This is a genomic window from Luteibacter sp. 22Crub2.1 (genome assembly GCF_900167995.1).
Taxonomy (GTDB): domain Bacteria; phylum Pseudomonadota; class Gammaproteobacteria; order Xanthomonadales; family Rhodanobacteraceae; genus Luteibacter; species Luteibacter mycovicinus.
In genome coordinates, this window is sequence record NZ_FUYT01000012.1 from 122,562 (window position 1) to 180,102 (window position 57,541).

Genomic DNA, 57,541 nt, shown 5'->3' on the forward strand with positions numbered 1-57,541 from the left:
ATGGCGCTTGTCGCGCGTCAATCGAACATACGCGACGCAAGTGAGTTGTGTGACGTCGAGGTTCAGGGGCGGAGCATCGTGTGCACGGGGATCCGTCCGGGGGCTGTCGCCACGCTCGACCTGGCCTCACCCGCACCGCCTATGGAGCGGAGCCTCGCCCAAGGACAGCAATGGGATGCCGCCTTACAACAGCAAGCCCGCGATGCCTCCATGCAGCAAGCGAGTCAGCAAGCGTCCGTTACCCGGACAGGGCCCATGATGGGTCTCTGATCCCGGCATCCGGGGAGAAGCGGACTCAGTTGTTCGAAACGCCGTGCGGTACATGCCCCGTCGCCACGTGCCGGCGGGCCGACTCCACGTTGGCCGGGGAGTCGTCGAAAAAGATATCGGCGCCAAAGGCATCGAGGAACGGCCCCTTGTCACGGCCACCGAGGAACAACGCCTCGTCGATGCGAACACCCCAGCGGCGAAGCGTAAGAATCACGCGCTTATGCGCCGGTGCGGAACGCGCCGTCACCAGCGCCGTACGAATCGGCGAGGTCTCCGCCGGGAACGCGGCCTGCAGGCGATGCAGCGCGGCCAGGAAACCACGGAACGGGCCGCCCGACAGTGGCTCGGCCCACAGCTCCGACTCACTGCGATGAAACGCATCCAGGCCCTGCTCTTTCGAGACACGCTCACCTTCATCGCCGAAGATCACGGCGTCACCATCGAAGGCAATGCGAAGCTGTTCGCTGGAGCGCTGCGGCGCCGTCGACGGGAGGATCGTCGCGGCGGCGACGCCCGCCCGCAACGCGCGGCCCACATCTTCCGCATTGGCTGAGAGGAACAGATCCGCCCGGAACGGGGCGATGTAATCGGAGGTCGGCGCACCGCTGGTGAACGCCGCCCGCGAGATACCCAGCTTGTAATGCTGGATCGCGTTGAAGATCCGCAGGCCCGTGTCGCCGGAGTTGCGCGACAGGAGAATCACCTCGACCGGCGGGACGTCGCCGGACAATGCGTTCAGGCCGAGAAGCTTCTGCACCAGTGGAAAAGCCACGCCAGGCTTCAGCAGGTCGTTTTCGTGCTCGATCTGGAAGGCACGGTAGGCATCGAGGCCGTCGCGCTCGAACAGGTCGTGACTGTCTTCCATGTCGAAGAGCGCGCGCGAGGAGATGGCGACGACGAGGCGGTTGTCGCTGACTGAGGCGTCGTTGTGGGCGTTCTGGCTTTCTTCGGGGGCGTTCATGGGATGGAGGTTGGGGCTAAAGGCCGTCGCGCGCAAGGCGCGCTCCTACAGGTTCGCCTCCGGTCAGGGGGCGAATTGTTCGTCGAGGATACGTTGCTGGAGATTGTGCTCCGGATCGAACAGGAGGCGGACCGCGTTCCGGCGCGACTGCTTGATCTCGACCGAGCGGACGTCGCGCACCTCGTGAAAATCCGCGGTGGCGCTGATCGGCCGCTTGTTCGGATCCTTGGTGTGCAACGTGACGCGGGTGGCGTGGGGCAGGATCGCGCCGCGCCAGCGCCGCGGCCGGAACGGGCTGATCGGCGTCATGGCCAGCACGTTGGCGTCCAGGGGGAGGATGGGGCCATGGGCGGACAGGTTGTACGCGGTGGAGCCGGCCGGGGTGCAAACCAGGACGCCATCGCAGACGAGCTCGTCGAGCTTCATCTCGCCGTTGAGGCTGACCGTCAGATGAGCCGCCTGGTTGCTCTGACGTAGCAGCGCGACTTCGTTGAAGGCCAGCGCGCGGTGTTCGACACCGTCGCAGCAGACGCTATGCATCTCCAGCGGATGCAGCACGGCCGGATGGGCCCGCTCGATACGTTCGGGCAGGTGGTCGAGGTCGTGCTGGTTCATCAGAAAACCCAGGCGACCCAGCTTCATGCCGTAGAACGGCAGGCCGAGGGTGCGGTGGGCGTGGAGGGTGCGAAGCATGAAGCCGTCGCCCCCGAGAGAAACGACGATCTCGGCGTCTTCGGGTTCGACGCCCTTGTAGCGTTTGACTAGCGCCGCACGGGCGCGTTGGGCCACTTCGGTTTCGCTGGCGACAAAGGCTAGGCGCATGAGGTGTGGGCTTCCGGATCCAGTCCGGAGCTTAGTCCTTAAATGGCGGAGTCGGATAGGCTGAAGTTGCCGCAGCTTCCTGTGGGGTTGCCCGCTGCCGCGGGATCGCCAGCAGGCCGGCTCCCACAAGACCGGGGCTCTCCCCCGGCGATGTGGCTCCCACCAGGAAGGCGATGCCTCGCCCTGATGGGAGCCCGCCTTTTTACACCGGAATCTGCGCCAGCTGTGCCAGACGACGGACCGCGACGGAGGCGATCGGGTAGTCCGCATTCTGGGTCAGGATCTCGGCCAGCATCGCGCGGGTGTACTTCAGCGTGGCATCGTCCCGCTCCAGCCAGGCCTTGACCGGGCTGATGTCCGTGCGGTCGCCGGCGACCGAAAGCACCTGCAGGGCCAGGGCGCGATGCTGGGCGTTGAGCTCGTCCAGCAGCGAACCACGCGCCTGCGCGTGCCAGGCACCTTCGACCGGCAGGGCCTCGATCTGCCCACGCAGCCAGTCGAGGTCCAGTGCCTCGGCCAGCTCGTAGAACACACGGGCGACCGTCGCCATGTCCTTGCCGCTCTGCTTCGACACTTCGACCATGTCCAGCGCCGCACGCAGCACCGGTACGCGGGCAAGACGGACCGCCAGTTCACCGGGGACGCCGAGGCCTTCCCACTTCTCCTGGCTCGCGCCAAAGTCGCCACGGCCGGTATCGGTCAGGGCATCGGGCAGCGCCTTGCGCAAGACGGTCACTTCGCTGGCGAAACGATCGACGTTGGCGGCGATGTCGAGCGTGCCGCCCGGACGGTTGAGCAGCCAGCGGGTCAGGTGACGCAGCAACGACCAGATCTGTAGGATCGCGTCGATCTGGGTGTCTTCCGCGACCTTGCCGTCGAGCTTCTCGATCTCGGCCCACAGTTCGCGCGCATCGAGGATTTCGCGTGCGGCGGTGTACGCCTTGGCGATCGACGCCGGACCGTGGCCCGTGTCTTCCTGCATGCGCATCATGAACGTCGCGCCCATGCGGTTGATCGTCGAGTTGGTCACCGCAGTGGCGATGATCTCGCGCTTCAGGCGATGGCGCTGCATGTGCTCGGCGTACTTCTCGTGCAGCGGCACGGGGAAGTAGCGGACCAGTTCGCGCGAAAGATACGGATCTTCCGGCACGTCCGAATCCAGCAGCTGCTGGAACAGCCGGATCTTGTCGTACGACAGCAGCACGGACAGTTCCGGACGGGTCAGGCCCTGACCGCGCAGCTTGCGCTCCGCCAGTTCGGCGGCCGTCGGCAGCGATTCCACCGCACGGTCGAGCATGCCTTCGGCTTCGAGCGTGCTGATGAAGTGAGCCATCGAGCCGAGACGACGCACCGACTGGTGCTCCATCACGGTGATGGCCTGGTTCTGACGATAGTTGTCCCACAGCACGAGGCGGCCGACTTCATCGGTCATCTCGGCCAGCTGCTTGTTGCGGCCCTCGAAGGTCAGCTCGCCGCGCTGGACGGCATCGTTGAGCAGGATCTTGATGTTGACCTCGTGATCCGAGGTATCCACGCCAGCCGAGTTGTCGATGAAATCGGTATTGAGGAGCACCCCGGCCTGGCCGGCTTCGATGCGACCCTTCTGGGTCATACCCAGGTTGCCGCCCTCGCCCACCACCTTGCAGCGCAGCTCGTTGCCGTTCACGCGCAGCGCGTTGTTGGCGCGGTCGCCGACGTCCGCGTGCGTTTCGCTGGTCGCCTTGACGTAGGTGCCGATACCGCCGTTCCAGAGCAGATCCACCGGCGCCTTGAGGATCGCCGAGAGCAGGTCGGTCGGCGCCATGTGCGTCGCGTCGCTGCGAATGCCCAGCACGGCCTTGATTTCCGGCGACACCGGGATCGACTTCGCCGTACGCGGCCAGATGCCGCCACCGGCCGAGATCAGCGACTTGTCATAGTCCTCCCACGACGAGCGCGGCAGCGCGAACATGCGCGCACGCTCGGCGAAGGACGTCGCCGAGTCCGGGTTGGGGTCGAGGAAGATATGGCGATGGTCGAAGGCGGCCAGCAGGCGGATCTTCTCCGAGAGCAGCATACCGTTGCCGAACACGTCGCCCGACATGTCGCCCACGCCGACCACCGTGAAATCTTCGGTCTGGCAGTCACGACCCAGCGCACGGAAGTGGCGCTTGACCGACTCCCACGCACCCTTCGCCGTGATGCCCATGCCCTTGTGGTCATAGCCGTTGGAGCCGCCCGAGGCGAAGGCGTCGTCGAGCCAGAAGCCGTGTTCGGTCGAGATCGCGTTGGCGATATCGGAGAACGTGGCCGTGCCCTTGTCCGCGGCGACGACCAGATACGGATCGTCGTTGTCGTGACGGATCACGTCATGCGGCGGTACCACCGCACCCTCGACGAGGTTGTCGGTGATGTCGAGCAGGCCGTTGATGAACATGCGATAGCAGGCGATGCCCTCGGCGAGCTGCGCATCGCGATCGCCACCGACGGGCGGACGCTTCACGAAGAAGCCGCCCTTGGAACCCACGGGCACGATGACCGTGTTCTTCACCATCTGAGCCTTCACCAGACCGAGGACTTCGGTACGGAAGTCCTCGCGACGGTCGGACCAGCGCAGGCCACCACGTGCCACCGCACCGAAGCGCAGATGGATACCCTCGACACGCGGCGCGTAGACGAAGATCTCGCGGAACGGCACCGGCTTGGGCAGATCCGGCACCTGGTGCGAATCGAACTTGAAGCTGATGTACGGGCGGAACACCCCGTCCCAGGCCTGGAAAAAGCTGGTACGCAGCGTGGCGTGCACCAGCGCGATGTAACTGCGCAGGATGCGGTCTTCGTCGAGGCTGGACACGTTGTCGAGCAGCGCGTTGATCGCTTCTTCGACCGCCGCCACCTGCTCGTCGCGCGGACGCGACAGCGATGCGATGAGGTTGCCGATGAGACCTGGCTGGGCCGACAGGATCTCCGCGCCGATCAGCGTGTGCATCTCGTGCGACAACATGCTCTCGGCCCACGCGCGCTCCGTGGCGTCGAGGCTTTCGCGGCGTGGGTCGAAGCGTGCGTTGAACAGCTCGACGATCAGACCCGCGATGGCTGGATAGCGATTGAGCGCGTCTTCCATGTACGCCTGCGAGAACGCGACACCCGCCTGCTGCAGGTACTTGGTATAGCTGCGCAACACGGCGACCTGGCGCCAGCCGAGCTTCGCGCCCAGCACGAGACGGTTGAAGCCGTCGTTCTCCGCGTTGCCGCGCCAGATCTGCTCGAAGGCGTCTTCGAACAAGGTGCCGACCTGCTCGACCTCGAAGGCGAGACGACCCACCGGCTGCACTTCGAAATCCTGGATGTACAGGCGGCTGTCGCCGGCCTTCACTTCATACATGTGCTCGGTGAGCACGCGCAGGCCGAGGTTTTCCAGCTGCGGGAGGACCTCCGACAGCGCGATATCGGAACCCGAGCGATACACCTTGAAGCGGAGTTCTTCCGGACGGTGCGACGGATGGTAGAACGACATGCTGATGGCATCGGGGCCGTCGAGGCCGGCCAGGGCGCGCACGTCGGCCGCGGCGACCTGCGGCGACACCTCGTCCACGTAGCCGGCCGGCAGCAGCTTGCCGTAGCGGTTGGCCAGGATGATGCCTTCCTGCTCGCCCACCGTCGCGATCAGACGATCGCGCAGGTCGTCGTACCAGTTGCGCGCGATCGACGCGATCTGCGACTCGATGCTGACGGCGTCGTAAACCGGGTGGTCGCCGATGCGCGGACGAACCACCACGTGCAGGCGAACCAGCGCGGCTTCGCCCATGAGCACGGCGGAATCCACGTGTTCACCGTGGAACGCGTCGCGCAGGACGTTCTCGACCCGTTCGCGAACCGTCGTGTTGAACCGGTCGCGCGGGATGAACACCAGGCACGAGAAGAACCGGCCGTAGCTGTCGCGGCGGATGAACAGGCGCGTGCGCGTGCGCTGCGCCAGCTCGAGCAGCCCGGTGGCCAGCGCGTAGAGCTCGTCCGTGCTGCACTGGAAAAGCTCCTCGCGCGGCAGGGTATCGAGGATGTGCCGCAGCGCCTTGCCCGAATGCGAATCGCGCTTCAGGCCCGAACGGTTCATCACCGCTTCGCACTTGTCGCGCACCAGAGGCACATGCTGCGGGTGGGCCATGTACGCGTTGGACGAGAACAGGCCGAGAAAACGCTGTTCGGCGACCGGGCGCCCCGTGTCGTCGAACTTGAGGACGCCGATGTAATCCATGTAGCCCGCGCGATGAATCGGCGAACGGGCATTGGTCTTGGTCAGGATGATCGCGTCGGTGGAACCCGAGCGCGGCAGTTCGCTGGCCACCAGGGTGCGCAGCGATCGCGGCGCCAGCGAGCGCTCGGCGGCACGAAGAATGCCCAGGCCCGAGCCCTCGACGGTCTTGAGCACCTCGTCGCCCTGCCCCGGCGCCACTTCGTACTCGCGGTAGCCCATGAAGGTGAAATGGTCGTCGGCGACCCAGCGCAGGAAGTCGCTGGCCTCGCGGACCTCGTCGGCGGTGTACGGCAGGGAGCGCCTGCCAAGATCGTCGGCGATCTCGTTCATCTTGCCGCGCATGGCACGCCAGTCGTCGACGGCCTCGCGCACGTCGTGGAGCGCGGTCTCGACGTTGGCCCTGAGGGTCTCCAGTTCGGTGTCGTCGATGCGGTCGATTTCGAAACGCATGAGCGACTCGGTCTTCTCGCCGGCGCCGATCGACTCGAGCACCCCGGCGGCGGACCGGACCACCGGCACGACCGGGTGGATGATCGCGTGCACGTCGGCGTGCGCGGCGGCCACCATCGATACGGTGTCGACCAGGAAGGGCATGTCGTCGGTGACGACCTCGACCACGGCGCGGGTGCCGGACAGGCCCGGGTTGTAGACACGGACCTTCGCTTTGCCCGGCGTGCGCTCACGCGCGAAGGTCAGCAGGTCGGCGATCAGGGCGGCCCAGCGGTCGGGAGCGTGCAGCGCGTGATCGGCCGGCGCGATGCGCTCGAAGAAGGCCTGGATAAAAAAGCGCGCCTCGTTGAGGCGCTCCGCGGGGTAGTCGATCTTTTTCAGTTCATCGAAGACGAGGGCTTCGAACTGGCCGCTTTCGGCGGTGCGAATCGCATTCATGGGCGGATATCGATGTGGGGACGGGAAAGAAATCCGTGAAAGCATAGCTCCCACACGTGGCATGTAGCCACACCGTCAGACATAACGGATACGGTGCGTTTTCACTGCGCCGCGACATTATCCGTGCGCTGTTTCGGGAAACGGACAGCATGGCTTCGTGCCGACTCGAAGCTGCAACGCAACAATTCGCGCGCGAATGGCGCTATTGACCGTTGACGCTGGTCCGAGGGAGATTCTAAACTGGACGGTATAGTCCAGCAGGTAAAGTTAATGTCGCACCTGGAGTCACGCCCCGCTTCGGATCACCAGCAGCGGGTGCTTCAGGCGGCGTGCGCCCTTTTCCTGCGCGACGGTTACCGCGTCAGCATGGTGGCGGTGGCACGCGAGGCGGGCGTGTCCAAGCAGACCGTGTACGCGCATTTCGAGAACAAGGACACCCTGTTTCACGCCGCCGTCCAACAACTCGCCCACCCTTTGCACGCGAGCCTCGCACCCGAGAGCCGCGGCCTGGCCGACACGCTGTATGCGTTGGCACAGGCGCACCATACCTACGTGATGGATCACGAGCACGTCGCGCTGGGCCGGATGCTGATCGCGGAAGCACCGCGCTTCCCGGCCGCTGCGAAGACGTTCTTCCGCACGGCGATCGGTACGGTCGCGGTGCGTTTGTCGCGTTGCATGGCTGAAGCGATGGATGCGGGAGAGATGCGCCGGGACGACCCGGAGGTGGCCGCCGAGCTGTTCCTGGCCATGTTGCATGGGCTCGAGGGGGATCGTCGCCTCTTCGGCATGCGGGCGAGGGGCCAGAAGGCGCAGGACGAGTGGGCGAGACATGCGGTAACCGTATTTATGCACGCGTACGACATCCCCACGGATGGCCGGCCGCGAAAGATTAAGAAACCTGGAATAGGAACGGAGTTTTCATGAATCCCCTGCCTCTGCGCACGTCCCTGATGGCCCTCGGCCTCACCGCGGCGCTTGCCGCCTGCCACAAGCAGGAGGCGCCCCAGCAGCCGCCTCCGCCCGAAGTCGGCGTCATCACCGTCCAGCCTCAGGACGTTCCCCTCGTCCAGGATCAGGTCGGTCGCGTCTCGTCCTTCCGCACCGCCGATGTGCGCGCTCGCGTGCCGGGCATCCTGCTGAAGCGTCTGTATGACGAGGGCACGGACGTGAAGGCCGGCCAGAAGCTGTTTCAGATCGATCCGCAGCCGCTGACCGCCGAACTCAACGCCCAGCTTGCCGCCCTGGCTTCCGCCAAGGCCGCCGCGGCCAACTACAAGGCCACGGCCGACCGTTCGCGCGGGCTGATCGGCAAGAACTACATCTCCCGCCAGGATCTGGATACGGCCGAAGCCAACGAACGCACCGGCAACGCCTCGGTCAAGCAGGCCGAAGCCAACGTCCAGTCGGCCCGGATCAACCTCGGCTTCACCGATGTGGTCTCGCCGATCGACGGTCGTGCGGGCCGCCAGCAGGTCACGGAAGGCGCACTCGTCGGCCAGAGCGACACCACGCTGCTGACCCAGGTCGACGAGATCGACAAGGTCTACGTGAACTTCAACATGTCCGTCAGCGACCTCGACACCATGCGCGGGGCCGCCGCCAAGGGCAACGTCACGCTCAGCGACACCAGCCAGTCCACGGTCCGCATCCAGCTCCCGGACGGTTCCGATTTCGGCGAGCAGGGCGCGATGGACTTCTCGTCCGCCACCGTGAACCCGCAGACCGGCACCGTCGACCTGCGCGCCCTGGTCACCAACACCGGCACGCGCCTGCTCCCGGGCCAGTTCGTGACGGTCAAGGCCAACCTCGGCAGCCTGCACAACGTCTACCTGGTGCCCCAGGCCGGCGTTCTGCGCGACGCCAACTCGGCCTATGTGATGGTCGTCGACAAGGCCACGGTGAAGGACGCGGACGGCAAGGAGCAGACCATCGATTCCGCCGCCGTCCGTCGCCCGGTCCAGACCGATCGCATCTCGGGCAGCAACTGGGTCGTCACCGGCGGACTGAAGCCGGGCGACAGGGTCATCGTTCAGGGCGTGCCCAAGGCGAAGGAAAACTCGCCCGTGAAGGCCAGCCCCGCCCAGCAAGCTGCTGCACCGGCTCAGGCGGGCGCCCCCGCCGCGCCGGCCGGCCAGCAGTAAGGGAGTTTCGTCATGCCGAGTTTCTTCATCGACCGCCCCATCTTCGCGTGGGTGCTGGCGATCCTGATCAGCCTTTGCGGCACGATCTCCCTGTTGAACATGGGTATCGAGTCGTATCCGAACATCGCTCCCCCGCAGGTCACCGTCACGGCGACCTACCCGGGTGCGAGCGCGGATACGACCGAAAAAACCGTGACGCAGGTGATCGAGCAGCAGCTGACGGGTATCGACCACCTGATCTACTTCAGTTCGCAGTCCAGCTCGTCGGGCACCGCCACGGTCACGCTGACCTTCGACACCGGTACCGACCCTGACATCGCGCAGGTCCAGGTACAGAACAAGGTGTCACTGGCGACGCCGCGCCTCCCGTCGGAAGTGACCCAGCAGGGTGTCGTGGTGGCCAAGGCCAACCCCGACTTCCTGATGTTCATCGCCCTGACCTCGACCAACAAGGCCATCGACAGCCATCGCCTGATGGATATCGTGTCCTCGCAGGTGCTCGACCAGGTCGCTCGTATTCCCGGCGTGGGCAGCACCCGCCAGTTGGGTGCCGAGTACGGCATGCGCGTCTGGCTCAACCCCGACAAGCTCCGCGGCTACGGCATGTCGGCGACCGACCTGCAGTCGGCACTGGCCGCGCAGAACGTGCAGTTCGCGGCGGGTTCGCTCGGTACCGATCCGGCGACCGACGGTCAGGGTTTCAGTGCCACCGTCTCGGCGGAAGGCCGCTTCACCTCGGCCGAAGAGTTCTCCAACGTCATCCTCCGTGCGAACAACGACGGTACGGTCGTCCGCCTGAAGGACGTGGCGCGCGTGGAGCTCGGACCGCAGACCTACGGATTCGCCACCGACTACAACGGCATCCCCACCGGCGCCTTCGGTGTGCAGCTGCTGCCCGGCGCCAACGCGCTGGACGTCGCCAAGGCGGTTCGCGCGAAGATGGACGACCTGTCCAAGAGCTTCCCGGACGGCGTGACGTGGTTCGCCCCGTACGAGTCCACCAAGTTCGTGGTGATCTCGATCGAGGAAGTCGTGCATACCCTGGTCGAGGCGATCATCCTCGTCTTCCTGGTGATGCTGATCTTCCTGCAGAACTTCCGCGCGACGATCATCCCCACCCTGGTCATCCCGGTCGCCCTGCTCGGTACGTTCATCGGCCTCTCGCCGCTGGGCTTCACGATCAACCAGCTGACCCTGTTCGGCATGGTGCTGGCCATCGGTATCGTGGTCGACGACGCGATCGTCGTGATCGAGAACGTCGAGCGCATCATGACGGAGGAGCACCTGCCTCCGAAGGAAGCCACGCGCAAGGCGATGGGCCAGATCACCGGCGCCATCGTGGCGATCACCGTGGTGCTGGCGGCGGTGTTCATTCCGTCCGCGCTGCAGCCCGGCGCTTCCGGCATCATCTACAAGCAGTTCGCACTGACCATCGCGGTCTCGATGGGCTTCTCGGCGTTCCTCGCCGTCACCTTCACGCCGGCCCTCTGCGCCACCCTGCTCAAGCATGAGCCGGACAAGCGCAAGAACGTCGTCTACCGCAAGTTCAACCAGGTCTTCGACTGGACCACGCATACGTACTCGGGTCACATCGACTCCGCCGTGCGCCATGGTCCGCGCTGGATGATCGTGTTCGTGCTGATCGCGGCGCTGGCCGGCTTCCTGTTCACCAGGCTGCCGTCGAGCTTCGTCCCCGACGAAGACCAGGGTTATGCGCTGGCGATCGTGCAGCTCCCGCCGGGCTCGAGTCTTGCCCGTACCCAGAAGGTGCAGGAGCAGATCCGCAACATCATGCTGAAGAACCCGGAAGTCGAGGGTGTCTTCCAGATTTCCGGCTTCAGCTTCGTGGGTCAGGGTGAAAACGTCGGCATGGTCTTCATTCGCATGAAGGACTGGGCCGATCGCGACATCACCGTGCCGGAGTTCCTCGGCAAAGCGAACGGCCAGATGCAGGCGGTGAGCGATGCCACGATCTTCGTGGTCAACCTGCCCACCATCCGCGGTCTGTCGCAGTTCGGCGGCGTCGACATGTTCCTGCAGGCCCGTGCCGGTCAGGATCGTGCCGAGCTGACCCAGGCGCGTAACCAGCTGCTCGGTGCCGCGGCGCAGGACAAATCCCTGGTGGGTGTCCGTCCGAACACGCTGGAAGACGCTCCGCTGCTGCAGCTCAACGTGGACCGTACGCAGGCTCAGACGATGGGTCTGTCGGTCAGCGACATCTACACGGCCATCCAGCTCACGCTGGCGCCGGTCTATGTCAACGACTTCCAGTACGGCGGCCGCGTGAAGCGCGTGATGATGCAGGCCGACGCCCCCTACCGCATGGGTACGGATGCGTTTGCACACATCTACACCCCGAGCACGCTGACCTCTTCCGCCAGCAGCACGTCCTCGACGACGAGCACGGTCGCCAGCGCATCGACGGCCACCGACAGCAGGATGATCCCGCTGTCCACCGTGGTTCACTCGAAGTGGACGATGGCCGCACCGACGCTGACCCGCTACAACGGGTACTCGGCCGTGGAAATCGTCGGTAACAACGCGCCGGGCTCGTCGACGGGTCAGGCCATGGCGACCATGGAGAAAATCGTCAACGACAAGCTCGGCAAGGGCATCGGTTACGACTGGAGCGGCCAGTCCTACCAGGAAATCCTGGCGGGTAATTCGGCCACCGCGCTGATGGTGCTGTCCATCGTCATCGTGTTCCTCTGCCTTGCCGCCCTGTACGAAAGCTGGTCCATCCCGGTGGCCGTGCTGCTGGTGGTGCCGCTTGGCCTTCTGGGTGTGGTGGTGTTCTCGATGTTGCGCGGCCTGCCGAACGACATCTTCTTCAAGATCGGCATGATCACCGTGATCGGCCTGGCCGCGAAGAACGCCATCCTGATCGTCGAGTTCGCGGTCGAACAGCAGCAGGCCGGCAAGACGCTTCGCGACGCGGTGGTGGAAGCCTCCCGCCTGCGACTGCGCCCCATCCTGATGACCTCGCTGGCCTTCATCCTCGGCGTGTTGCCGCTGGCCATTTCCACCGGTGCGGGCGCCAACTCCCGCCACGCCATCGGTACCGGCGTGATCGGCGGCATGCTGTTCGCCACCATCCTCGGCCTGCTGCTGATCCCGGTGTTCTACACCTCGGTTCGCCGCATGCTGGGTGACAAGCTGGATGAGGTGTCCCACAAGATGCCGCACGTCGGTCATGACGACGACCACGATCCGCACGGCGGTGGCAACGGTGGTGGCGACGTCCCGAATGGCCCGACCAACCTCCATCCGCATGCTCCGAACGTCGGCGATGTCCGGGCCTTCGATTCGGATCCGCGACGCGGCACCGATCGACCTTAAGGTCGGAAGGCAAGTACCTATGAAAAGCCCGGCGAAAGCCGGGCTTTTTTTCGTCGCCGCGGCGGCCTTAAAAAAAAAGCCCCGGCATAACCGGGGCCCCTTCGTGTCCGCTCGAGTCGATGATTGCTCAGCGCAACCCCGTCTCCGAGCGCGCAATCACCAGCCGCTGAATCTCACTCGTACCCTCGTAGATCTCCGTGATCTTGGCATCGCGGAAATAACGCTCCAGCGGCATTTCTTTCGAGTAGCCCATGCCGCCGTGGATCTGCACGGCCTGATGGGTAATCCACATCGCCGCCTCCGACGCCACCAGCTTGGCCATAGAAGCCTCGGTACCGAAACGGCCGCCGTTCTTATCGGTCTGGGCCTTGGTCCACGCGGCACGCAGGGTCAGCAGCAGCGCCGCATCCAGCTTGCACTTCATGTCGGCGATCTTGGCCTGAGTCATCTGGAACGTGCCGATAGGGTGACCGAACGCCTTCCGGTCCCGCGACCACTGCAGGGTGGCTTCGTACGCGGCACGCGCGATGCCCACCGCCTGCGATGCAATACCGATGCGGCCGGCATCCAGCACGCCCATGGCGATACCGAAGCCTTTGCCCTCTTCACCGAGCATGTCTTCCTGCGGGCAGATGTAGTCGTGAAACTCGATCTCGCAGGTGGCCGAGGCGCGGATGCCGAGCTTCGGCTCCGTCTTGCCGGCAAGAAAACCCGCCCGCTTCGTGTCGATGATGAAGGCCGACACGCCACGCGCACCCATGCCGGGCGTCGTCACCGCGAACAGCACGATGTAGCGGGCGACCGGACCGGAGGTGATCCAGCTCTTCTTGCCGTTGATGACCCAGTCGCCGTCGGCATTCTTCACCGCGCGCGTGTGCATGTTGGACGCGTCGGAGCCGGACTGCGGTTCGGTCAGGGCATAGGCGCCAATGGCCTCGCCGGACGCGATGGCGCGCACGTACTTCTGCTTCTGGTCTTCCGTGCCGTTCTTGAGGATGCCGTTGCAGAACAGCGAATTGTTCACCGACATGATCGTCGAGGTGGCGGCATCGGCCGCGGCGATCTCGACCATGGCCAGCACGTAGGACACGGGATCCATGCCGGCGCCGCCGTATTCCTCGGGCACTTCGATACCCATCAGGCCCAGCTGACCCATTTCCTGGATGTTTTCCAGGGGAAACTCGCCCTTCGCGTCGAATTCGGCGGCGACCGGGGCGATGCGCCTCTGGGCGAAGTCGCGGGCAATGGACTGAATCGACAGCTGGTCGTCGGTAAAGCGGAAATCCATGGATATTCCTCGCGCCGGCCGGAAGGACGGCAAGTCTTGGGTGGGGACTAGCCGGTCATTCTAACGGTCGTTCGAGAGCTTGCCGCTCTGCACTGCAACATGCGGCCTTGACGCTGGCCGGGGCGGGCCTCATCCTTACGCATCTTTCTATCGCGATATAAGGATGCAGGATGGATCTGTCGACGGCCTCCACGGTGCTCCGACTCCTGGCCGACCCGACCCGCGTCCGCCTGCTCGCCCTTCTGGACCGCGAGGAACTGACCGTCGCCGAGCTGGCGGCCGTGCTGCATCTGGCCCAGCCGCGCGTGTCGACCCATCTGGCCAAGCTCAAGGAGGCCGAGCTGGTGCGTGACCGCCGGGCCGGCGTGTCGGCCTATTATCGGGCCAATGCCGAGGCGGATCCTACGCTCGCCGCCCTGGTGGCCTCCCTGCGCGACACGCTTAGCGACGCCCTGCTCAAAGAAGATGCGGAACGGCTTCCCGCGGTTCTCGCCCAACGGGCCCGGGCCGAGGGCTGGGCGGATACCGTCGCCGGCGACATGGAGCGTCATTATTCGCCGGGTCGCACCTGGGAAACCCTGGCGCGCTCGCTGCTGCAGCTGCTGGCGACCGGCGATGTCCTGGATATCGCCTCCGGCGATGGCGTCACGGCGGAACTGCTCGCACCGCATGCCCACTCGATCGTCTGCATCGACAGTTCGGAACGCGTCGTCGACGCGGCACGGCAGCGGCTGAGCACCTTCCGCAATGTCGACGTACGTACGGGCGACATGCACGCCCTGGACCTCGAGGACGGCCGTTTCGACCTTGTCCTGCTGCTGCACGCCCTCACGTATTCGGAGCGTCCCGAAGCCGTGTTCAGCGAGGTGGCGCGGGTGCTGAAGCCCGGAGGCCGCGTGCTGGCGTCCACCCTTGGCGAACACGACCACCGCGCGGTGGTCGAGCCGTTCGATCATCGCAACCTCGGCTTCACCTGCGATGCCCTGACCGCCCTGGCGCGGAACGCCGGTCTGGACGTGGTCAGCTGCGAGCGCCTGAGCCGCGAGCGCCGTTCACCCCATTTCGAAGTCATCAGCCTGCTTGCGCGCAAGCCCGGAGGCACCCCATGAGCACCCTGCCCTGGCTCCATCCCGATCGTGTCGCCCTGATCCAGAAGGGACTCGCGGAACGCATCATGATCCTCGACGGCGGCATGGGCACCATGTTGCAGGGACACCAGCTTGATGAGGCCGGCTATCGCGGCGATCGCTTCGCCGGCGGCCTCGACAGCGCGCACACGCACGATCACGACCACCCGGGCGAATGCGATCTGAAGGGCAACAACGACCTGCTCCTGCTGACGCAGCCGGACATCATCCGCGGCGTGCACACCGCGTATCTGGAAGCGGGAGCGGACTTCGTCGAGACCAATACCTTCAACGCCACGCGCGTGAGTCAGGCCGACTATCATCTCGAACACCTCGTGCCCGAACTGAACCGCGAAGGCGCGCGCATCGCCCGCGAAGCCTGCGACGCGATGACCGCGATCACGCCGGACCGTCCGCGCTTCGTCATCGGCGTACTCGGGCCGACCAGCCGTACCGCGTCGATCTCTCCCGACGTGAACGATCCGGGCTTTCGCAACATCGACTTCGAGTCGCTCAAGGCCAACTACGTGGAAGCCGCGCGCGCGCTCATCGAAGGCGGCGCCGATACGATCATGGTCGAGACGATCTTCGACACGCTCAACGCGAAAGCCGCGCTGTTCGCTCTGAGCGAATTGTTCGACACGCTCGGCGCGCGCGTCCCCGTCATGATCTCGGGCACCATCACCGACCGCTCCGGCCGCACGCTGTCGGGACAGACGGCGGAGGCGTTCTTCTACTCGGTCGAACACATCCAGCCGCTGTCCGTCGGCCTGAACTGCGCACTCGGCGCGGAAGATCTGCGCCCGCATGTACAGATGCTCTCGCGCATTGCCGGCAGCGCCATCAGCACCCACCCGAACGCGGGCTTGCCCAATGCCTTCGGCGAGTACGACGAAAGCCCCGAGAGCATGGCCGAGACGATCCGCGGGTTCGCCGAGGAAGGCCTGATCAACATCGTCGGTGGCTGTTGTGGCACCACGCCGGCGCATATCGCCGCCATCGCAGCCGCTGTCGCGCCCTATCCGCCGCGTCAGCCCAGGGACACCGCGCAAGCCGCATGAGCATTCGATACACCCGCCTTTCCGGCCTCGAACCGCTGGTCCTCACGCCGGACCTGAACTTCATCAACGTCGGTGAACGTACCAACGTCACCGGTTCGGCGCAGTTTCGCAAGCTGATCAAGGAGGGCCGCTACGAAGAAGCGGTGGATGTCGCGCGTCAGCAGGTCGAAAACGGTGCGCAGATCATCGACATCAACATGGACGAAGGCCTGATCGATTCCGAAGCCGCGATGACGCGCTTCGTGAACCTGATCTCCTCCGAGCCCGACATCGCACGCGTGCCGATCATGGTCGACTCCTCCAAGTGGAGCGTGATCGAGGCCGGCCTGCGCTGTATGCAGGGCAAGGGCATCGTCAATTCCATCTCGATGAAGGAAGGTGTCGACGCGTTTCTCGAGCATGCGCGCAAGGTGCGCCAGTACGGCGCCGCCGTCGTGGTCATGGCCTTCGACGAAGTCGGCCAGGCCGACACGAAGGAGCGCAAGATCGAGATCTGCTCGCGCGCCTACGAGTTGCTGGTGAACGAGGTGAACTTCCCGCCGGAAGACATCATTTTCGATCCCAACATCTTCGCCGTGGCGACCGGCATCGAGGAACACAACAACTACGCGGTGGACTTCATCGAGGCCACGCGCGAACTGAAAAAACGATTCCCCGCGTCGCATATTTCCGGCGGCGTCTCCAATGTGTCGTTCTCGTTCCGCGGCAACAACCCGGTCCGTGAAGCCATCCACTCCGTGTTCCTGTATCACGCGATCGCCGCGGGCATGGACATGGGTATCGTCAACGCCGGCGGCCTGTCGATCTACGACGACCTGCCGGAGGAATTGCGCGAGCGCGTCGAGGACGTCGTACTCAATCGCCGCGCCGATGCCACGGAGCGCCTGCTCGAGGTTGCCGACAAGTACAAAGGCGGCAAGGGGGAAGTCGCCGTGGAGACGGCGGCCTGGCGCGAAAAGCCCGTCATCGAACGCCTGACTCATGCCCTCGTGCATGGCATCGACCAGTACGTCGTGGAGGACACCGAAGAGGCGCGGCAGCTGTCGGCACGTCCGCTCGACGTCATCGAAGGTCCGCTGATGACCGGCATGAATGTCGTCGGCGACCTGTTCGGTGCGGGCAAGATGTTCCTGCCCCAGGTGGTGAAGTCGGCACGTGTCATGAAGCGCGCGGTAGCTCACCTCATCCCGTACATCGAAGAAGAAAAGAAGATCTCGGGGAACGCGACGAAGAACAACGGCAAGATCGTGCTGGCGACGGTCAAGGGCGATGTCCACGACATCGGCAAGAACATCGTCGGCGTGGTGCTCCAGTGCAACAACTTCGAGGTCATCGATCTTGGCGTGATGGTGCCGACGCAGAAAATTCTCGACGTCGCGCGTGCCGAGAACGCCGACATCATTGGCCTCTCAGGACTGATTACGCCGTCGCTTGAAGAGATGAGCCAGGTCGCGCGCGAGATGCAGCGCCAGGATTTTCATGTGCCGCTGATGATCGGCGGTGCCACGACCTCGCGCGCCCACACGGCGTTGCGTATCGAACCGCACTACAAATCGCCCACCGTGTGGGTGAAAGACGCCTCGCGCGCCGTCGGCGTCGCACAGTCGCTGGTCAGCAAGGACCTCGTCGACGATTTCATGGCCAAGGTGCGCTCCGAATACGCCGAGGTCCGTGAGCGCCACAGGGGCCGCGGGACCGGTAAGCAGCTGGTACCCCTGACCAAGGCACGCGCGCAACGCTTTCAGGGCGACTGGGAGGCGTACACGCCACCGACGCCGCGTGCGCCCGGTATCACCGTCTTCGACGACTACGACCTGGCCGAGTTGCGCCGTTACATCGACTGGTCGCCGTTCTTCAACGCATGGGAACTCGCCGGCAAGTTCCCCGCCATCCTCACCGACGAAATCGTCGGCACCCAGGCGACGGAGCTCTACGACGACGCGCAGGCGATGCTCGATAGGCTGATCGCTGAGAAATGGCTCACCGCCAAGGGTGTCATCGGTTTCTGGCCGGCGGCGCAGAGCGGCGACAGCATCGAGGTTTACGCCGATCCCGGCGTGGGCAAGCGCAAGCCGGTAGCGATGCTGCACCACCTGCGCCAGCAGGTGGACAAGCCGGTGGAGCGTCCCGACTTCTGTCTGGCCGACTTCGTCGCACCGAAGGACAGCGGCGTACAGGACTGGGTCGGCGGCTTCGCCGTCACGGCCGGCATCGGCATCGATGAACACGTGGCGCGCTTCGAGGCCAGTCACGACGACTATTCGTCGATCCTGCTCAAGGCGCTGGCCGACCGGCTGGCGGAAGCTTTCGCCGAACGCCTGCACGAACGCGTCCGCAAGGAGTTCTGGGGCTACGAGCCCGAAGAGTCGCTGGACAACGACTCCCTGATCGCCGAAGCCTACCGGGGCATCCGCCCTGCCCCCGGCTATCCCGCGTGCCCCGAGCACAGCGAGAAGCGCACACTGTTCGATCTGCTGGACGCGACGACGCACACCACCGTGCAGCTCACCGACAGCTTTGCGATGTATCCCACCGCGGCGGTATCGGGCTGGTACTTCTCGCATCCGGCCAGCCAGTACTTCGTGGTGGGCCGCCTCACCCGCGAGCAGGTCGACGACTATGCGAAGCGCAAAGGCTGGGACCGGACCGAAGCGGAGCGCTGGCTGGCCCCGTATCTGGACTACGACCCCGACTGAAAGGGCGGCGCGACTGCCGCCGCGTCAGTTGTCCTCGGCGCCGCCGGGCTTGACTCGTTCCTTCGTATCGCGGTTCCTGAGATGCGCGAAGACGTTGTAGAACGAGACGAGCATGGGGAACGCGGTCTGGATGATACCGACCGAGTCGTTCTTGCCCCAGATGAAGTACGCCAGGGTAAGGATGCTGCCGCTGACCGACAGGTACCAGAAGGACATGGGCACGGTGACCTGCTTGTTCTTCCTGGTGGCGTAAAACTGGACGAACCACCGGGCCGTGAACAGGATCGTGCCCAGAAGGCCGATGATCTTCCAGGGCGTCAGGGTCAGCAGGTGCAGATCGGCGAGGGCTTCGTGCATGGCGGGATCCAGGGGCGGCAACCGGCGCATTGTACTGGCGGGAAGCACAGAGAAAGCCAAAAAAAACCCGGCGCGAGGCCGGGTTTTTCAGTATCCGATGGTGGGCGGTACAAGGATCGAACTTGTGACACCTGCCGTGTGAAGGCAGTGCTCTACCGCTGAGCTAACCGCCCATCGCGAGCCGGGGATTCTACGGATCGAAGTGTCCGTCGTCAACGGGCCTATGCGGGTTTGCAGTAGGCCTCGGCCTGATCGGAGGACGCGGAGCCGTCCAAAGGTGCGACACCCGCGCGGCCCGATGCCTGAACGTCGAATCGGCGCCCCGTAACACGGACTGTGCTCTGCCCGGGCTCACCGGACCCGTGGCGGGCACAAAGCAAGGCCCGGAACGTCCCGACCGATGACGCGCCCCGCGCATCGAACGTGATCACCTTCGCACCCGTCGGCACACGGAGCGAGACCGCCGGTACCGCCTGAGCGACGCGCAATAGCTTGTCGGTGCTCTCGTAGACTTTCTTGGCCGCCGTGGACGAATACATGATCCAGCCTACGCTGAAGTCGTCGCTATCCAGGCATGACGGATTAGCGTCACTGGGATTGTTGCTCGGACAAATCGAAACGAAGCCGTTCTGACCGATCGCCGAAGCACGCGCAAGGCGGAGCGCACCAAGAAACTCGTTCGCCTGGGATGTCACCTGGTTGCGACGCATGAAGTCGACGAACGAGGGAGCCGCGATGCCCACCAGAATGGCGAGCACCAGCACCGTCACCATCAGCTCTATGAGGGTAAATCCTTTTCGCTTCTTCATTGCCGGCACCCTGGTCACTTGTTGCCCGCCCCACAATAGGCGGCCACATCGGCCTCCGCAGCACGCTTCGCCTCCGCGATCTGCGCCTCGTCCAGGCGCTTCGCGGTATTGGGATTGCTGCTGTCCACCAGCATCGCGCCGCTCGACAGCGTCGACAGATTATTTCGCGAACGCTCGCAATTCCGCTTTTGGGCCGCTGCTTCGGCGGTCGCAAGCGCCGACGGAGTCGCCGATGACGTGATTCCGGCCCCGGGTCCGCCCCCCGCATCGGCAGGCGACACCGGCTCGCTCCGGGTCTTCAACTGAATGCGCGCGGCGTTGCCGGAGGGTGGCGGTTGATCCGTGTAGTGCGCGACCCCCTGCGGATCGGTCCATTTATAGACGCTCTGGGCAGTCGCGCCGCACGAAACGGTGACAAACGCGATGAACATGAAAACCCGGGGTCGCATCGTCACTTACTCCAGCACTGCGGATCGTTTGCCGTATCGCCCGTCGATCCCTGCGCGCCGAGATTGTTCAGGGTAAGGGTCGCACACGTAGTATCCCCCTTGGCCTGCGTGCCTAGTGCCTTGGCCTGAACCAGGTAAGCACTTGTCGATGCGCTGGCGATACTCACCTCGTATAGCGAGCCCGCCATCGTTCCGTTGGCATTCAAGTCGCTGAGGCTACCTGAGTACTTGTTGTTCGAATAATAGAAACGCTCCTGGCGGGCTGCCAGGTCCACCAGCGCCGTCTTTGCATCCACCCGGTGGGAGCGCACGACGTAACGCCGGTAGGACGGTATCGCGACCGCCGCGAGGATGGCGACGATGAGGACGACAATCACCAGTTCGATGAGCGTGAAGCCACGGGTTTTCCCGGATCTGACCATGATCGTTATTTCCCAAGAGGCTCGCGCCAGGACGTCTCGCCGCTGGTCACAGGATTAAGAGTCGTCACATCCTTGCAGATGATCGCGCCCGTCGAGGTCTGCGTGCACGCAGTCACTTTCTTGCTTCCGTTACGGTCGTTCGTCGTATCGCCGGCATGGAGACTTGGCGGCGCAGGCATGCCCTGCCCGAGGGGCAGCGACGGTGATGCAAGCTGATTACCGCCCGTCGTACCAAAGAATGCCGCTGGGTCCGCCGTCCCCGTCTTGTAATTGAGACCGAAAAGATTAGCGGTGCCCAGACCGGTGCAGATGGAGGTACCCGGCACGTAGGTCGATGTCAGCAGAAGCCCACCGAGGAGCGCTTGCGCGCTAACCACACGTTCCGAGGGACTGCTGGGCGCCGTCGAGAGATTCCGGTACCAGCCCGCAACCTTCGGGTCGTCGAAAACCGCCTCAAGGGACTTGAAGTTATTGGTGTCCTTCGGGATCAGTCCGTCCTTAGGAACATTGTCCACCGTCTGGGCTTTGTCACCGTAGACGTTCAGCGCCGTGACATCGACCAGTGTCGAAACGCCGAGTTTCGTTTTGGCCTGAGGATCGCCGGCCGCCAGAAGCGTGGTGTCGATAACGCCGTAGATACGCTGCTGCGCCGATGTCGCCTTGTCACGCGTCGTGTACATGCGCCCCGTGCCGAAGAAGACCATCGGCGCGCCGCGGTCGTTGCGGCCTAGTGTCGGACGGACAGTGATGGGATAGCCGTTACCTGTACCACCCGTAATGTCGAACATCTTGCCAGCGGACCACTTCGTCGGATCCTGCTCGCCGTTGATCGTCACTTTCCAGAGCTGCCCGCCGAAATCGTCCGACCCGGTGTCCAGGACGCTGCCGAAGTAAAGACCCTCCGCCTTACCGTCCAGATTGAAATCGGAAGCGATCAGATCGCCGGCAAAGCTCTTCTTACCGGCGTCGTCAGCACTACCCAGGTCGAACGTCTTGAGCGCGACCGCCGAATGCGACGTAGCCAAGGTGGCTACATCATAGATTTTCACCGTGAGGTTGTCCGCCGACGCGACCCGCGAAGGATCGGTCGGCCCTGAACCGACGGCGAGGAAAAACTTGTTAGGCGTACCGGACGTGACATCGCGGATCATCGCGACGGCAGGGGTCGAAAGCGCCCGCTCCCCAGGGAAATTAAGCTCGCCGAGCACCGTCGGCGGAATTTCCGGATCCGTGATATCCATCACCACGAATGAGGAATCGAAAGTCTTCGTCGTCGTCTTCGTACTGTCCGTGGACGTATTGACGTCAATCTTGCCGCCGCCCAGCCGGAACGGCACGACGAGGATCGTGCCCCAGCCGCCCACGTGCGTCGCATCGTCGTCTCCGCCCTTGAACACCTTGGCATCGAACGCGATCGGAGTGCCGTCGACGTAGTACGTGTGCCGATAGTTCGGGTCGGTCAACCAGCGTAGATGTGGCAGAAGGTTAGCGGGAACGTACGCCCAGACTTCGCCGCCGAGCGGATGAGCCGTACGCGAGGTCACGGTGCCACCAGACAGGTCGCGATCGGTCGCCGTGCAAACCTTATTGTTGGGCTGCGTGGTGAATGCGCGGCAGCTGGTGTTGTAAAAACCACCGTTGAAGGCATGCAACATGCCGTCATTGGCTCCGACGTAAACCATCTGTCGCCGATTGCGATAGGCGGCGCGATAGGAGGCGTAGGTGGTGTCGTTGTAAAGCAGGTCGTACGACTCAGCCGGCTCGCTCACCACCAGTGGCGTGGAATTGATGATGTCGCCGAGGCGCGTGACACGCTTCGTCAGATCGGAGGTTGTGCCGTAATCCACGGTCCGATTGCGCATCGTCGAGATTTCGGTGCCCCGAATCCAGCTGACGATATTTTTTGCCTCGGTCGTATCACCGCTGTTCAGGTAGCGATAGTTGGTCGTGTTGATACCGGTCTTGCCACTCGTATCCCACGTGAAGGGAATGATCTCGCTGGCATCCGCCACACCATCACCGTTGACATCGATCCAGGTGAAGATATATCGCCCCGTCGTGAGGCCGAACGGATCGGAATATTTCCGCTGAGTAGCCGTATTGAGCGTCGGATCCCACAATGTGGCGCGCGCATTCCAGAGATAATTGAGGTCCGACAGCTCAACCTGCGTGCCGGTACCTGGCTCGTACGTATCCTTCTTCAGACTGGTGTAGCGTGTCGCCACGGTACGCTGCCCGCTGGCCAGGTACTGTTCGGTGATGACAGGGTCCGTGTTGTAGTCATCGAGCATGCCGTTATGGTTGCCGTCCTCACGAAGCAGACCGTACTGATCCGTCCACAACCCGGACAGCGCGCCGATCCAGGTGGCGCGCCTGCCCGCGGAGTCGGTCCGCTCCGCCTCATACAGTGCGGTGTATGTCACGCCCGTACCATTGGCACTCGTCGCCACAGTCGCGGCCGCCGTGCCCGACGAAATTTTCGCCAGGATCTTGCGGAACAGCGCGTCCAGCGATGCCTCCAGCTTTCCGGGATCGCTGACGAGGAAATAATTGTCCGGCGTGCCCTTGCCGGCCGTGTCCCACTTGCTGGTATCGAGGGGATTCAGATCGTTCGCCGGCGTATCGGTACCATCCGCCTTGGAGGGATCGGCACGGAAGCCGCCCCATTTGGATGCGTACAGCAACGGGTCGCTCAACGTACCGGCATTGGTTGTGCCGATCGGATAGACCGCCATGGTCGCCTGATCGCTCAGCTGACAGTTATTGCAGCCGCCACCGGCCGCAACCGAGCCGCTGCCGTTAAGCAAGGTAGTGCCTGTCGCGTCGTAGATCTTCGGCTTCTGTGCATCGTCGTAGTTGAAGCCGTAAATACCCGTGTGGAAATGGGGTCCGTCCTGGCTGGTGCCGGATACGATATAGCCGAAGCCCTGGCCCTGGTTCGTCGACGCTGCCACGGCCTTCGTGGTGATCTTCACCTGCGTAGCCGTAATCTCGTAACTGATGATGCCCCACATGTCCTGATCGTAGTCGCCGCCTGCGAAGCTATCCTCCCACACGGCGTAGAACGTACCGGTCGCCTTCGTAGCCGTGGCTGTCTGGCTGATAACCTTGAAATCGACAAGTGCACCACCGCCGATCAGCGTTTTGCCGCCGCTCGGATACGTCAGTCGATACGCCGGGATGATAGTCACGGACTTGGTCGTTCCCGGCACCGTCACGCGGATCTGTGGCGTATTGGTGGCCAGCTGAACGCCGAACGTTGTGACCTTCAGCGATGTGCGGTCATCCGCCGGAACGACGTCGTTTCCCGACGCGTCCTTGCCCAGTTTCCGGATGGGCATGACATGCGCGCCGTAAGCGGCGCCAGCCATCAGATAGCCCCCCTTCAGCGCAGGCACTTCGGGGCACACACCCGTGAGCGAGGCGAAGCTGGTGACAGTTTTCGCTGAGCACAGATCCGCACCCGCCTCACCCGCGGTTCCCGAGTTACCGACGAACCATGGCTTACCGGTGATGCCTTCGGCGCTACCGATCGCATCCGTCCATTGAACTGCTGTCTTTCCGCTACCCAGATCGCTGAACCCAGCGACATCATCGGTGTCGTAGCTGAGCGAGCTGGCGTTGAAATTGATGACATTCAGTGCCGCACAAAAATTCGCCGCACTGATCGGATCATTCCACGTGGCGACCACGGACATGCCAAGGTCCTTGTCCTCACTTCCACTGGCGAACGCCGAGTTCGGCTGTTTTCCAGCGAGATACCGCAAGGTTTCAATGTAGCTCTCCGCCATCGGATTGCCCCAGGAAGAGCAGCTCCCCTCGGCGACGATACGGTTCGTGTCGTCCTTCGCCTTACCGATCCCGATGTACTGGAACGTGCAGTTGTTCGACGGAATCGTTACCGTTTTGTCGCCACTTGTGTAACCGGCACCGTAATTGTTATCGATATTGTAGATATAGCCGTAGATACGAAGCGCGTTGATATTCGAGATGATCCCCTTCGACGCCGCGGTTCCAGTGAGGAACTGACCGGTTTTGGGATCGATCTCATTGCTGATGAAGTCGCCGTCGTTCGTACCCGGGCCTGGCAACGCCGCGCGGACCACGCCACCTGACGCATTGTGATCGAACGTTGGCGTAACGAGACCGAACTTGATGTTTCCGGTTTCCGCGTATTTCTGCAACAAACCGACCGGCTTGTAGGCATTGCTGGCAGTCAACGCGTCGGGATACTGCTTGCAGTTCTCGGAGCCAAGCTTGTCCTTGCTCACACAAACCTGCACACGTGCGACGAACTCGGTATTGTCGCCAGACTTCGTGGCGTTCTCGGCGGATGCGCCCAGACCCGAGTAAGCGGAGCGGTTACCGTTACTACGAAATCCATCGACAAAGCCGCTCTGAAGGTCGCTACTGCTTGCTTCACCGCTCCAGCGGCATTGACGCTTTTCGTTCGCCGCCCACAATGCATAGTTTCCGAATGCGACGCGGATCAGGGGAAGTGCGGTCGACTTCTGTGAGACCTCGATGTTGCTTGGCACGGGAGACGAGTTGCAAAACGAAATGCCTGCCCGGCTCAGGTTTGAGACTGTCCACGTCGATGCGCTCACCAGCTTGTTTACCGATGTCGTGCAATCCGTCGTGGGGTACGTCTTGCCCGACGCGGTACGAGTGCCATGGGCGCAGGCCATATTCACCTTCGACCCGCTTGCCATGGACCAGATCATGCCATCTTCCACATGAAGCGTAACGCTCGCCGTGGTTCCGTTGACAGTCACCGCACGCACGGGTGCTTCAAGCACCTGATTGTCGCTGGTCTCGATTCTGATCTGATCGCCGACGCGCGGATCCATGGCGGTACCGATCTTGATGACCACGCCCCAGACGTCAACGCTATAGACCCCCTGTACCGCACTTTGACTGCTGAACACCGACCCTGACGATGCCTTGAGCATCGGAGCCGCGGTAATCGGATCGTACGGAGTGAGTTTTGCGATATCGCTGCCGTTGTAATATTTGGCAAACGAATGCGCGTCGGCGGGCAGGAACGCGCGCTCAAGGATGGTCTTGTTGGTGTCGTCGGTGGACCGCAGGCCGCCGTAGAGAATTTTGCGAACTTCGTCCATACGCGTCATGGACACCCAGTTCAGAAAATTTCCCGACCATTGCTTGGTGCAATAGCCCGTGGTCTTGTCGACGGCCGTATCCGGGGTGAAATAACCATCCGTATTGTAGATGTAGCACTTCTTCGAGTCGAAGTAACCGGCATAGGTCAACGCATTTTTATACGTCGTATCCAGCGTTCCGTCGTTATCGAGATCGGTGAAGTCGTTATAGGCCTTGTAGAACAGCTGATGATCGCGAGACAGATTGATCATCACCAGCGGAGCCGCGCCGGCAACACCCAGTGGCGGGTCGATCGCGTAGTTCGCGGCACGCTGTCTGGTAGCGTCCGACAGCGCGTCGGCGTGCACGAGAGATGCACCGCCGATCGCCGACACCCAAACGAGCAGGCCGAGCAGTAAGCCATGGCGGCCGGAACTAAAGCTTTTCATCGGCGGGATCCTGGAATCCATCAGTGAATCATCTGGTGATATTGAGTGTGCGTCGTGGCCGCGCCGTCACCTGGAGCCGTCGCAATGCTACGAACTTCGAAATACATTTCGGCGCCGCCGTTCGCGGCTCCGATTCCGAGGCCGCGATATCCGGCGGCCTGTGCACCGCCCGCACCTTCGCCGAGCGTTGTGCCGTCTGGGACGATCGCGACGGATGCCTTCACGTCCCCGGAGCACGATTTCGTTCCGGTGTCGCAGATGGCGATGATCATGTCGGGCCGCCAGGTGGCAGGGTTGTACAGCGTCTCTTTAGGCTGATCGCCGCAGGCCGGCTGAAGCTGCCCATAGAACAACGATGGCTTATTCGTTGAGCAGTCCGTCTGCAAGGCAGACTTCGCTTCCGCCAGCAGGCTGGCAGGAATATCCGTCGAATACGTAAATTCCGAGTCGGGAACATCGCCGTTGAACGAAGCGGGCCAGCCGCGTGCATAGACGTGCTCGTCAAACAGCGACACAGGGACACTGCGCAAGGCTTCAGACGCCTCGAAGGCAGTCTCATGTCGCGCGGTATTAGTCACCATTCGCATTTCAACCAGGGTACCGCGCATCGCTACAACAGCGACGATCGATAGCACGACCAGAAACACCATGCCGACGAACAGGGCTATGCCACGCTGGGAGCCAGGAGAACGTATCGACATCGGAATCAGCCTCGGACGCGGTTGCGAAGCAACACGACCTGCGTGTTGAGGCTTCGCACGTATTGTTGCGGATGGTCACCGTACGCCCCTGCCGGCGCTTTCTTGCAGACATTGGTATCGGCGACTTCCGGGTAGTCGATCGACCCGTCATTGGCAACGGAGTAAGCACAGTGAGGGCTGAGAAGCAGGGTTGCACTGTGGGGCATACGGACATCGCGAACGGTCGAGCGAGCCACGAAGGTGGCCCGGACCTGAGTCACCGATGCCCAGTCGGCTACACTGGCCATCGTGAATCGTCCTGGATTGGAACCCGCCGCGGCGGCGTACTCGAAACTCAATTGCTCGATCCCATCGACGACGACTTCGGAGACGAGCCCGCCCGTCGCATCGAGGCGCATCCGCACCAGTGAGGGCGAACGCGCGTCCCGGTCTCCGTCGTCGTTGGTGCCGCACAGGCCATCGTCGCCGGGGTCAGCACAAGGCCGCAGGTAGTACATCTCGAGCTGATAGGGGTAGACGTAACGCCCTGTCGCGGTAGGTAACGTGCTTTTAGGAACCGCGTCGTCCCGACGAAGCAACGACGCCTGCTGACCCACGCCCGAAACGACGAAAATGCTTGTCTGATTCGGTACGACCGCCGGGTCGGTGGAGTCGAAACGGGGCGTATCGGCTCCCTTCTCAGGATCATAACCATGAGTGTCGGCGTAGCGCAGCACGACGACGTCCGATCCCTTCACGTAATTTTGGTCGGGAACACAGTCGCTGATGGGAAACTTGTCGCCACCGTCGTAGCCGTGAATCCCGTTCTGGTGCGAACCTGAATCCCCTACGCTGAGCACCCAGTCAGCGGTGCAGCCACTGTTGCCGATGCCATCGCGATTTGTGGTCGGGGCGATAGCCGATGGCTTGACGCCTCCCCAGAAGTCGGCCATTCGCAGCGACCATGCCAGGCGGGCGGCGGCGAATCGGATGTTCTCCTGGTTGAAGTTGTTGCCCTGCTGAAGTCCATAGGCTTGCCGACTCCCCATCAGGACACTGACGAGGCCGGCCACGACGATGAGACCAAGGACCATGGAGATCATCAGCTCGACGAGTGAAAAGCCCTCGGAGCGGCGAGCAGTCATACGCATCGGGCGGCCTGTCACTGCAGGTAACTGAAAGAGTAGGACTGGTTGGGGTCCGATGTTTTATCGTCGGCGACCCCGGTCCAGGACACGGTAATGATCAACGTACCGAGATCTTTGTTCGCCGTGACCGCAGCAAGCGGCTTATCGTCCGCGGGCGCAGGCAGCGCGTTGCCCAACGCGACACGCCAACAGGCAATGTCACGCTTTGCAATATCCGAGGGCGTGCCGAGTGTCGTGCTGGCACAATCCTTCGCGGTATAGGCCGTCGAACCGTCGTACAAGTAGGCGCTGTTAGCCACCCCACCCGCCGGGTGAGCCCCGCCGGGATTGGCCCGCATCGCGTCCGCCAGGCTACGCGCCAGGATGATCGCGCTCGTGCGCGAGCCCGACTCCTTAGTGAACTGCGCTCCGCGCATCTGGAGCATGGCGATACCCAGCAACCCGATGCTGAACACCAGGATCGCGACCATGACTTCGATAAGCGACACGCCTTCCACGGCGCGACGCGACGGCGACTTCCTCACCCTGAACCCCCTGCTGGACCCTATCCGGCACTTTGCAGACTAGTCGAGCCACTTCCGGCTGCAAGTTATCGCCGACACGCGGTCAGAAATTGCCGATAAGCGGCATCTCGACGGCCGCCCGACGCGGTGTTCACGCCGATCGGCGCTCCATGGGGACATCACCTGCAGAGGATCCACGCCATGACCCACGACCGCCAGGACGTCACCCATCCGGACCACGGCCAGCCTGACCACAAGGAAACCGCGGCCGAGAAGCAGTCGCGCAAGGACAAGGCCAGCGACAACCTCGACCACGCCCTCGAGGAAAGTATGGATGGCAGCGATCCGGTGTCGCCGTTCGTCCCCGCGAAGGCACCGAAGTAGGCCCGACCGCGGTTCACAACGGGTTACGCGCCGACACCGCGACGTAGCCTCGGGATAACAAAGCGGTCACGGACCGGCGGCCACAATACCGCTGGTCCACCTGGAGTGTTCCTGTGCTCGCGCAATACGTATTCACCGCCGCCAATGCCGTCTTTCGCATCGTCCGCCATGGGCACCGCTGGCGTGCCCTGCGCGACACGACGGAAATCGGTCGCTTCGACACCGCTGAGGCGGCCGCGCTGAGCCTGCGCGACGCCTGGCGGGATGCACGCCTGCCTCGCCGCCTGACGGACTGGCGTTTTCTCCCGCCTGCCGCCCTGGGTCATATCGCGCCGCCGAGCGCTGCCGTGCTGGCCCGGCTCGCCGCTGCCTGATTCGTCCGGGTCGTGGGAGCCCACGGGCTCCCGAAAGTGCATATCGCACTGCCGTTCAGGCGCAAAAATGCATGGCCTCCGGCAATAGAGCGGTAGACTCGCACCCCGCCAAGGGACCAAACGACTTGCCCGGCGTCATGCGCGACTGAGCGCCGGGTCAGGGTCGTCCTAACCACTCGCGCGCCAGCAGCGCGTAGATGACGTCATCGACCCACTCGCCGCGGAAACGGTAGCTTTCCACGTGATGGGCCTCTTGGCGAAATCCTAGTGACTGCAGCAAGGCAATGCTGCTGACGTTACGAGGATCGACCGAGCCGATGACACGGCGGTAGCCCCACTCCCGGAAGGCACGATCGAGGGCGGCTGCCATGGCTTCGCGTGCGTAGCCCATGCCCTGTTTCTCGGGCCGGAGCGATATACCGAACTCGATCGGATCGTCCGTGCCCGCGGGAAAATGCACGCCGAGGTCGCCGAGAAGCTCCCGGGTGACACGATCGCGGATGGCCAGCTGGCACCAGCTGCCGGGCTCACCGAACACCTGAGCCGCTTGCCTGCGGATGAAGTCCGCCGCCTCGGCTTCGTCCGCAGGCCGCCAGCCCTGGTAACGCGCGACGGCCTCGTCGCCACGGTAGGCAAACAGTAGGGCGGCATCGCCGGATGTCAGGCCATCGACGTACAACCGCGCGGTTTCGAACCTGCCTTCCATGACTCACTCCCTGTGTGGAAAGCCAAGCGTAGCCGATCAGTCGTCCGATTCGCGCGCCTGGAAAGCGGCGCGCGACGCGACGATCGCGTCGTGATGCTCTTCGGCCCATAACCAGACGCTGCAGAACGCGGCGCCCAGGCTCAGACCGATCGGCGTCAGCTCGTATTCGACGCGTGGCGGCACGACGGGGTAGACAGTGCGAGTCACCAGGCCATCGGCCTCCATCTGGCGCAACGTCTTGGTCAGCATTTTCTGGCTGACGTCACCCATGAGGTCGGCCAGCCGGCCAAACCGCAGGCGGCCATGGTCCGCCAGCACCTCGAGGCAGACCATGGTCCAGCGGTCGGCGACCCGCCCGATGATGTCCCTCACCAATGCATCGAGTTCGGGCTCGGTGCGCTCTTCACCCAACGCACGACAGGGCTCGTCGTAGCGTGGCTTCGATTTCGATGTCGCGGACATGGCGCCATTCCTCATGGTTACCGGATGGTAAGTATGGAACTTTTGGGAGCCTACTTTCCATTGGTTCGTAACGAGTCTAGCCTGCCAACTCCCTTCCCACCAGCGAGAAACTCATGGACATCAAGGGCAATACGATCCTCATCACCGGCGGAGGCTCGGGCATTGGCCGAGCGCTGGCGGAGGCGTTCCACGCGCATGGCAATCAGGTCATCATCGCCGGGCGGCGTCAGTCGGTACTCGACGAGACCACGGCGGCGAACCCGGGCATGGCATCCGCCCTGCTCGACATCGAGGACCCCGCGGCCATCATGCGTTTCGCCGAACAGGTGAAGCGCGAGCATCCGGCCCTCAATGTCGTCATCCACAACGCCGGCATCATGCGTCCCGAGGACACGAAGTCCGGTGCGACGGATACCGCCGAGTCGACGATCACTACCAACCTGCTCGGGCCCATCCGGCTCAACGCCGCGCTGATCGACCACCTGCTGGCGCAGCCGAAAGCGACCGTCATCACCGTGTCGTCGGGCCTCGCGTTCATGCCCCTGTCGCTGACGCCGACGTACTGCGCCACGAAGGCCGCGATCCATTCGTATACGAATTCCTTGCGATATCAGCTGAAAGACACGAGCGTGACGGTGCTGGAGATCGTGCCGCCTTATGTCCAGACCGAACTGATGGGCGAACACCAGAAGAACGATCCGCACGCGATGCCGCTGGACGAATTCATCGCCGAAGTCATGACTCTGATCGAATCGCAGCCGGACGCGCACGAGATCCTGGTCGAGCGGGTCAAGCCGTTGCGGTTCGCCGAAGCAAGCGGCAAGTTCGACGGCTTCTTCAAGCAGTTCAATGACGAGATGGTCAGGCAGCGGACGTAATCTTTACGACGTCGTTACCCGAAAAGCGCCCCACTCGCGCAGCGTTTTTACGCACGACGCCCGGATACTGGCCTCCCCTCCATGGAGTCGCCACCGATGTCGATCGTCGTGATCACCGCACCGCGTCACGGGCCCACCAACGCCACATGCGCCGAGAACGCCATGTGGCGTTTGTGGGAGCGTGCTCAGGCTTCGGGCGTCGACCTGCTGTGGCGTCCGTGCAGCGACTTTCCCGAGCTGACGGGTCATATCGGGCGATCGGCATCCGACCATGCGGACCTGGTGCTGATCGATGTCGACGCCAACGACGTACCCGACGGCGATGTCGCTCAGCTGCGCGATGCGCTGGCCGCGTTACCCGTGCCCTACATCGAGGTGCACGACGACAGCGATGCATCGGATGCGTCGGAACTCGTCCCCGGCCATCCCTGCCTGGCAAGTGTCGTGGTACCGGGCAACACCATGGCCAGCTATGACATGGCGCTGGCGATCGGTCTGCGCTATCTCTCGAACGAACCGCGCCTCGCCGCATAAGCCCCGCGCAGGCGGCGCGGGTCATGCAGGCACAAAAAAACCCGCATCAGCGGGTTTTTTGCTGTCCCCGGAACCGCTCGGCGGCAGTTCGGGAGAAATCATGGTGCCGGAAATAGGAATCGAACCTACGACCTCATCATTACGAATGACGCGCTCTACCAACTGAGCTATTCCGGCGAGAAGCGGAATTCTAGGGAAGCTTGGCCCGAGGCGCAAGCCCTCAACTGGCCAGACGCAGTTCCTTCGGCAGCGCGAAGGTGATGTTTTCGGCTTCACCGTCCAGCTCACGCACGCTGCCCGCGCCCCACGACTGCAGACGCGCGATCACTTCCTGCACCAGTTTCTCGGGGGCGGACGCGCCCGCGGTGACACCGATGCGGGTCGTGCCCTCGAGCCACTGGCGATCGATGTGCTCGGCGCCGTCAATCAGGTAGGAGGTGACGCCCTGCTTCTCCGCCAGCTCTTTCAGCCGATTGGAGTTGGAGCTGTTGATCGAACCGACCACGAGCACCAGATCCACGGCGTCGGCGAGACGGCGCACGGCGTCCTGCCGGTTCTGCGTCGCGTAACAGATGTCGTCCTTGCGCGGACCTTCGATGGCGACGAACTTCGCACGCAGCGCCGCGATGATGGCGATGGTGTCGTCCACCGAGAGCGTGGTCTGCGTGACGAAGGCGAGCTTGTCGGGCTGCGACGGCGAGAGATCGGCGACATCCTCGACCGACTCGACCAGATAGATACGACCCGCGTTCGCGCGGTTCCACTGGCCCATCGTGCCCTGCACTTCCGGGTGACCGGCGTGACCGATCAGGATGACGTCGTGACCGGCGCGGCCGAGCCGCGCGACCTCCATGTGCACCTTGGTAACCAAGGGGCACGTAGCGTCGAAAACATTCAGGGCGCGGCGGTCGGCTTCCTCACGGACGGCCTTGGGCACGCCGTGCGCGCTGAAGATCACCGTGGAGCCGTCGGGCACTTCGTCCAGCTCTTCCACGAACACGGCGCCATCGGCGCGCAGGCGCTCGACCACGAACCGATTGTGGACGACTTCATGGCGGACGTAGATCGGGGCGCCGTATGACTCCAGGGCGCGCTCCACGATCGCGATGGCACGATCGACGCCGGCGCAGAAACCACGGGGATTGGCGAGAAGGATGTCCAAGGGGACCTCGAGATGAGCGGTGGCGGCCGAAGCCGCCGGACCCCGCGATTATCGCACGTCGGGCTTCTGCGGGCCGCTGAACAGGCTGAACACGATCAGGGCCGCCGCGCCCACGCAGATGGACGAATCCGCGACATTGAAGACCGGAAAGGGATAGCTGCCGATGAATACCTGGATGAAATCGGTGACCTTGGCCGCATGGAGGCGGTCGATGACGTTACCGAGCGCCCCACCGACGATCAGGGCCAGCGGCAGCGCCGTGCGCCAGTCGTTCCGCGGCGTACGCGACAGCCAGACGCCCAGCGTGCCGCTGATGACGGCGGCCAGGACGACGAAGAACCAGCGCTGCCACCCGGCACTGTCCGCCAGGAAGCTGAATGCGGCGCCGGTGTTGAAGGTCAGCGTCCAGTTCAGGATGCCGGGGATCACCGGATGCGGTGTCTCGGCCGGCTGCAGAGCCGTGAGGGCCCACCACTTGCTCAGCTGGTCGAGCACGATCATGGCGGCGGCTAGCCAGAGCCAGGACAAGGCGTTCGGTTTGGGACGTACAGTCATGCATTCAGCCATGTGAAGCGGAGCGTCCCGCGCCGCCAGGGTGGCGGCACGGGTGGTTCGGGTCGGGCGGGCTCGTCAGAACCAGCGGCGATCTTCGCCCTGCCCCGTGACGTTCTCGACGCAGCGACCGCAGATCTCCGGGTGAGCCGGGTCGACACCGACGTCGGGACGATGGTGCCAGCAACGGATGCACTTCACGTCCTCGCTGACCGCGGCGGCGACATACACCTCCGCCCCCTCGAGCTCGACGCGCTCGGCCGAGGCCGGCCGACCCTCGAGGTCCGCCAGCGTGACCGCCGAGGTGATGAAGAAGAACCGCAGCTCCGGAGCCGACGCAGCCAGAGCGACCTGGGTTTCCTTGTCCGCGTGCAGCGTCAGGGTCGCGTCCAGCGACGCGCCGATCTGGCCGGCCTTGCGCATGCCCTCGAGCGCGCGCGACGCGGTCTCGCGAATGGCGAGCAGCTTGCCCCACCAGCCGCGCGTTTCACCGTCCTGATGCGTGTCCAGACCCTCGTACCAGGTCTCGAACAGCGGCGATTCGTCACGCGAACCAGGCAGCTGCGCCCAGGCTTCTTCCGCCGTGAACGTCAAGATCGGGGTGAGCCAGCGGACCATCGCCTCCGCGATGCGATACATCGCACTCTGTGCGCTGCGGCGACCGCGGCTGTCGGTCGGCATCGTGTAGAGCCGGTCCTTGGTGATGTCCAGATAAAGCGCGCCCAGTTCGGTGGTGCAGAAGTTCTGCACGCGCTGCACGATCTCCGGGAAGTCGTAACGCTCGTACGCGGCAACGATCGCCGCCTGCGTATCGGCCGCCTGCTGCACCGCCCAGCGATCCAGATCGAGGCACGCGTCCGTGGCAAGCAGGTGCTTGTCCGGATCGAAGCCATCGAGGTTGCCGAGCAGAAAACGAACCGTGTTGCGGATGCGACGATACGTGTCCGCCACGCGCTTCAGGATCTCGTCCGAGAGCGACATCTCGTTGCGGTAATCGGTCGAGCAGATCCACAGACGCAGGATGTCCGCGCCGAGGGTCTTCATGATGTCCTGCGGCTCGATGCCGTTGCCCAGCGACTTGGACATCTTGCGGCCCTGCGCGTCCACGGTGAAGCCGTGGGTGAGCACATGGTCGTATGGCGCGCGGCCGTGGATGGCCGCCGACGTGAGCAGCGACGACTGGAACCAGCCGCGATGCTGATCCGAGCCCTCGAGATACATGACCTTGTATTCGCTCGCGTCACCCGCCTGCAGTTCAGGACGCGCGCCGATCACGGCGAAGTGACTGGTACCCGAGTCGAACCAGACGTCGAGCACGTCGGTCACTTTCTCGTAGTTGTCCGCGTCGTCGCCGATCAGCTCGCGCGGATCCAGCGTGAACCAGCAGTCGATGCCCTCCTGCGCGACCTTCTTCGCGACTTTCTCCATCAGCGCGACGGAGTCCGGATGCGGCTCATGCGTGTTCTTGTCGATGAACAGCGTGATCGGCACGCCCCACGTGCGCTGACGCGAGATGCACCAGTCGGGACGCCCATCGACCATACCGGCGATGCGCTCTTCGCCCCAGCCCGGCACCCAGCGCACGGACTTGATCGAGCTCAGCGCGGTCTTGCGCAGGCCGGCCGTTTCCATGCCGATGAACCACTGCGGCGTGGCGCGGTAGATCACCGGCGTCTTGTGGCGCCAGCAGTGCGGATAGCTGTGCGTGAGTTTGGCGAAAGCGAGCAAAACGCCATGGCCGCGCAGCAGCTCGACGATCTGGTCGTTGGCCTTCCAGATGTGCGTGCCAGCGAGCGACACGTCGCCGATCAACGGCAGGTCGGCACGATACACACCGCGACCGTCGACATAGTTGAGCGTGCCGATGCCGTAGTTCTGGCCAACGGCGAAATCTTCCGCGCCGTGGTCCGGCGAGGTGTGCACCGCGCCGGTACCGTCTTCGTCCGACACGTGATCGCCGAGGATGACCGGCACCTGTTTGTCGTAAAACGGATGACGCAGCGGCTTGTTCTCGAGCACGGCGCCCTGGACGTGGCCGAGCACGGTGGCGGTTTCGACGCCATAACGGGCGAGCGCCTTCGCGGCGAGCGCCGAGGCGATCACCAGCAGCACCCGCTTGCCATCGCGCGACGGGCCTTCGACCAGCGAGTATTCGATCTCGCCACCCAGCGACACGGCCTGGCTGGACGGCAGCGTCCACGGCGTCGTCGTCCAGATGGGCACGGCGACGATGGCGTCGCCCACGTCGACGCCAAACTCGGCACCGAGGTCTTTCGGGTACACGGCGTCGTAGGCGACATCGACGGCCGGCGACGTGCGCTCGGCGTATTCGATCTCCGCCTCGGCCAGTGCGGAACCGCAGTCGAAGCACCAGTACACGGGCTTGGCGCCGCGCACGACATGGCCGTTATCGACGATCCGCGCCAGCGCGCGGATCATGTCGGCCTCATAGGTGAAGTCGAGGGTGCGGTACGGCTTTTCCCAGTCGCCGAGCACACCCAGACGCTTGAAGTCGGCGCGCTGCAGGTCGATCTGCGCCATCGCGTACTCGCGGCATTTCTGCCGGAACGCGGCGGCGTCGAGCTTGTCGCCCGCCTTGCCGAATTTCTTTTCGATGGCGATTTCGATCGGCAGGCCGTGGCAGTCCCAGCCCGGCACGTACGGGGCGCGGTAACCGGCCATCAGCTTCGACTTGACGACGACGTCCTTCAGCACCTTGTTGACCGCGTGGCCCAGGTGAATGGCGCCGTTGGCATAGGGCGGGCCGTCGTGCAGCACGAACACCTTGTCGCGACCCGCGGCCTTCGCCTGGATCTGCGCATAGCGGCCCACACGCTCCCACGTGGCGAGCCAGGTCGGCTCGCGCTTGGGAAGGTCGCCGCGCATCGGGAAGTCCGTCTGCGGCAGATTGATGGTGTTTTTGTAATCCTGGGTCATCGCTGGCAACCGTGGGTTTCGGGGCGGACGCGCGTCAGGCGCGTTCCGTCATGCATCGACAAGTATGGGGTTCATGCCAAGGGCCTGCCGGGCGGCGATCTCGTCCTGGCGCATTTGCGCGATCAGGGCGTCGAGGCCGCCGAATTTTTCTTCGTCACGCAGTTTCCGGACGAACTCCACCGCGATGCGCATACCGTAGAGGTCGCCGGAAAAGTCGAACAGGTGCGCTTCGAGCAACGGCTCCGCCACCTCGTTCACCGTCGGGCGGACGCCCAGGCTGGCCACGCCGGGCCAGCTGCAGGGGCCCTCGCCCACCCCGATGCGCACGGCGAAAATTCCGCGCACGGGACTGACCCGCTCGGGCAGGTGCACGTTGGCGGTGGGATAACCGAGCGTACGGCCCAGCTGCTTACCGTGCTCGACATGGCCTTCGATGATGAAGGGCCGTCCGAGCAGAGTCGCGGCGTCGGCGAAGCGGCTTTCCGCCAGCAGGGTGCGCACCTTGCTGGAAGACACGCGTTCGCCCTCGACCATCACCGGCGAGACCGCGTGCGCGGTAAAGCCCAGTTCGTCACCCATCGACCGCAGGAGGGCGAAGTCGCCGCCGCGGCGGTGACCGAAGCGGAAGTCTTCGCCCACCCAGACTTCACGGGCAGCCAGCCGGCCGACGATGACGCGGCGGACAAAATCCTCGGCGGACATCTGGGTCAGCGCTTCGTCGAAGCGAAGGGACAGAAGTTCGGCGATACCGGCGGCGGTCATGCCCTCCGCTTTTTCGCGGACGCCGGACAGACGTGGCACCGGCTCCTTCGAAAAGAAGGCGCGCGGCAGTGGCTCGAAGGAGATGACGGCCGGCGTGAGGCCCTTCGCCTCAGCCCGTGTCCGGACCTCGGCGAGGATGGCCTGGTGGCCGAGATGTAGGCCGTCGAAGGCGCCGATCGCCACCACGCTGCCCTGGGGGGCGAGACACGGTCCGTCGACGTCGCGGTGCAGTCGCAGCGTCATGCGTGAGCGCCCTGGAATCGATGCGGAATAAAAGCCATCGGGCCAGTATAGCGGCCCCATTGCGCCGCACAATGCGACGCGGAGACCCCGGACGAACCGCTCAACGCGCGCGCAGGTCGCGCAGACGGAATCCGAGGGCGAACAAGGCCGCCACGTAGGCCCCGCCCCCTGCCACCACCAGGATGGCCAGGCGCCAGACGCGCACCCACTTCTCCACGCCACTCCATTCCGGCCAGATATGCAGGCCGGTCAGCAGCACCGCGATCATCACCCCGCAGGCGACGGCCAGCCGCGCGATATGCCGGCCCCAGCCCGGCTGGCGGGTGTATACGCCGGCCTTACCCAGCCAGCGCCAGAGCAGCGCAAGGTTGAGGTAGCTGGCCAGAGCGCTGGCCATGCCCAGCGCCATGTGCAGACCCGGGATGGCGGCGAGCGCCGCCATCCACGACCCGGCCTTCTGCTCCGGCGTCGCCCAGAGGAAGAACAGGAGGGCAAGGAAGCCGACATTGAAGACCATGTTGGCAACGAGCGACGCGACGCCCGCGCGGACGGGTGTCTTCGTGTCCTTGCGCGCGTAGAACGCGGGCAGCACCACCTTGACCAGGGCGAAGGCCGGCAGGCCGAAGCTCAGCGCGGTGATCGACATCGAGGCCATCTTGGTATCGAAGGCGGTGAAACGGCCGTTCTGGAACAGCGTCGCCACGAGGGGGAACGACAGGAGCATCAACGCGAACATGGCCGGCACCGCGATCAGCAGCGTCGTACGCAGACCCCAGTCCAGTGCCCGGGAGAAGCCACCCTTGTCGGTGGCCACATGGTGGCGTGACAGCGAAGGCAGGATGACCGTGCCCAGCGCCACGCCGAAAACGCCCAGGGGAAGCTCGAGAAACCGGTCGGCCTGGGACAACCAGCTCTGCGAACCGGCGATCAGCAGCGACGCGATCACGGTGTCCAGCAGAAGATTGATCTGAGCCACCGACGAGCCGAACAGCGTCGGCACCATCAGGGTCATGATCCGGCGCACATCCGGCGACTTCCAGCCCCAGCGCGGCATGGACAACAGATCCAGGCGGCGCAGCGTCGGCAACTGGAACACCAGCTGCAGGAAGCCCGCGATCAGGATCGCCCAGCCCATCGCCATGATCGGCGTATGCAGATGCGGCGCCAGCCAGAGGGCACCGCCGATCATGCACAAGTTGAGAATTACCGGCGTCAGGGCCGGCAGGCCGAAACGATGGAAGCTGTTGAGCGCGCCGCCACTCAGCGCCGTCAGCGAGACGAACAGGAGAAACGGAAACGTCAGCCGCAGGAGGTCGACGGTGAGGCCGAATTTCGCGGGGTCATCCACCGCGCCCGGCGAAAACAACGCCGTCACCTGGGGCGCGAAGATCACACCCAGCGCCACCACGATGAGCAGGATGCCGCCCAGCGTGCCGGAGGTTTTCGCCATAAGGTCTTTCAGGTCCTCATGCGTACGTGTTTCCTTGACCTCGGTGAAAACCGGCACGAACGCGGTCGAGAAGGAGCCCTCGGCGAACAGGCGGCGCATGAAGTTCGGGATGCGGAACGCGACCCAGAAGGCGTCGGTCGCGGCGTTGGCGCCGAAGGAATGGCTGATCGCCATGTCCCGCACCAGACCGAGCACGCGGGACACCATGGTCATGCTGCTGAAGGAGAGCATGCCGCGAAGAAGGCTGGGGGTTTTCATCCGGGGAGGGGCTGCCTTGGAGGCTGGACCAAACCCCTAGTTTGACAGCGCGCCCCCGGCGGAGGACAGTCCGCCGTCTGGAAATTCCCGGGCGCCTCGCCCGATCACCCGTCGGGTACGCCCGTGCGGGCTCTAAGCTATTGACGCGCCCGGCGTTTGGCATCAAAATGGGCGTCTTTCTTAAAACCAACCGAACTCTGGAGCTTCACCTTGGCCAACATCAAGTCCGCGAAGAAGCGTGCGCGTCAGTCGGAGCAGCGCCGTCTGCGCAACGTCAGCGCGCGTTCCATGGTGCGTTCCGCACTGAAGAAGGTCGTCAAGGCGATCGACGCCAAGGATAAGGCTGGCGCAGTCAGCGCGTACGCCATCGCCGTGCCGGTGATGGATCGTTACGCTGCCCGCGGCCTGATCCACAAGAACAAGGCTGCTCGCCACAAGAGCCGCCTGAACGCGAAAATCCGCGACCTGGCGTAATGCCTGCGCGACATCGCTGTTTGCAGAAAAGCCGGCTTACGCCGGCTTTTTTGTTTCCCCGTTTCTTGCTTCCTGTAGGAGCGCGCCCCGCGCGCGACATCTTTTGAGGCCGAGCGCCGGGCGCTGGCGTGCAATCTTCCGGCGCCCGGTGAAGAGCTCGCGCGCAGCGCGCGCTCCTACAGGTCGGGCGGGCTCATTAAGCCCGCATTGCCTTTTATTCCCCGCGCAGCCTCACGTCATCGCGCTCTTCGCTGCGATCGCGCTGCTTCGCCCGCTCAGCATCGAAGAACTGCTGCACCTGCAGGCACACATCACGCGTACCGATCTCGCCAGCTGCCGAGACCACGAACCACGGCGCCGTCCATTCCAGACGCGCGATGATCTCGTCGACTTTCGCCTTCAGCTCGTCCTCGTCATCAACGACGTCCGACTTGTTGATTACCAGCCAGCGCGGACGCTCGACCAGCTCGGCATCGAAATTGGCGAGTTCTTTTTCGATCGTACGCACCTGCTCCACCGGATCCGAGCCGTCGATCGGCTGGATGTCGACCACATGCAGCAGCAGGCTGGTACGCGATACGTGACGCAGGAACTGGATGCCGAGGCCGGCGCCGTCGGCCGCACCCTCGATGATGCCGGGAATATCGGCGATCACGAAGCTCTGGTCGGTACCGATGCGCACGACACCCAGGTTCGGGTGCAGCGTCGTGAACGGATAATCCGCCACGCGCGGCGTAGCCGCCGATACCGCACGGATGAAGGTGCTCTTGCCGGCGTTGGGGAAGCCCAGCAGGCCGACATCCGCGAGCAGACGCAGCTCGAGCTTGATGTCGCGAACCTCACCCGGCGTACCTGGCGTGAACTTGCGCGGAGCACGGTTGACCGAGCTCTTGAAATGGATATTGCCCAGACCGCCACGACCACCCTGCGCCACCTTCAGACGCTGGCCATGAGCCGTGAGATCGCCAATGACTTCGTCGGTGTCGACGTTGATGATGATGGTGCCGACAGGCACGCGGACATCGACATCGTCGGCGCCCTTACCGTACATCTGACTGCCCATGCCCGCCTGGCCGCGCTTGGCCTTGAAGGAACGCATGTGACGGAAATCGACCAGGGTGTTGAGGCCCTCGTCGGCCACCAGCCAGACGGAACCACCGCTGCCACCGTCACCGCCATCCGGCCCACCGAAGGGAATGAATTTCTCTCGACGGAAGCTGACGCAGCCGTTGCCGCCGTCACCGGCCGAGACTCTGATTTGCGCTTCGTCGACGAATTTCATGGAAGGGGAACCTGGGTGAAGAAGTGATGCCGCTTTACAAACGAAAAGCCCCGCCGTGGGCGGGGCCTTCGTTATCGCGTCGGGAAAGGCTTACGCCTGGACGACGTCGACGAACTTGCGACCCTTGTCGCCACGGGTCTTGAAGGCAACCGTGCCATCGACCAGCGCGAACAGGGTGTGGTCGCGGCCGAGGCCGACGCCCACGCCAGCGTGGAACTTGGTACCGCGCTGACGAACGATGATGTTGCCGGCTTCAACAGCCTGGCCGCCATAGATCTTCACACCGAGATACTTCGGGTTCGAATCGCGACCGTTACGGCTGGAACCTACGCCTTTCTTATGTGCCATGACTCATATCCTCCGGCAGATCAGGCGTTGATGCCCGTGATCTCGATTTCGGTGTAATGCTGACGATGTCCCTGCGTACGCTTGTAGTGCTTACGACGACGGAACTTGACGATGCGGATCTTATCCGCGCGGCCGTGGGCGCGAATCTTCGCGCTGACGGTGGCACCGGCGACCAGCGGGGCGCCGACGGTGATCGACTCGCCTTCGCCCACCAGGAGGACCTGGTCGAACTGGACGGTGGAATCGACTTCAGCGGTGAGCAGTTCGACGCGCAGGATTTCGCCCGCCATCACACGATACTGCTTGCCACCGGTCTTGATGACTGCGTAGCTCATGGTTATTTCCTGTTGCTGTTTATGTAGTTCTTTTTAGGGTGTTACGGGTCGTGCGAACTGCGAATTATAGCCAAGGGGAAAAGGCAAGGTCAATCAGGTGGTTAAGGGAGAAAGGGTGCAGCAGGGCCTGATCGGCAGCAAAATCGAAAAAACCTTGCCTGGCATAGACTTACTGTAGGAGCGCACCCCGTGCGCGACCCGCCGGGAACGTCCGGCTCGAAGCCTAAGCCGCTTCGTGAGACCGGACAGCCGGCTTGATGGTGTGCAATGCATCGTTCGCCGGGGCGGGCCTGAGGGTTCGCGCGCGGGGCGCGCTCCTACCGCTTAGCGGGGCGCGCTCCTACGGCGTAGGCGGCTTATTTTTTCTTTGTGGCGGCGGGCGGTGCGGGCGCGGGCTTGGCGGCCGCACCGCTGGCCGGGCACTGGCCCTGCGGATTCAGGGTGCCCTGCGTCTGCAGCTGGGCGATCATCTGCTGGCCGCGCTCCTGACCCCACTGCTTACCGATCTGCATGCCCTCGGCCATGGTCGCCGGCATCTGCGTGATCACCTTCTGACCGAGCGGCGAACGGTAGAACTTGAGCAGGCCGTCGATATCTTCGGAAGTGAAGTGCTTCTGATAGACCGGCACCATGCGGCCGATCAGCTGGTTGGTCGCGTTGGCGTCGACAAAGCCCTGCCAGTAGCTGGCCGGCACGCACGGAAGGGCGCTCTGCATCACGCCCGCCATCTGGCTGTTCATCTGGCTGAGCATCCGGCCCATGCCGACCACGTCCATCAGCTGGCGCACCTGCTGCTCGGTCGGCGCCGCGGCGAACGCCTGACCCGTACAAGCCGCCAGCATCAGGCCGGCCGCGATCCCTGTCCACTTACGCATGCGTGTTTCCTCTTCGGATGGGTGACTCGCCCCTCCCCGGGGTGGAGGCCATGGTAGCCGACCTCCGCCATCGTGCAGACCCACCTTCGGCAGCCCCGACCCGTTGGGAATAACAAATGTGATGAACCGTCAAAAGTCGACGCCGAATGAAGGCGAAAAACCCTTGGTATAGTCGGGGGCTTCCCCCATTTATGTCGGCACATGGACAGCATACGCATCCGCGGCGCCCGCACGCACAATCTCAAGAACATCGACCTCGACCTGCCCCGTGACAAGCTCATTGTCATCACGGGGCTGTCCGGTTCGGGTAAATCCTCGCTGGCTTTCGACACGATCTATGCCGAAGGCCAGCGTCGCTACGTCGAGTCACTGTCCGCCTATGCGCGGCAGTTCCTCTCGATGATGGAAAAGCCCGACGTGGACACGATCGAAGGCCTCTCTCCGGCCATCTCGATCGAGCAGAAGTCGACCTCCCACAACCCCCGATCCACCGTCGGTACGATCACCGAGGTGTACGACTATCTGCGCCTGCTCTACGCGCGGGTCGGTACGCCCCGCTGCCCGAATCACGGCATTCCGCTGGAGGCCCAGACGGTCAGCCAGATGGTGGACACGGCCATGGCGCTCGATCCCGAGAAGCGCTGGATGTTGCTGGCCCCGGTCATCCGCGAGCGCAAGGGCGAGCATGTGCAGGTCTTCGACCAGTTGCGCGCCCAGGGCTTCGTCCGTGCCCGCGTGGACGGTGAGGTCTACGACCTCGACGCCGTGCCGCCGCTGACGCTGCGTCAGAAGCACACCATCGAAGCCGTGATCGACCGCTTCCGTCCGCGCGACGACATCAAGCAGCGCCTCGCGGAGTCGTTCGAGACCGCCCTGCGCCTGGGCGACGGCATCGTCGTCCTCGTCGACATGGACGACAAGAAAGCCGACGAGCAGCTGTTCTCGTCGCGCTTCTCCTGCCCGATGTGCGACTACTCGCTGCCGGAGCTCGAGCCGCGCCTGTTCTCGTTCAATTCTCCCGTCGGCGCCTGCCCGACCTGCGACGGCCTGGGCGTGACCCAGGTGTTCGACGGCACGCGCGTGGTCGGCCATCCGGAGCTCAGTCTGGCCGGCGGTGCCGTGCGTGGCTGGGACCGCCGCAATGCGCATTACTTCCAGCTGATCGTCTCGCTGGCCAAGCACTACGGCTTCGATCCCGAGACGCCGTGGCGCGAGCTGCCGAAGTCGGTGCAGAACGCCGTACTAAACGGCTCGGGCAAGGAAGTCATTCCGTTCCGCTATATCACCGAGCGTGGCGGCAAGGTCACCCGCGAGCACAAGTTCGAGGGCATCCTGCCGAATCTCGAGCGCCGGTATCGCGAGACCGAGTCCGCCGCCGTCCGCGAGGAACTGGCGCGTTACATCGCCGATCACCCCTGCCCGGATTGCGGCGGCCAGCGTCTGAATCCCTCGGCCCGCAACGTGTTCGTCGCGGACCACGCGATTCCCGAACTGACGTCGCTCGCGATCGACCGTGCGCTGGCCTTCTTCGAAGGGCTCAAGCTGCCCGGCTGGCGCGGCGAGATCGCGGTCAAGATCGTGAAGGAAATCCGCGAGCGGCTGACCTTCCTCAACGACGTCGGCCTCAACTACCTCACGCTCGACCGTCAGGCCGATTCCCTGTCCGGCGGTGAAGCCCAGCGCATCCGACTGGCCAGCCAGATCGGCGCCGGTCTCGTCGGCGTAATGTACGTGCTCGACGAGCCGTCGATCGGCCTGCATCAGCGCGACAACGAACGCCTGCTGGGCACCCTGACCCGCCTGCGCGACCTGGGCAATACCGTGATCGTCGTCGAGCATGACGAGGACGCGATCCGCGCGGCCGACCACCTGCTCGACATCGGCCCCGGCGCCGGCGTGCATGGCGGTCACATCGTCGCCGAAGGCACGCTCGAGCAGGTGCTCGCCAACCCGGCGTCGGTGACGGCGAAGTACCTCACGGGCGAGCGCGGCATCGAAGTCCCTAAGAAGCGCCGCGAAGCGCGCGACGACAAGTGGCTCGAACTCAAGGGCGCGAGCGGCAACAACCTCAAGGACGTGGATGTGCGCATCCCCGTCGGTACGTTTACGTGCGTTACCGGCGTGTCCGGTTCGGGCAAGTCGACGTTGATCAACGACACGCTCTATCGCCTTGCCGCGATGGAACTCAACGGTGCGGGCGAGCAGCCGGCTGCGCACGAGTCCATCGAGGGCCTGGAGCTGTTCGACAAGGTCGTCGATATCGACCAGTCACCGATCGGCCGCACGCCGCGGTCCAACCCGGCGACGTATACCGGGCTGTTCACGCCGCTGCGCGAGCTCTATGCGCAGGTGCCGGAGTCGCGTCAGCGCGGTTACCAGGCGGGCCGTTTCAGCTTCAATGTCCGCGGTGGCCGATGCGAAGCCTGCGAAGGCGACGGCATGATCAAGGTCGAGATGCACTTCCTGCCGGACGTGTATGTGCCCTGCGACGTCTGCCACGGCAAGCGCTACAACCGCGAGACGCTGGAGGTCCTCTACAAGGGCCACACCATCGCCGACGTTCTCGGCATGACGGTGGAAGACGCGTTCAAGCTGTTCGAGAACGTGCCCGTGATCGCGCGCAAGCTCGAAACCCTGCGCGCGGTAGGCCTGGATTACATCAAGCTCGGCCAGAGCGCGACCACGCTCTCCGGCGGCGAAGCGCAGCGCGTCAAACTGTCGAAGGAGCTGTCCAAGCGCGACACGGGCAGCACGCTGTACATCCTCGACGAACCGACCACGGGCCTGCATTTCCACGACATCGAACAGCTGCTCGAGGTGCTGCACAAGCTGGTCGACCACGGCAACACCGTGGTGGTCATCGAGCACAACCTCGACGTGATCAAGACAGCCGACTGGCTGGTCGACCTGGGTCCCGAAGGGGGTGCCGGCGGTGGACGCATCCTGGTCAGCGGCACGCCTGAAACGGTGGCCGCGACGGCGGAGTCGCACACGGGACGGTTCCTGAAGACACACCTCAAACCGGCGCGCGCGACGGCGAAATCAGCTACGGCGAAGCCAGCGGCCGGCAAGGTTCCTGTCGGCAAGGCGCCCGCCAAGGCCGCTGCGAAAACCGCCGCCGCCACGAAAGCACCTGCCAAGACCTCCACGGCAAAGGCCGCCCCGGCCGCGAAAAAGAAGAAACGCGCATGACCACCGAAGCCTCGAACCCGCCCGCACCGACGCCACTCTTCATCACACCGATGGAGGTCCGTTGGCAGGATCTGGACGCGTACAACCACGTCAACAACGCCAACTATCTGGTTTATCTGCAGGAGGCCCGCATCAAGTGGCTGCAGCAGCTCCCGGACACGTGGCACGGCGAGGACGGCGCGCCGGTGATGGCGCACAGCGAACTGAACTACCGCCTGCCGATCGAATGGCCGGCGGACATCCAGATTGAGCTGTACGTCAACCGGATCGGTACCAGTTCCATGACGGTGGGTCACCGGATCGTGACCAGCGACGACGCGACGAAGATCCATTGCGACGGCAGCGTCACCATGGTCTGGATCAATCCGAAGACCGGTCGGCCCGTGCCGATTCCGCAGGCGGTCCGGGATGCCGCGGGGTGATGTAGCAGCCCTGGTTCACTTCTCCCCGGTATGATCCGCGTGGGCAATCATGGAGAGAATGAATCATGTCGCGTCGCATCCTTGTCCTGGCGATCGCCAGTGCTGTCGCCTTCCCCGCCTTCGCCGCGGGTGAGCGCACCTCGCTCACGCTGTACCGCGCCGATGGCGACCAGCTGTTCGCGACCAACGGCGATGCTGTGTCCGCCGACGGCTACGCCGTCGTCCACGAACGTCGCGTCTTCGACCTGAAGGGTGGCACGCAGGATCTCGCCATCGACGGGCTGCCCTCCGCCCTCGACAGCGAAGCGCTTTCCCTGCGCTTCCCCGACAAGGACACCCGCGTGGTCTCGCAGCGCCTGCTCCTGGGTCAGGGCTTCGACGGTGCGGTCGCCGGCCTCGTGGGCCGCAACGTCACTGCCATCGGTGACGGCGGCCAGACCATCGCCAGCGGCGTCCTCGTCCGCGGCGGCGATGCGCTGGTCATCCGCGAAGCCAGCGGACAGGCCAGCCTGATCCGGAACTACGCCGCCCTGCGCGCCGCCGACGCTACCGACTTCGTCCGCGGCTCGACCCTGCAGGTGCGCGTTGCGGGGTCGGCGGCGGGCAGCAGCACCGCCCATCTCGACTACCCTACCTCCGGCCTTGGCTGGCGCGGCGCCTATGTGGCGACGCTGGCACCGGGCGACACCTGCAAGATGACTTTCGACGCCGCCGCCAGCATCGCGAACCGAAGCGGACGCGACTGGAAGGACGTCTCGCTCAAGCTCGTCGCCGGCGACGCCAACCGGGCGAAATCCGCGCCTCAGCCGAAGATGTTCATGGCCCGCGCCGCCGCGGCACCGGCTCCCATGGCCATGAAGGATGCCGCGCCCCAGCAGGCTACGCTCGGCGATCTGCGCACGTACACGCTGCCGGCGGCGGTGGATCTGCCCGATGGCAGTGTCACGCAGACTCCGCTCTACGACAGTCGCACGCTGGCGTGCGAGCGCAAGGCGGTCTACGACACGGGCATACGCTACTACAACTCGCGTCCGCGGATGGAACGAGACATCGGTCAGCCGCCGGAGGGCACGCCGATCGTCTCCACCGTGGGTTTCAAGGCGTTCGATGCGCTGCCGGCCGGGTACGTCCGTGTACTGACCGTCGACCGCGATGGCAACGCCGAATTGCTGGGCGAGGGGCGGCTGGACGACACGCCTAAAAACAAGGATGCAACGATCACGCTCGGCAATGCCTTCGACCTGACGGCAAAGCGCGAACAGACCTCCTTCGCCGCGAGTGACACGGAGCGGCGGATCGACGAGGGCACACGGATCGTCCTGACCAATGCGGGCGATACGAAGCGCACCGTGACTCTGCGCGAGCACCCCGCCCGCTGGCGCGCATGGACGGTCGTCTCGTCGTCTGTCAAGCCGACGAAGAACACGCCCGACGGGCTCGAGTTCGACGTGGACGTGCCGGCGAACGGTTCAGCCACGCTCGATTACACGCTGCGCTACACCTGGTCGCCCGGCGACGTGAAGTAAGAGGAGATACGACGATGCTCGATATTCTTCCGCACGACGGCGGTATCCACGAGATCCGCCTGGCGCGCGCGCCGGTCAATGCGCTCGACACCGGCCTCGTGCAGGCCTTGCACGAGGCCGTCGCCGCCGCGCCCGGCAACGGTGCGCGCGGCATCGTGCTGTCCGGCGCGCAGGGCATCTTTTCGGCGGGCGTCGACGTCCCTTCCCTGCTTCAGCGCGATCGCGCGGGTGTCACCGATTTCTGGAACGCGTTTTTCGCCCTCTGCGGCGCCATCGCGTCCTCGCCGGTGCCGACCGTGGCGGCGATCACCGGCCACAGCCCGGCGGGCGGCGCGGTGCTCGCGCTGTTCTGCGACTACCGGATCATGGCGCATGGCATCTACAAGATCGGTCTGAACGAGGTTCAGGTCGGCCTGTCCGTGCCCGAGCCGATTCAGTTCGCGATGCGGCGCATCGTCGGCACGTATCGTGCGGAGCGCTTGCTGGTATCCGGCACGATGGTGGATGCGGAGGAGGCCCATGCGATCGGCCTGGTGGACGAGCTTTCCGCGGTCGAGCAGGTCGTGCAGCGTGCCGTGATCTGGCTTGGCGAGCTATTGAAGCTGCCGCCGAAGGCGATGCTGCGCACGCGTGCCATTGCGCGGGCGGATCTGCTGGAGGTATGGGGCGACACCACCGATCTGCTCGATCCGGGGTTTATCGACGACTTCTTTGGTGATGAGACGCAGGCGGTGCTGCAGGCCCTCGTGGCTCGGCTGAAATCGAAATAACAGCATCGCGCGCAAGGCGCGCTCCTACCTGTAGGAGCGCGCCTTGCGCGCGATGTGGCTGCGGGCAAGAACGCCCGATGCCGCAATCACAAAAACCCGCGAATCCCCGCTACACCCTGCCCCGCATGCATCCGAGCGTCGGCCACATCATCCGGTCCCAGCCCACCCAAGGCATAAACCGGTAACGAAGCGGCTTCCGCGAGCCGCGCAAACCGCGGCCAGCCCATCGGTTCGGCATCCGGATGACTGCGCGTCGGCAAGACCGGCGACAGCGTCGCGAAGTCGCATCCCAGCCGGGAGGCCAGCGTCAGCTCTTCGGCGTCGTGGCAGGAAGCACCGACGACCTGCCCCAGCGGCAACGGTCGCTCGGGCAGCGAGCGCAACTGGGCGGACGAGAGGTGCACACCCACGCCCGATCCCAGCCGCAGCGCACCCTCGATATCGCGATTGAGCAGCAGCGTGGCGCCGAAGCGGCGCAGATCGTCCTGTATCGATGCAGCCAGCCCGCGCGTCGCCTCGACGGGCTCGTCTGTCAACCGAAGCTGCAACAGCCGCTCTCCGCGCGCCAGGGCGGCATGCAGCGCCGCGGACGCTACGGCCACCGATGCATCCGCCGGTGTGACCGGATAGTGCGCGGGCAACCGGACGGCCGCGAGGACAGGACGATCGGCGGGCGCCAGACGCGCCTCATCCAGCCGATGCGGATCGACCCATTCGATCGCGGAAGCATCCAGCGCCTGCGGCCCACCCGTCCAGGCGTAAACGCGGATCGCTTCCAGCAGCATGTCCCGATCGCCGTAGCGCCAGGGAACGCGGATCAGCGCCTCGAAGGACAGCGGATCCGCCGCGATACCCAGCTCCTCGTCCAGCTCCCGCGCCAGGGCGACAGCGGGCGTTTCGCCGGCTTCCAGCTTGCCGCCGGGAAACTCCCACATACCCGCCAGATGTTTACCCGGCGGACGCTGGGCGATGAGGATCCGTCCGGCGCCATCGACGAGGACGCCGGCGACGACGTGCATCAGACGTTCCTGACGTATTCGACCATGTCGAAGGGGAACGCATGCTCCTTGTCCGCGGCGTGATGCACGCGGGACACTTCAGCCCATTCCTTGAAATCGATGCCCGGGAAGAACACATCGGCGCCGTCCACGGCGGCGTAGACCCAGGTCAGGTACAGCGTGCGCGCGTACGGCAGCGCCTCGCGGAAGACTTCACCGCCACCGATCACCATCAGGCCCGAATGATTGCAGCTGGCCTGGGCCTCCTGCACGGAGCGCACGGTGATCTGGCCCGGGAACGGCGCCTCGCCCTTGCGCGACAGCACGTAATTGACGCGATCGGGCAGCGCCTTGCCGATCGATTCCGCCGTCTTGCGACCCATCAGGACAGCCTTGTCCGTTGTCAGCTTCTTGAAATAGCGCAGGTCGTCGGGGAGGTGCCAGGGAAGGCCTCCCTGCTTGCCGATGGCAAAGTTTTCGTCGAGCGCGGCAACCAGGTGAACAGCCATGGAGCATCCTTCAAAAATGGGGAAACGGCGGGCGACGGCGCCCGTGCGGTGCGAATGGTAGTCCTCCCCGGCGAAGGGGGGAACTAACGCTCGTTTGATTCCGCGAGGCTAACGGCGTCGGGACGTGGCCCGGGGCCGCAGCGCGTCGAGGGCGCCTTCGTTGGCCCGGGCCCAGTCGTAGATCATTTCGATCGGCTCGACCAGCCGCTGGCCAAGCGGCGTCAGCGAATACATCACACTGGGCGGCACGACCGCCTCCTCAACCTCACGGTTGACCAGCCCACTATCGGCCAGCTCGCGCAACGTTTGCGTGAGCATCTTCTTCGAGATGCCGGGCAGGCTGCGCAGCAACACCCCCGAACGTGCGCTGCCGCCGTGCCTTGCGTGCAGCGCATGCAGAATCATGCTGGTCCACTTGGTCGCGAAAAGCTCGAGTACGCGCCGGGGGGCGCAGTCTTCGAGCCACTCACTGTCGGGGGAGCCGGGTTTCATCAGCGGGTTACCTTTTGGTGCCTTCTTGGAAGGGGACATCCGCGCCTTTATGGTGGGGGGACGTCCCTGCATAGAGTAACCCCATGAACCATGCACTCGTCGTCGGCGCCAGCGGCATCATCGGCAGCGCCCTGACCGAACTCCTCGTGGCGAACGGCTGGAAGGTCTCCGCCCTCGCCCGCCGCCCGGGCGCTCGTGACGGTGTCACGCCCATCGCGGCCGACCTGACCGATGCGGACGCGACGCGCGCCGCGCTGGAAGGTGTGACACCCACGCATGTATTCATCGCCACCTGGGCACGTCAGGCCAACGAACTGGAGAACATCCGGGTCAACAGCGCGATGGTCCGACATCTGCTCGACGGACTGCGTCCGGCCGGCAGCGTGAAGCACGTCGCCCTCGTGACCGGCCTGAAGCACTATCTCGGACCGTTCGAGGCCTATGGCAAGGGCGTGCTGCCCGAGACACCGTTCCGTGAGGAACAGGGCCGTCTCGATGTCGACAATTTCTACTACGCCCAGGAAGACGAGGTATTTACCGCCGCGAAGCGGGACGGCTTCCACTGGAGCGTGCACCGTCCGCATACCGTCATCGGCGTCGCCGTCGGCAATGCCATGAACATGGCCACCACGCTTGCCGTGTACGCGTCGATCTGCAAAGCCACCGGTCGTCCGTTCCGCTTTCCGGGATCGGCCGCGCAATGGCAGAGCCTCACCGACATGACCGACGCGCGCCAGCTCGCCCGGCACCTGCTGTGGGCGTCGACGACGCCTGCCGCCGCCGACGAAGCCTTCAACGTGGTCAACGGGGACGTCTTCCGCTGGAGCTGGATGTGGTCGCGGATCGCGGCATGGTTCGGCATCGAGGCGGCGCCGTTCGACGGCACTGTCGTTCCGCTGGAACAACAGATGGAAGCGGATGCGCCGGTCTGGGAGCGCATCGTGGCTGAGCATGGCCTCGCCGAACCGGACATGCATCGTCTCGTGTCCGCGTGGCACAGCGACGCCGACCTGGGTCGTCCCATCGAAGTGGTCACGGATATGTCGAAGAGCCGGCGCATGGGCTTTCTGGACTATCAGCCGACCGACGACGCGTTCTTCGATGCGTTCGCGCGGTTGCGGGCGGAGCGGTTCATTCCCTGAGCCCCGTGTGCGACGGCCCTCAACCTCCCGCGCCGACGGTGGCGATACATCGTCGCATCGCCGCGCGGGAGGATCGTATGACGACAGAAGTAACGTGAGCAGGGCTCGCTCAGGAATCGCGCACCTTCTTCAGCGCGCCCGGTTTATGCGCCGCCTTCGCACCCGTTTTGTCGCTTGCTACCAGGTATTCCGGATTATCGGGCGAGGCGGCGACCTTATGCCCCTTGATGTTCGAGGGGCTGGTCAGTTTGCGAACGATTTTGCCTTTCGTCTTACCCTGAGAGGTGTCCCATTGCACGTTGTCGCCACGCTTGAGAGAAGCCATGCGCCACTCCTGATCGGTTCGGTGCGACAACGATCCCCGCGGCCGTGTGGATTGCGCGTCATCACGCCATGATTTATGCCTGAAACGTCAGAACCGATAGCCCACATTGAACATCGTGCTGCGGTCGTCGCCCAGCGCGACCGCGGCCGCAAGACCGCCGGCGTAATAATGCTTGTCGAAGACGTTCTTCAGCGACAAGGCGAGATGCCAGCGCTGCGCATCCCAGGCGATGCCGGCATCGGCAACGACATAGCCCGGCAGCGTGTACGAGTAGGCGAACCGTGAGCTTTCACCCCGGAAGCCTCCATTGAAGGACCAGGGCGAGCCGGGCGACTGGTACCGCGCGAACAACGTGGCGCTATGACGCGGCACATTGTTGATGCGCTCCCCGTCGGTCGAAGGCACTTCGCCGCCGTCGTCCGTAATCAGCCCCTGCGTATACGCATAGCCACCGTTGAGGCTGAGGCCACCGCCCAGATCGGCCGTGACGCCGAGTTCGGCGCCGCGCGTGCGCTGCTCCCCGATGGCGATGGAATAGCCTTCGTTCACCGGGTCGTCCTGCAGCACATTCTGGCGGCGGAGATCGTATAGCGCCGTCGTCACGAGCATCCGGCCCTGCATCAGATCGAACTTCAGGCCCAGCTCCCACTGCTTGCCTTTCTCAGGAGCGAAGGGCCGAGCCTGCACGTTCGTGCCGGTGTTCGGATAAAACGACGTGGCGTAGCTCAGATACGGATGGACGGACGAGGCCAGGTCATACATCACGGCGAGTGAGCCGGTGTTGGCACTCGCGGGGTCGTTCTCGTGCGTACCGGTGAGATGGTTGTCGGTCGCCGTCCATGTGCGGTCGCGACGCAGACCCGCGATAACGTGCCACGTCTCGCCCACCGTGAGCTGATCACGTGCATACACGCCGACCATGTTGACGTCGGTACGCGTGTCGGTACGCGGTTTCGCCGGGCACACGATCGGGGCACCGTAGACAGGCAGGTAGGCATCGAGGGCGGCGACCGTGCAGGTGCGCGATACAGCGTCCTCGCGAGAGTCCATGTAATCCACGCCCAGAGTGACCTCGTGCGACACATGTGCCGTTTCGAAGGACCGCATCAGACGGGAATCGACCACGAGTGTCCTGCCGCTGTAATGCTGGTCCGTGCCCGTCCGTTTCACCGTGCGCTGGTCGGCGTTCATCGCGCCATTGGCCACGAGCTGGCCATCGAGGGTGAAATCCTGCACGCGCAGGTTGTTGGTCAATGTCCATCCGTCGCTGAAGCGGTGCGTCAACGCGTAGCCGACCCGCGTCTGACGCCCGTCGTAAGGCTCCTGACCGGGCTCGCCCATGAAGGTGTCGCGCGGGATGGCGCCGTACTTATCGGCCTTTATCGAGCCCACGAGCGGAAGCCCCTGCTGCCGGACGTAATGGCGCTCCTGCAGACTCGTCAGAAGCACGAAGTCGGTGTCCTCGCCCAGATCGAGAGACAGCGATGGCGCGATCCATCGATTCCGGAACCACACATGCTGCGTGGCATCGTCGGAGTTCATCGCAAGGCCATTCACGCGCACGGCGCTACGTCCGTTGGCGGACAGTGGCGCTCCGACGTCGAAGCTGGCCTGCCGCAGCCCGTAGCTCCCTGCGGTGACGTCGACGCTGCCAAAGGCATCCGGCTGCGGTCGCCTGCTGACCATGTTCACCACGCCGCCGGGAAGCACGAGGCCATACATCAGCGATGCGGGGCCCTTGAGGACTTCAACCTGTTCGTACCCGAACAGCTGCTCGGCCACGCGATTGGAGGCCGCCGTGCGCAGCCCGTCGACGAACAGGGAGTCCGACGCGGTCTGGCCACGAATGATCAGGTCGTCCCAGCCCCGGCGGCCGAAGTTGTTGCTGACGACACCGGGAACGTTGTGAAGCGCGTCGGCCAGCGTCTGCGCCTGCTGTACGTCGAGCAGTTCGCGCGTGACGACCGTCACCGTACGCGGCGTCTGCTCGATGGTGAGCGACGATTTGTCGATCCCGGGCGGCGATGGGTTGCGAAAGCCCCCTGACTGGCCCACGACGCTCACGGCGGTGAGTTGGGTGGTCGTCTTGTCTGAAGACGTGTCTGGCGTGTCCTCGTCCGGCGCGGCGCTTGCCTGAAACGCCGTGGTGAGGCAAAACGCGCCCAGCAGGAAACGGGCGCGACGGGGCGCCAGGCGGTAACAGGTCACGGCAGTCTCTAAATGCGAATAATTCGCAATAGCATATGTAAACCGTGGCGTCAGGGCAACCGCTGCGGTGCAGCACCGCTACACAGTAACGAGCGGCGTATAAATGCAGGCACCCTTGCCCGAGACATCCACCATGTCGCAGTCGTCCGCACTGTCCCAACGGGGTCAGTTCCGCCAGATGTACATGGGGCTCAAGGCCCAGCATCGCCTCGACAGGATCCCGGTCATCCTGTGCGAGGGAGACTCGTGGTTCGCCACGCCACTGGCCATGAACCTGCTGGACTGGATCGTTTCGCCCGCCCCGGCGGACGCGGCGAATGGCGTACCGCTACTGGGTCAGGGCGGCCTGTTCTTCCGTGTGGAGCGCAGCGGCGATCAGGCCGCACCGCAGACGGCGCATCCAGGGCGCTCGATGTTCACCGAGGACAACGTCAGCGATCTGCTCGGCTGGTTCAGGCACTATGAGTTCGACATGGTGTTGCTCAGTGCGGGCGGCAACGATTTCGTCGACACCTGGCTGCATGCCGCGCTCGCCGGCAAATCGAACCTGAGCGCCAAAGCCGCATACGACGTCGTCGTGCAGACCGGCCGTTTCGAGGAGGTACGCAAGGCCTACGCGTACTTCGTCGGAGCCTTCCACGCCGCACGCCCGAACATTCCGATCCTCGCCCACACCTACGATTACCCGATAAAAATCGGCGTCGAGGCCAGCCTCGGACTGGATATCGGCGCGGCGGGTGTCCTGAAGAAGTCGATCGGACCGTGGATCGGGCCGAACGTCGCCAACGTCATCGTCGGCGGATTACCCGCGTGGCAGCACTTCGCGCGATTGCTGATCGACGGCTTCGTCGAGCGGGTACTGGAGCCGGTGAAACAGGATGCGGCGCTGGGTGGCGCCTTCGACTACGTGGACCTGCGAGGCAACCTGACGGATCCCGCGTTGTGGCACGACGAAATGCATCCGACCGAGGCCGGCTTTCACCGGCTCGCCGGAATCTTCCGCGCCAGGCTGATAGCGAAGCTACCGCCCGCGAAGCGCTAGACCCATGCGGCGACGCGCGATCGGCGAACCGCTCAGACCGCCACAGGCGCCTTGATCGCCGGATGCGGATCGTAATCCGCAATCGCGACGTCCTCGAAGCGGAAGTCGAAGATCGACTTCACCTCCGGGTTCAGCACCAGCTTCGGCAACGCACGCGGTTCGCGCGCCAGCTGCGTCGTCGCCTGCTCCAGATGATTCGAATACAGATGCGCGTCGCCCAGCGTATGCACGAAGTCGCCCACTTCCAGCCCGGTGACCTGGGCGATCATGTGCGTCAGCAACGCATAGCTCGCGATATTGAACGGGATGCCAAGAAAGATATCGCCCGAACGCTGATACAGCTGGCACGACAACTTGCCATTGGCCACGTAGAACTGAAACATCGTGTGGCACGGCATCAGCGCCATATTCGGCAATTCGCCGACGTTCCACGCCGAGACGATCAGCCGGCGCGAGTCCGGATTGCGCTTGATCTCTTCCACGACCCAGGCGATCTGGTCGACCACCTTGCCGTCGGCCGTCGGCCACGCGCGCCACTGGCGCCCGTAGACGGGACCGAGGTCGCCGTTAGCATCCGCCCATTCGTCCCAGATGCGGACGCCGTTGTCCTTCAGGTAACCGATATTGGTATCGCCCTGCAGGAACCAGATCAGCTCGTGGACGATCGACTTGATGTGTAGTTTCTTCGTCGTGACGAGGGGAAAACCCTTCGACAGGTCGTAGCGCATCTGCCAGCCGAACACGCTGCGCGTGCCTGTGCCGGTACGGTCGGATTTCTCGGCGCCGTGGTCGAGGACATGGCGGAGGAGTTCGAGGTAAGGCTGCATGGCGTCGAGGGTATCAGGTGGCTGTCGCCGCCACCGGCGCGACAGGCGCGTACGGTGCGCGGCGCGAGAGCGCCAGCAGCAGGATGCCGAGCGCGATCAGCGGCAGCGAGAGGATCTGGCCCATGGTCACCCAGCCGAAGGCGAGGTAACCCAGCTGTGCGTCCGGTACACGCACGAATTCGATGATGAAGCGGAAGCAACCGTAAAGCAGGCCGAACATGCCGGAGACCGCATAGCGCGGGCGCGGCTTCATCGAGAAGATCCACAGCACCACGAACATCACCACGCCCTCGAGCGCGAATTCGTACAGCGGATTCGGATGCCGCGGCAAGGCGTCGGGCGCATGCGGGAAGATCATGCCGATCGGCAGGTCGGTCGGCTTGCCCCACAACTCACCGTTGATGAAGTTGCCCAGGCGGCCGAGACCCAGTCCCAGCGGCACCAGCGGCGCCACGAAGTCGATCGTGTCGAAGAGCTTGATGCCATTGCGCCGCGACCAGAAAAGACCAGCCAGCACCACGCCGATCAGACCGCCGTGGAACGACATGCCGCCGTCCCAGACCCGGAACAGCGCCACCGGATCGGTCCAGATCCAGTTGATCGGCGTGTAGAACAGCATGTAGCCGACGCGCCCGCCCAGCACCACGCCCATCATCAGATAGAACATGAGGTCGCCCAGGCGCTCCGAGCTGACCGGCAGACGGCCCTGGCGACGGCGGTACTCACCCAGGGACCAGCCACCGAGAAAGCCTCCCAGGTACATCAGGCCGTACCAGTGGACCTGAAGAGGGCCCAGCGAGAGGGCGACGGGATCGAAATTGACGACGAACGGAGTGCTCATGGACGGCCTGGGTCAAACGCAGACGTCAAGTGTACCGCCTTGCCGTACCGGCGCGAATGGGCTATATCCCGGCGCGGGGCATCGTCCGGGGGGATGGTGCCGACATGGATGCATCACCAGGGGAGATTCCGATGAACCACCGTTTCGTGCGGCCGCTGCTGGCCGCGCTTTGCCTCGCCACGACCGCCGCCAGCGCAGCGAATCTGATTCCGGTAGCGGACTTCGCGCGCCGCATGCCGCTGACCGAGCCCAGCCTGTCTCCGGACGGGCAGTATGTCTCGATGGCGTATCACGATCCCGATGGCAAGAATCATGGCCTGGCGATCTATCGCGTGGGCGAGATGGGCAAGCCCGTCACGCTGATCCGCATGCCGCCGTACGAAATGCCCGCCGGCATGATCTGGGCAAGCAACACCCGGCTCGTGGTGGCGCGGGGCAAGGTCGACGGTTCCATCGGCGCCGCCTCGTACACGGGCGAACT

General features: G+C 64.3%; 48 protein-coding genes and 2 tRNA genes (1 of these 50 running past the window's edge). 18 read left to right on the plus strand and 32 right to left on the minus strand.

The genetic code is table 11. The annotated features are described in order from the left end of the window. Positions 1-295: 295 nt before the first annotated feature. From B5X73_RS13900 to B5X73_RS13910, 3 genes are all read right to left on the minus strand, one after another. Positions 296-1,231 carry a 5'-nucleotidase gene (locus B5X73_RS13900; protein WP_036117261.1) on the minus strand — a complete coding sequence of 312 codons (936 nt, stop codon included), beginning with the start codon at positions 1,229-1,231 and terminating at the stop codon, positions 296-298. Positions 1,232-1,294: 63 nt separating this feature from the next. Continuing rightward, positions 1,295-2,053 (minus strand): NAD kinase, encoded by a 759-nt coding sequence (locus B5X73_RS13905; RefSeq protein WP_036111490.1) that lies wholly within the window; start codon positions 2,051-2,053, stop codon positions 1,295-1,297. A 202-nt stretch (positions 2,054-2,255) separates the two neighbouring features. After that, positions 2,256-7,175: an NAD-glutamate dehydrogenase gene (locus B5X73_RS13910; protein WP_079522189.1), complete on the minus strand. Its 4,920-nt coding sequence runs from the start codon at positions 7,173-7,175 to the stop codon at positions 2,256-2,258. Between the two features lie 270 nt (positions 7,176-7,445). Between B5X73_RS13910 and B5X73_RS13915 the strand changes: the two genes are divergently transcribed. From B5X73_RS13915 to B5X73_RS13925, 3 genes are read left to right on the plus strand one after another with little or no spacing between them, the layout of a single operon-like run. Continuing rightward, positions 7,446-8,102 carry a TetR/AcrR family transcriptional regulator gene (locus tag B5X73_RS13915; RefSeq protein WP_079522190.1) on the plus strand — a complete coding sequence of 219 codons (657 nt, stop codon included), beginning with the start codon at positions 7,446-7,448 and terminating at the stop codon, positions 8,100-8,102. Further along, positions 8,099-9,319 carry an efflux RND transporter periplasmic adaptor subunit gene (locus B5X73_RS13920; protein WP_079522192.1) on the plus strand — a complete coding sequence of 407 codons (1,221 nt, stop codon included), beginning with the start codon at positions 8,099-8,101 and terminating at the stop codon, positions 9,317-9,319. Before B5X73_RS13915 ends, B5X73_RS13920 begins: the two co-directional genes overlap by 4 nt. Before the next feature lie 12 nt (positions 9,320-9,331). Continuing rightward, positions 9,332-12,658, plus strand: a complete 3,327-nt coding sequence (locus B5X73_RS13925) for a multidrug efflux RND transporter permease subunit (RefSeq protein ID WP_079522194.1) — start codon at positions 9,332-9,334, stop codon at positions 12,656-12,658. A gap of 127 nt (positions 12,659-12,785) precedes the next feature. Here the strand turns inward: B5X73_RS13925 and B5X73_RS13930 are convergent, their stop codons facing one another. After that, positions 12,786-13,946, minus strand: coding sequence for an acyl-CoA dehydrogenase family protein (locus B5X73_RS13930; RefSeq protein ID WP_079522195.1), 1,161 nt, complete (start codon positions 13,944-13,946; stop codon positions 12,786-12,788). 170 nt (positions 13,947-14,116) lie between these two features. Here B5X73_RS13930 and B5X73_RS13935 point away from each other — a divergent pair, with 170 nt between their 5' ends. The 3 genes from B5X73_RS13935 to metH are packed head-to-tail and all read left to right on the plus strand — an operon-like array spanning position 14,117 to position 18,830. Next, positions 14,117-15,055 (plus strand): ArsR/SmtB family transcription factor, encoded by a 939-nt coding sequence (locus tag B5X73_RS13935; RefSeq protein ID WP_036111480.1) that lies wholly within the window; start codon positions 14,117-14,119, stop codon positions 15,053-15,055. Beyond that, positions 15,052-16,134 carry a homocysteine S-methyltransferase family protein gene (locus B5X73_RS13940; RefSeq protein ID WP_079522196.1) on the plus strand — a complete coding sequence of 361 codons (1,083 nt, stop codon included), beginning with the start codon at positions 15,052-15,054 and terminating at the stop codon, positions 16,132-16,134. The genes B5X73_RS13935 and B5X73_RS13940 overlap by 4 nt, the downstream gene beginning before the upstream one ends. Continuing rightward, positions 16,131-18,830 (plus strand): methionine synthase, encoded by a 2,700-nt coding sequence (metH, locus tag B5X73_RS13945; protein ID WP_079522198.1) that lies wholly within the window; start codon positions 16,131-16,133, stop codon positions 18,828-18,830. The genes B5X73_RS13940 and metH overlap by 4 nt, the downstream gene beginning before the upstream one ends. A 24-nt stretch (positions 18,831-18,854) precedes the next feature. Here the strand turns inward: metH and B5X73_RS13950 are convergent, their stop codons facing one another. From B5X73_RS13950 to pilV, 9 genes are all read right to left on the minus strand, one after another. Further along, complete coding sequence (locus B5X73_RS13950) at positions 18,855-19,187, minus strand: lipid-A-disaccharide synthase N-terminal domain-containing protein (RefSeq protein ID WP_036111467.1); 333 nt, start codon at positions 19,185-19,187, stop codon at positions 18,855-18,857. 98 nt (positions 19,188-19,285) lie between these two features. Continuing rightward, positions 19,286-19,360: transfer RNA gene (locus B5X73_RS13955), tRNA-Val, on the minus strand. Between the two features lie 48 nt (positions 19,361-19,408). After that, positions 19,409-19,996: a GspH/FimT family pseudopilin gene (locus B5X73_RS13960; RefSeq protein ID WP_079522199.1), complete on the minus strand. Its 588-nt coding sequence runs from the start codon at positions 19,994-19,996 to the stop codon at positions 19,409-19,411. A 14-nt stretch (positions 19,997-20,010) separates the two neighbouring features. Continuing rightward, entirely contained in the window at positions 20,011-20,427 is a 417-nt protein-coding gene (locus tag B5X73_RS13965; RefSeq protein ID WP_176167844.1) for a DUF4124 domain-containing protein, read from the minus strand. A 20-nt stretch (positions 20,428-20,447) separates the two neighbouring features. Further along, positions 20,448-20,867, minus strand: coding sequence for a type IV pilin protein (locus B5X73_RS13970; protein ID WP_079522203.1), 420 nt, complete (start codon positions 20,865-20,867; stop codon positions 20,448-20,450). A gap of 5 nt (positions 20,868-20,872) precedes the next feature. Then, entirely contained in the window at positions 20,873-26,419 is a 5,547-nt protein-coding gene (locus B5X73_RS13975; RefSeq protein WP_139382788.1) for a pilus assembly protein, read from the minus strand. 20 nt (positions 26,420-26,439) lie between these two features. Next, positions 26,440-27,120, minus strand: a complete 681-nt coding sequence (locus tag B5X73_RS13980; protein WP_079522207.1) for a pilus assembly PilX family protein — start codon at positions 27,118-27,120, stop codon at positions 26,440-26,442. A 5-nt stretch (positions 27,121-27,125) separates the two neighbouring features. Continuing rightward, positions 27,126-28,250: a PilW family protein gene (locus B5X73_RS13985; protein ID WP_079522209.1), complete on the minus strand. Its 1,125-nt coding sequence runs from the start codon at positions 28,248-28,250 to the stop codon at positions 27,126-27,128. Between the two features lie 11 nt (positions 28,251-28,261). Continuing rightward, positions 28,262-28,735: a type IV pilus modification protein PilV gene (pilV, locus tag B5X73_RS13990; protein WP_139382789.1), complete on the minus strand. Its 474-nt coding sequence runs from the start codon at positions 28,733-28,735 to the stop codon at positions 28,262-28,264. Between the two features lie 216 nt (positions 28,736-28,951). Between pilV and B5X73_RS13995 the strand changes: the two genes are divergently transcribed. Next, entirely contained in the window at positions 28,952-29,134 is a 183-nt protein-coding gene (locus B5X73_RS13995; RefSeq protein WP_036111460.1) for a hypothetical protein, read from the plus strand. Positions 29,135-29,247: 113 nt separating this feature from the next. Further along, positions 29,248-29,508 (plus strand): hypothetical protein, encoded by a 261-nt coding sequence (locus B5X73_RS14000; protein ID WP_079522213.1) that lies wholly within the window; start codon positions 29,248-29,250, stop codon positions 29,506-29,508. Between the two features lie 157 nt (positions 29,509-29,665). On the opposite strand, the gene B5X73_RS14005 is transcribed toward B5X73_RS14000, so the two are convergent. Beyond that, complete coding sequence (locus tag B5X73_RS14005) at positions 29,666-30,214, minus strand: GNAT family N-acetyltransferase (RefSeq protein WP_036111459.1); 549 nt, start codon at positions 30,212-30,214, stop codon at positions 29,666-29,668. Between the two features lie 36 nt (positions 30,215-30,250). Beyond that, positions 30,251-30,676 (minus strand): winged helix-turn-helix transcriptional regulator, encoded by a 426-nt coding sequence (locus B5X73_RS14010; RefSeq protein WP_079522215.1) that lies wholly within the window; start codon positions 30,674-30,676, stop codon positions 30,251-30,253. Between the two features lie 113 nt (positions 30,677-30,789). On the opposite strand from B5X73_RS14010, the gene B5X73_RS14015 reads away from it, so the two are divergent. Both B5X73_RS14015 and B5X73_RS14020 read left to right on the plus strand, forming a co-directional pair. After that, positions 30,790-31,554: an SDR family oxidoreductase gene (locus B5X73_RS14015; protein ID WP_079522217.1), complete on the plus strand. Its 765-nt coding sequence runs from the start codon at positions 30,790-30,792 to the stop codon at positions 31,552-31,554. A gap of 96 nt (positions 31,555-31,650) precedes the next feature. After that, positions 31,651-32,088, plus strand: a complete 438-nt coding sequence (locus B5X73_RS14020; protein WP_079522219.1) for a hypothetical protein — start codon at positions 31,651-31,653, stop codon at positions 32,086-32,088. A 101-nt stretch (positions 32,089-32,189) separates the two neighbouring features. Here the strand turns inward: B5X73_RS14020 and B5X73_RS14025 are convergent. From B5X73_RS14025 to murJ, 6 genes are all read right to left on the minus strand, one after another. Next, positions 32,190-32,265 (minus strand) — tRNA-Thr (locus B5X73_RS14025). Between the two features lie 43 nt (positions 32,266-32,308). Beyond that, positions 32,309-33,250, minus strand: coding sequence for a 4-hydroxy-3-methylbut-2-enyl diphosphate reductase (gene ispH / locus B5X73_RS14030; protein WP_036111451.1), 942 nt, complete (start codon positions 33,248-33,250; stop codon positions 32,309-32,311). Between the two features lie 48 nt (positions 33,251-33,298). Next, positions 33,299-33,805 carry a signal peptidase II gene (lspA, locus tag B5X73_RS14035; RefSeq protein ID WP_036111449.1) on the minus strand — a complete coding sequence of 169 codons (507 nt, stop codon included), beginning with the start codon at positions 33,803-33,805 and terminating at the stop codon, positions 33,299-33,301. A 75-nt stretch (positions 33,806-33,880) separates the two neighbouring features. After that, positions 33,881-36,739: an isoleucine--tRNA ligase gene (ileS, locus tag B5X73_RS14040; protein ID WP_079522221.1), complete on the minus strand. Its 2,859-nt coding sequence runs from the start codon at positions 36,737-36,739 to the stop codon at positions 33,881-33,883. A 48-nt stretch (positions 36,740-36,787) separates the two neighbouring features. Continuing rightward, the gene (locus B5X73_RS14045; protein ID WP_079522223.1) at positions 36,788-37,744 is read right to left on the minus strand and encodes a bifunctional riboflavin kinase/FAD synthetase; all 957 of its coding nucleotides are present in this window, start codon (positions 37,742-37,744) and stop codon (positions 36,788-36,790) included. Positions 37,745-37,844: 100 nt separating this feature from the next. After that, positions 37,845-39,452: a murein biosynthesis integral membrane protein MurJ gene (gene murJ / locus B5X73_RS14050; RefSeq protein WP_079522225.1), complete on the minus strand. Its 1,608-nt coding sequence runs from the start codon at positions 39,450-39,452 to the stop codon at positions 37,845-37,847. Between the two features lie 210 nt (positions 39,453-39,662). Between murJ and rpsT the strand changes: the two genes are divergently transcribed. Beyond that, positions 39,663-39,926 (plus strand): 30S ribosomal protein S20, encoded by a 264-nt coding sequence (gene rpsT, locus B5X73_RS14055; protein ID WP_036111443.1) that lies wholly within the window; start codon positions 39,663-39,665, stop codon positions 39,924-39,926. Between the two features lie 214 nt (positions 39,927-40,140). Here the strand turns inward: rpsT and cgtA are convergent, their stop codons facing one another. The 4 genes from cgtA to B5X73_RS14075 form a co-directional block, all read right to left on the minus strand. After that, a complete protein-coding gene (gene cgtA / locus B5X73_RS14060) occupies positions 40,141-41,208 on the minus strand; it encodes an Obg family GTPase CgtA (protein WP_079522226.1) in 1,068 nt (355 codons plus the stop codon). A 90-nt stretch (positions 41,209-41,298) separates the two neighbouring features. Beyond that, the gene (gene rpmA / locus B5X73_RS14065) at positions 41,299-41,556 is read right to left on the minus strand and encodes a 50S ribosomal protein L27 (RefSeq protein ID WP_036111438.1); all 258 of its coding nucleotides are present in this window, start codon (positions 41,554-41,556) and stop codon (positions 41,299-41,301) included. Positions 41,557-41,576: 20 nt separating this feature from the next. Next, entirely contained in the window at positions 41,577-41,891 is a 315-nt protein-coding gene (rplU, locus tag B5X73_RS14070; RefSeq protein WP_036111437.1) for a 50S ribosomal protein L21, read from the minus strand. A gap of 356 nt (positions 41,892-42,247) precedes the next feature. After that, positions 42,248-42,766 carry a DUF2059 domain-containing protein gene (locus B5X73_RS14075; RefSeq protein ID WP_036111435.1) on the minus strand — a complete coding sequence of 173 codons (519 nt, stop codon included), beginning with the start codon at positions 42,764-42,766 and terminating at the stop codon, positions 42,248-42,250. 201 nt (positions 42,767-42,967) lie between these two features. On the opposite strand from B5X73_RS14075, the gene uvrA reads away from it, so the two are divergent. The 4 genes from uvrA to B5X73_RS14095 all read left to right on the plus strand — a co-directional run bounded on the left by uvrA (position 42,968) and on the right by B5X73_RS14095 (position 48,676). After that, positions 42,968-45,958, plus strand: coding sequence for an excinuclease ABC subunit UvrA (gene uvrA, locus B5X73_RS14080; RefSeq protein ID WP_079522227.1), 2,991 nt, complete (start codon positions 42,968-42,970; stop codon positions 45,956-45,958). Continuing rightward, on the plus strand, positions 45,955-46,380 hold the full coding sequence (locus B5X73_RS14085; RefSeq protein ID WP_079522229.1) for an acyl-CoA thioesterase: 426 nt from the start codon (positions 45,955-45,957) through the stop codon (positions 46,378-46,380). Before uvrA ends, B5X73_RS14085 begins: the two co-directional genes overlap by 4 nt. Positions 46,381-46,445: 65 nt before the next feature. Beyond that, complete coding sequence (locus B5X73_RS14090; RefSeq protein ID WP_079522231.1) at positions 46,446-47,906, plus strand: DUF4139 domain-containing protein; 1,461 nt, start codon at positions 46,446-46,448, stop codon at positions 47,904-47,906. 14 nt (positions 47,907-47,920) lie between these two features. Further along, positions 47,921-48,676, plus strand: coding sequence for an enoyl-CoA hydratase/isomerase family protein (locus B5X73_RS14095; RefSeq protein WP_079522233.1), 756 nt, complete (start codon positions 47,921-47,923; stop codon positions 48,674-48,676). 86 nt (positions 48,677-48,762) lie between these two features. Here the strand turns inward: B5X73_RS14095 and B5X73_RS14100 are convergent, their stop codons facing one another. The 3 genes from B5X73_RS14100 to B5X73_RS14110 all read right to left on the minus strand — a co-directional run bounded on the left by B5X73_RS14100 (position 48,763) and on the right by B5X73_RS14110 (position 50,675). Further along, on the minus strand, positions 48,763-49,695 hold the full coding sequence (locus B5X73_RS14100; RefSeq protein ID WP_079522235.1) for a Nudix family hydrolase: 933 nt from the start codon (positions 49,693-49,695) through the stop codon (positions 48,763-48,765). Then, positions 49,695-50,183, minus strand: a complete 489-nt coding sequence (locus tag B5X73_RS14105) for a dihydrofolate reductase (RefSeq protein WP_079522236.1) — start codon at positions 50,181-50,183, stop codon at positions 49,695-49,697. Before B5X73_RS14105 ends, B5X73_RS14100 begins: the two co-directional genes overlap by 1 nt. Before the next feature lie 108 nt (positions 50,184-50,291). Continuing rightward, the gene (locus B5X73_RS14110; RefSeq protein ID WP_036111412.1) at positions 50,292-50,675 is read right to left on the minus strand and encodes a winged helix-turn-helix transcriptional regulator; all 384 of its coding nucleotides are present in this window, start codon (positions 50,673-50,675) and stop codon (positions 50,292-50,294) included. A gap of 83 nt (positions 50,676-50,758) precedes the next feature. Between B5X73_RS14110 and B5X73_RS14115 the strand changes: the two genes are divergently transcribed. Beyond that, positions 50,759-51,817: an SDR family oxidoreductase gene (locus B5X73_RS14115; protein WP_079522238.1), complete on the plus strand. Its 1,059-nt coding sequence runs from the start codon at positions 50,759-50,761 to the stop codon at positions 51,815-51,817. A 109-nt stretch (positions 51,818-51,926) separates the two neighbouring features. Here the strand turns inward: B5X73_RS14115 and B5X73_RS14120 are convergent, their stop codons facing one another. Both B5X73_RS14120 and B5X73_RS14125 read right to left on the minus strand, forming a co-directional pair. Then, on the minus strand, positions 51,927-52,142 hold the full coding sequence (locus B5X73_RS14120; protein ID WP_079522240.1) for a hypervirulence associated TUDOR domain-containing protein: 216 nt from the start codon (positions 52,140-52,142) through the stop codon (positions 51,927-51,929). Between the two features lie 87 nt (positions 52,143-52,229). Beyond that, positions 52,230-54,350 (minus strand): TonB-dependent receptor, encoded by a 2,121-nt coding sequence (locus tag B5X73_RS14125; RefSeq protein ID WP_254857299.1) that lies wholly within the window; start codon positions 54,348-54,350, stop codon positions 52,230-52,232. Between the two features lie 133 nt (positions 54,351-54,483). Between B5X73_RS14125 and B5X73_RS14130 the strand changes: the two genes are divergently transcribed. Continuing rightward, a complete protein-coding gene (locus B5X73_RS14130) occupies positions 54,484-55,392 on the plus strand; it encodes a hypothetical protein (protein WP_176167846.1) in 909 nt (302 codons plus the stop codon). A 32-nt stretch (positions 55,393-55,424) separates the two neighbouring features. On the opposite strand, the gene B5X73_RS14135 is transcribed toward B5X73_RS14130, so the two are convergent. Beyond that, entirely contained in the window at positions 55,425-56,219 is a 795-nt protein-coding gene (locus B5X73_RS14135; protein ID WP_079522244.1) for a thymidylate synthase, read from the minus strand. 13 nt (positions 56,220-56,232) lie between these two features. Next, complete coding sequence (lgt, locus tag B5X73_RS14140) at positions 56,233-57,060, minus strand: prolipoprotein diacylglyceryl transferase (protein ID WP_036111397.1); 828 nt, start codon at positions 57,058-57,060, stop codon at positions 56,233-56,235. A 131-nt stretch (positions 57,061-57,191) separates the two neighbouring features. On the opposite strand from lgt, the gene B5X73_RS14145 reads away from it, so the two are divergent. Further along, positions 57,192-57,541: the beginning of an alpha/beta hydrolase family protein gene (locus B5X73_RS14145; RefSeq protein WP_079522246.1), read on the plus strand. The gene runs 1,600 nt beyond the window's last position; 350 of the gene's 1,950 nt are visible here — the first part of the coding sequence; it begins with the start codon at positions 57,192-57,194; the stop codon falls past the right edge of the window.

Bases quoted from the DNA above. Each gene is read 5' to 3' on its own strand.
- B5X73_RS13995 (WP_036111460.1), top strand. From the start codon at position 28,952: ATGACCCACGACCGCCAGGACGTCACCCATCCGGACCACGGCCAGCCT.
- B5X73_RS13925 (WP_079522194.1), top strand. From the start codon at position 9,332: ATGCCGAGTTTCTTCATCGACCGCCCCATCTTCGCGTGGGTGCTGGCG.
- murJ (WP_079522225.1), bottom strand. From the start codon at position 39,452: ATGAAAACCCCCAGCCTTCTTCGCGGCATGCTCTCCTTCAGCAGCATG.
- B5X73_RS14115 (WP_079522238.1), top strand. From the start codon at position 50,759: ATGAACCATGCACTCGTCGTCGGCGCCAGCGGCATCATCGGCAGCGCC.
- B5X73_RS13975 (WP_139382788.1), bottom strand. From the start codon at position 26,419: ATGAAAAGCTTTAGTTCCGGCCGCCATGGCTTACTGCTCGGCCTGCTC.
- B5X73_RS14100 (WP_079522235.1), bottom strand. From the start codon at position 49,695: ATGCACGTCGTCGCCGGCGTCCTCGTCGATGGCGCCGGACGGATCCTC.
- B5X73_RS13940 (WP_079522196.1), top strand. From the start codon at position 15,052: ATGAGCACCCTGCCCTGGCTCCATCCCGATCGTGTCGCCCTGATCCAG.
- B5X73_RS14075 (WP_036111435.1), bottom strand. From the start codon at position 42,766: ATGCGTAAGTGGACAGGGATCGCGGCCGGCCTGATGCTGGCGGCTTGT.
- metH (WP_079522198.1), top strand. From the start codon at position 16,131: ATGAGCATTCGATACACCCGCCTTTCCGGCCTCGAACCGCTGGTCCTC.
- B5X73_RS14135 (WP_079522244.1), bottom strand. From the start codon at position 56,219: ATGCAGCCTTACCTCGAACTCCTCCGCCATGTCCTCGACCACGGCGCC.
- lspA (WP_036111449.1), bottom strand. From the start codon at position 33,805: ATGACTGTACGTCCCAAACCGAACGCCTTGTCCTGGCTCTGGCTAGCC.
- B5X73_RS14120 (WP_079522240.1), bottom strand. From the start codon at position 52,142: ATGGCTTCTCTCAAGCGTGGCGACAACGTGCAATGGGACACCTCTCAG.
- B5X73_RS13950 (WP_036111467.1), bottom strand. From the start codon at position 19,187: ATGCACGAAGCCCTCGCCGATCTGCACCTGCTGACCCTGACGCCCTGG.
- B5X73_RS13905 (WP_036111490.1), bottom strand. From the start codon at position 2,053: ATGCGCCTAGCCTTTGTCGCCAGCGAAACCGAAGTGGCCCAACGCGCC.
- ileS (WP_079522221.1), bottom strand. From the start codon at position 36,739: ATGACCCAGGATTACAAAAACACCATCAATCTGCCGCAGACGGACTTC.
- B5X73_RS13930 (WP_079522195.1), bottom strand. From the start codon at position 13,946: ATGGATTTCCGCTTTACCGACGACCAGCTGTCGATTCAGTCCATTGCC.
- B5X73_RS13900 (WP_036117261.1), bottom strand. From the start codon at position 1,231: ATGAACGCCCCCGAAGAAAGCCAGAACGCCCACAACGACGCCTCAGTC.
- lgt (WP_036111397.1), bottom strand. From the start codon at position 57,060: ATGAGCACTCCGTTCGTCGTCAATTTCGATCCCGTCGCCCTCTCGCTG.
- B5X73_RS13935 (WP_036111480.1), top strand. From the start codon at position 14,117: ATGGATCTGTCGACGGCCTCCACGGTGCTCCGACTCCTGGCCGACCCG.
- B5X73_RS14020 (WP_079522219.1), top strand. From the start codon at position 31,651: ATGTCGATCGTCGTGATCACCGCACCGCGTCACGGGCCCACCAACGCC.
- uvrA (WP_079522227.1), top strand. From the start codon at position 42,968: ATGGACAGCATACGCATCCGCGGCGCCCGCACGCACAATCTCAAGAAC.
- B5X73_RS13965 (WP_176167844.1), bottom strand. From the start codon at position 20,427: ATGTTCATCGCGTTTGTCACCGTTTCGTGCGGCGCGACTGCCCAGAGC.
- rplU (WP_036111437.1), bottom strand. From the start codon at position 41,891: ATGAGCTACGCAGTCATCAAGACCGGTGGCAAGCAGTATCGTGTGATG.
- B5X73_RS14085 (WP_079522229.1), top strand. From the start codon at position 45,955: ATGACCACCGAAGCCTCGAACCCGCCCGCACCGACGCCACTCTTCATC.
- B5X73_RS13960 (WP_079522199.1), bottom strand. From the start codon at position 19,996: ATGAAGAAGCGAAAAGGATTTACCCTCATAGAGCTGATGGTGACGGTG.
- B5X73_RS13985 (WP_079522209.1), bottom strand. From the start codon at position 28,250: ATGCGTATGACTGCTCGCCGCTCCGAGGGCTTTTCACTCGTCGAGCTG.
- B5X73_RS14010 (WP_079522215.1), bottom strand. From the start codon at position 30,676: ATGTCCGCGACATCGAAATCGAAGCCACGCTACGACGAGCCCTGTCGT.
- B5X73_RS14015 (WP_079522217.1), top strand. From the start codon at position 30,790: ATGGACATCAAGGGCAATACGATCCTCATCACCGGCGGAGGCTCGGGC.
- rpmA (WP_036111438.1), bottom strand. From the start codon at position 41,556: ATGGCACATAAGAAAGGCGTAGGTTCCAGCCGTAACGGTCGCGATTCG.
- B5X73_RS14110 (WP_036111412.1), bottom strand. From the start codon at position 50,675: ATGAAACCCGGCTCCCCCGACAGTGAGTGGCTCGAAGACTGCGCCCCC.
- B5X73_RS13920 (WP_079522192.1), top strand. From the start codon at position 8,099: ATGAATCCCCTGCCTCTGCGCACGTCCCTGATGGCCCTCGGCCTCACC.
- B5X73_RS14045 (WP_079522223.1), bottom strand. From the start codon at position 37,744: ATGACGCTGCGACTGCACCGCGACGTCGACGGACCGTGTCTCGCCCCC.
- B5X73_RS14105 (WP_079522236.1), bottom strand. From the start codon at position 50,183: ATGGCTGTTCACCTGGTTGCCGCGCTCGACGAAAACTTTGCCATCGGC.
- B5X73_RS14090 (WP_079522231.1), top strand. From the start codon at position 46,446: ATGTCGCGTCGCATCCTTGTCCTGGCGATCGCCAGTGCTGTCGCCTTC.
- cgtA (WP_079522226.1), bottom strand. From the start codon at position 41,208: ATGAAATTCGTCGACGAAGCGCAAATCAGAGTCTCGGCCGGTGACGGC.
- B5X73_RS14095 (WP_079522233.1), top strand. From the start codon at position 47,921: ATGCTCGATATTCTTCCGCACGACGGCGGTATCCACGAGATCCGCCTG.
- B5X73_RS14005 (WP_036111459.1), bottom strand. From the start codon at position 30,214: ATGGAAGGCAGGTTCGAAACCGCGCGGTTGTACGTCGATGGCCTGACA.
- B5X73_RS13915 (WP_079522190.1), top strand. From the start codon at position 7,446: ATGTCGCACCTGGAGTCACGCCCCGCTTCGGATCACCAGCAGCGGGTG.
- B5X73_RS14130 (WP_176167846.1), top strand. From the start codon at position 54,484: ATGTCGCAGTCGTCCGCACTGTCCCAACGGGGTCAGTTCCGCCAGATG.
- B5X73_RS13970 (WP_079522203.1), bottom strand. From the start codon at position 20,867: ATGGTCAGATCCGGGAAAACCCGTGGCTTCACGCTCATCGAACTGGTG.
- B5X73_RS13980 (WP_079522207.1), bottom strand. From the start codon at position 27,120: ATGTCGATACGTTCTCCTGGCTCCCAGCGTGGCATAGCCCTGTTCGTC.
- B5X73_RS13910 (WP_079522189.1), bottom strand. From the start codon at position 7,175: ATGAATGCGATTCGCACCGCCGAAAGCGGCCAGTTCGAAGCCCTCGTC.